Source organism: Desulfosporosinus sp. SYSU MS00001, assembly GCF_049943955.1.
Taxonomy (GTDB): domain Bacteria; phylum Bacillota; class Desulfitobacteriia; order Desulfitobacteriales; family Desulfitobacteriaceae; genus Desulfosporosinus.
The window spans coordinates 1-57,671 of record NZ_JBNFTW010000010.1 but is presented as its reverse complement, the minus strand read 5'-3'; the positions used below and the strand labels follow the sequence as shown (position 1 = coordinate 57,671).

The window sequence follows — 57,671 nt, the reverse complement described above, 5'->3', positions numbered from 1 at the left end:
TTACTCAAAAGGAACAGATAGGCGGACCTCCTAAATATTTTACGTTTGATTGGAAAACTGCTGAAACATCTTTAAAAACGCTTAGAGACCTAAATCCTTCTCTGGCAATTCCCAGTCATGGTCAGCCGATGCATGGAACTGAACTTCGCCACCATTTAGAATTTCTCGCCAACCATTTCAAAGAAATTGCCCTCCCGGAAGATGAATCTTTTGCCAGTCTTCGGTAAACCATAAGGTTTTAGAATAACCATAAAATGTGGCTGTACCAAAACTTGTTGGCACCCTCATTGAGTCCCCAATTTTGCTCGCCTAATCATTAAATAAAGGGCGTTCTCAGCTAGTGAAGCGAGAACGCCTTTGGTTATTTGCAACCACTTTGGAGTTTTAACTAATCAAAGGCTAAGCCCAGATATCCAGAATTCTCCTCAGAACTAGTCCCTTCATCAAATTCTTCAGGTGCTTTAATCATTCCGAAAGGACGCGCAATTCCCTCTAAATATTTGCCAAAGCGGGGATGGGTGCGCAGAACATATTCATCAGCCGGTATCTTCTGAACCAGCTGTTTAATAGCTATGGTCATTAAATCTGCTGGAATTAAGATCTCTTTAATTATTACCTTCACAGGACTCAGTCTTTCAACCGCTAAACATCCCTCAATTTCTCCAATATCTAGGGCATAAATGTCTGCTCCTGACAGTTGAGACAGTTTTTTTTGGTAGACAATGTCCTCATCCCGGTACGAAATATAGAAACTGCCCTGAAGTTGATGGTTCCTGCGGCGATTATAATCCTCAGGGGTGATAGGGTAAATAAGGCACTCGCCCTGTTGATAAACCGGTAAGGTATCTACATTGCTGTAATTCAGTTGAGTCTCCTTAATATAGAATCCATTACGGAATCCCAGCTTACGGTAAAAATCAAAAAGTTTTAGATTCGCCGGAACTAACACAAAAACCTCAGTTCGACAAGGTTTAAGATATTGGCAGCAATAGTCAATTAACTTCGAAGCCAGACCTTGATTCTGGTATTTCGGAGCTGTCGCGATAGCGTAGAGCATGGCGGTATTGTAGCTATGATGGTCAGAAATCACAGTTTTAACCGGCATCATCGTGAGCATTGCTAATATTTCCCTGTCATCAAGCAAAACAGCTGTTTCATCTGCCTTATACCTATTGTTAAAAAAGAAATTAATATAACGTTCAGGATCTCCAAAACAGAGTTTCCATATTTCTTTTTGTTGTTGTTCCTCACCTATTTCGGCCAACCGCATTTTATGCATCGAACTTTGATCTCCACCTGACTGTCAAATAAATTTTCCCTTACCCTTGAAAATAAGTACCCAGATATTTTTCTTCCATTTTGTCTGGATGATAGGACAGTTTCGCTTTTCTTAACCCTTCAACACCCATATCTTCTTCACGATTTACATATACCAAATCAGGGTATTTCTCCTTAATAGTCGCTGCAAACTCATGATTGATCATTTGATAAGCCCCAGGAATATAACCAAATGCTTTTTCAACATGAATAACATATGTATCCGAATTAAGTTTTTCCCCCATCGTATAGGCGATTACTTTGCCTTCTAACCGAATCAGTCCACCCTCTAAACCTAGTTCGGTAAAATTATTGAAGCAACGGCGGACTGCGCAGTTTTCCTCAGCAATACTCCCTTCATCGCAAGGATTAATTTTACACCATTCTTTATTCATTTCCCAACAATCAGAAAGGTTATCTAAGGTTATTTTTTCAAATGCCCAGTCCTGATTTTCCTTCTTGAATCTATTTATATAATTTCTTTTTGAGTGAAGAGAATTGCCTGCAAGAGAAACAAGCTTGTCTAGAAAATAAACATAATCGAAACTATCGCGCATCTCACGATATTCAAATTGCTCAGGATACAAGGAATTCAGCTCTTTAACATTCTCAGGGGAAAGCCCGGCTAAAACAAATTCATGCCCGCAGGAAACAGCATCCTGCTTCATTGCCTGCAATACGTTCATAAGGTTTCCTGAACCAGCAGGATAAAAATAATAAGGTAAATCATCCATAACTCCTTTGACCACCAGAAAACCATTTACCTGTGCAACACGATAGTGATAGATTTTTGACCAAGTAAATATATTGGTAAAGTTCTGATGACATCCACTTAAGTCAGCTACAGTAAGAAGTGTTTCTATCCATTTTTTGTCATTTAAATCTACATCTTTAAAGTCAATCATATTTTCTCCGCCAATCTGTCTTAGTTCATCTTAATCGACCAAACTATACTATACCACATCTTACAAAATTCCCTTAGCGCAATTTAAAAAAAGTCACAGTTTCAGTTTAAAGCACCTTAAATATAGTTTTTTGCAAGTTCCACTGGTCTTCAGATAGTATTCCCCATCCCTTAGTTCAAATAGACGCTCCCCAGAATGTAACATTAATATAATGTTTACCATAATAATGTACAATTAAATAATATTTTATAGATATACCATTTTTTTGCATTTAACATTGATTAGGTTTATAATCAATAAAAAAGTGAACTCTAAAGCTAATAAACTTGCGTATTTCATTGTTTATATACCAAATAATTATATTGAACAGAAGGGAGTTAGCTATGAAAATACTATTTGTTTACCCGCAATACCCTGTTACATATTGGGGATTTCAGTATGCCTTGAAATTTGTATCAAAGAAGGCTAGCTTTCCGCCTCTTGGACTGGCTACTATTGCTGCCATGTTTCCGGACGATGATGAAAAGCGCCTGATTGATATGAATGTAACCACACTAAAAGATAAAGATTTATTGTGGGCGGATTATGTAATGCTCAGTGCCATGGCCGTCCAGAGAGAATCAACGAGAGAAGTAATTGATCGCTGTAAAGCTCTCGGTATAAAAACAGTCGCTGGCGGACCTCTATTTACCTCAGAACCTGAAGTCTTTGATGATGTTGATCATCTTTTATTAAATGAGGGTGAGATTACAGTCCCCAAATTTATCCATGACCTCAAAGAGAATAAAGCACAACATATTTATACGTCAGATCAATGGGCAGATCTGCGTGAAACTCCTTCACCTTTATGGAAACTTATCAATCAAAAAAGGTATTCAACGATGAACATTCAATATTCACGCGGTTGTCCTTTTAACTGTGATTTTTGTAATGTAACAACCTTATTTGGGCATGTACCCCGCACAAAGGACGCCCCGCAATTGATTAAAGAGTTAAACGCCCTTTATGAATCCGGTTGGCGTGGCGGAGTCTTTTTTGTCGATGATAATTTTATTGGCAATAAGCGAAAGCTTATGAAAGATATTCTCCCAGCCCTAATAAACTGGATGAGAGAAAAAAACTATCCATTTGCCTTTTTAACTGAAACCTCAATCAACCTTGCTGATGATGACACCTTAATGGAGATGATGGTTAAAGCCGGTTTTAATACCGTATTTATTGGCATCGAATCTCCCAATGAAAGCAGTTTAGCCGAGTGTAACAAAGTCCAGAACAAAAACAGAGATTTAATATTAAGTGTGAAAAAAATCCAACACTCTGGTCTACAAGTCCATGGCGGCTTCATTGTTGGTTTCGACAATGACAATAGTACGATCTTCGATAGCCTTATTGATTTTATCCAACAAAGTGGGATCGCTGCTGCTATGGTGGGGTTGTTAAACGCGCCTAAGGGAACTAATTTATATCAGCGTTTAGCAGGTGAAGGCAGATTATTAAAAGGTTTTACTGGAGATAATACAGATTTTAGTATGAATTTTATTCCCAAGATGGATCGGGAAACTCTGGTCAAAGGATATCATAGAATTGTAAACACGATCTATTCTCCGAGTCGTTACTATGAAAGAATCCTTGTATTTTTGCAAGAGTACAAACCTATCGCCTCCACGACTGGCCCTTTAAGTTTCAATCATATTTTAGCTTTTTTAAAATCGATCATTCGCTTAGGGATTATTGAGAAAGAGAGGCGATATTATTGGCGCCTTATTTTCTGGTCACTAATTAAACGCCCTCAAGTCTTCCCTTTGGCGATCACTCTATCTATTTACGGTTATCATTTCCGCAAAGTGTTTGAAAATGCGGCTTTAGAGAGCTAATAATAAAGCTTAATGTTCATAAACTCAAAATAGCCCAAGAGGCGCTTTGAACGCCTTTGGGGCTATTTTCTTATGAGAACATCTCCCGGTCTCCTTCTTCACAGAATTGAGACAGAAGAAACCTGAAATTATTTTCAGGTTCGTTATAATCAAAAAGATAGATGTCTTCACGAATTTTTACTAAATCATTGGCTAATATTTTGCCTATAATTAGAATCCAGGTCAGTCCATCCCGCAAAAGTATATATCTAATTTTTTCGTTTCTTGGGTCCTGAAAAACTAAGTGATTAGTTCGAATATCCTTAGATGAATAAATTAGATTCATCAAAATTTCCCTGATATTGTTATCGAATTCTAAAGATTTAAGGCTATCTTCCCTCAGTTCTTCCAACATTATTTGTTTTTAGCCTCCCTTATGGTTAAGTCACATTCAGTATTACCCGATCTCTCAATATATTACTATTATTTTCTGTTCTAATGAAAAATACAAAAATATTATAGGATTTTTAACAAGAACCTCATAAGAAGAGCATGAAAAAAAGCCCGACAATATACCGGACTTTTGATTACAATGAATTTCGCCGTTTTACTCCACCAATTATTATGACGCGGAGGTTAATTTTTCCCCTAACATTTTAAGACTATCTAACTTCTGGGACAAATCTTGAGTGGCCGTTGCTTGCTCTTTAGTTATCACATTACTCTGCTCGACATTTTTTTGGACACGAATGACCGACTCACGAAATCTTTGAAGCATCTCATCAATATCTTTAGCTGACTTATTGCTCTCCACTGCCAGTTTGCGTACTTCCTCAGCCACCACCGAGAAACCCCGTCCGTGTTCCCCTACACGAGCAGCCTCAATAGCAGCGTTAAGTCCCAATAAGTTCGTTTGCTGGGCCACGCGTCGAATAACTTCTAATATCTCAGAAATACCATTAACCTCCTGAGTGGCGATTTGGGCGATGTTAAAGGCTTCTTCGCTGGAAGCAGCCAGTTCCTCCGAAGAAGCCGCTAATTCCTCAACAAAAGCAGCCGATTGCTCCAGTTCTGAATAAAGTTCAGTTAACACCTGCTCGTATCGTAGTGTTTTCTCACGCTCTCGTTCCGAAACTTGAGCTATTTTTAAGGCCTCGGTTATAGCACGCTTTACTGCCAATTGACCCGATTCAAGAAGGTCCAACATGTATCCGCCCTGTTCCTTGGCTGCCGTATATCCGCCTTTGTCACCAGTAATAGCGTTAACACCAATTCTGCTTAGCTGTTCTAGTATTTTGGGGATTTCCTTAAGGGTAGTCCATGGCCTGACATATATTGTCGTTTCACCGACAACGAAATCTGAATCATCCATATCATCTAAAAATCCTTTATGAGCCACCACTCCCACTTTTGCAGCTCCACCAGCAATCAAACGCTGAACTGCCTCCAGCATCTCACCAATAGTCATAGTCAGCCCAACAACAGGCTTATGGGTATGTTTTTTTAACAGGTCAACCATAAGGCCTCTGCTGATCATAACATCCGTTTGAGGGTTGTCTCTAACTACCTCTGGGCCTCGATCAAAGCTTACAACTTCGATAGGAAACGATAAATTGAGCTCATGCATCACCTGTTCCGCTACTTGAGCCATATCTGGCGTCAAAGCTACAAAAAAAATAGATTTCATTATTTTGTTTTTCCCCTCCTTAGTACTTGCATTTTCCTCTTTTTAAGGATTTTTTGGGCGAACATTTATAAATTAAACCGGAGCAATAATAATAACGACCGGAGCATTTCTTAATCCAATTCTTATATCCCTATAATTCTTCTGGTTAATTCTACTTCTATCAACAAATATCCTGCATTCGTTACAAAATCTGCAAAATGTTTAAATGCTCGAGCCAGCCATTCATTAGACTTTAATCTTCACAATAATAGCCCCGGCAAACTGCCAGGGCTATTATTGACTGCACCAAGTGACCTCTATGATTTACTGTATAATAATTCATCGATGTTCTTAGTTTGGCGGGGGACCGCCGTCACCAGGACCTCCGCCCCCGAAAAGGAGATCTGAACCAGAGCTGGATTTCGTTGTCGTTGAAGCAGAATTGGTTCCTGTAACAACTTCTTGCCCTTCTTTTAAGCCGCTCTTGATTTCCGCATTCGTTCCATCATCCAGACCGATAACAACTGGAATAAAACGGCTATTCCCTAATGAAGTTCCACCCTTGCCGTTACTTGTGCCGGAACCACTTTGCCCGGAGTCAACATTTAAACCTCCAGGAACCATGACGCCTGTCTGATTTCCTTGGGTTTTAAGAGCCTGACTGGGAACAGTTAAAACATTCGTAGCTTGAGCTGCTATGATATCTACATTGGTATTCATTCCTGCTCTCAGCAGATCACTGTTGTTATCAACTGCTGCTTTGAGCTCATAGGTTGTAACGTTCTGAGTAGTTGAGCCTTCTAAAGCAACTGAATTCACAGTTCCGCTGATATGCTGATTTGGATAAGAATCCAGGGTAATATCTGCTTGATCTATCGAAGCATCGACCTCTAGTTTCTCCCCCGTAGGTGTAAGGGTGATTATGGAATTCGAATCCGAATCTTGACCCAGCTGAAGAGGACAGCTAATAACCACAGCATCCACCGGTGCAACAATGGAGGCATTCTCTAAATCAGCCTGAGCGCTGGCTAATTGCGCCTGGGCGATCTGAATATCTGCTTGTGCCGATCTGATATCTGCTTCGTTAGGTCCTTTGGTTTGTTGGTCTAAAGGCATTCAAATATGTCCTTTCAGGGAAAATTCGTCTATTTAATTCTCTAAATCAAGGTTTCAAGACAACTTTGATACAGTTGTCAAGCTTTTGATCAAATAATTCGTAAGCCTTTTCGCCTTCAGTTAGTGACATTCGATGAGTTATTATATCCGTTGCATCAAACTCATTCTTGACAATCATATCTAAAATACGATCTATATACGAATGTGCAGGACATTGGCCCATTTTTAAGGTAACATTTCTGGAAAAGAAATCTCCAAAGGGGAAATTATTATATCTCGCTCCATAGACACCAACCACAGATATTGTTCCCCCCTTACGGACTGCCTGGGAGGCAATTTCAAGGGCAGATTTTGAGCCTCCTTGAATCTTTAATAGTGTTTCCAACTTTTCAACTGAAGACATTTCCCCGTCCATCCCAACACAATCAATAACTACGTCCGCTCCGCCATGAGTTATTTCTTTAATATATTCTCCGGTATTATCATAGTTATCAAAATTTACCACTTCAACTTTGTTAAACTTTTGGGCATGTTCCAACCTGTAGTTCAGATTATCTACGGCTATAATTCTATCTGCCCCCATCAAGGCAGCCCATTTTTGGGTAAGCAAGCCAACCGGTCCGCAGCCTAAAACTACTACAGTGTCCCCCCTTTTCACACCGCCATTTTCTACCCCCCAGTACGAAGTCGGCAATATATCTGTTAGAAAAAGCACTTGTTCATCAGTAAGATTTTCCGGAACTATTCTTGGACCAACGTTGGCATAGGGTACTCTCAGGTATTCTGCCTGACCGCCGTCATAGCCGCCCATTAGCTCGCTATAGCCCAAAATGCCGCCTATTTCACCATGATCATTTGAATTATCACATTGGCTCCACAGCCCATGCATACAGTACCAACAGTACCCGCAAGCCACTGGAAAAGGCACTATTACTCGATCACCCTTTCTAACTTTTTTGACGTCGCTTCCTACTTCTTCCACAACGCCCATAGCTTCATGACCAATAATAAATCCTTTGGGCATTTTGGGGATACGTCCGCGTAATAGATGTAAATCCGAACCACAAATGGTCGTAGAAGTAACCTTAATTATTATGTCATCGTCCTTCATAATTGTAGAATCTTCAACATTTTTAACCTCGACGTGATTGACCCCTTGATATGTAATTGCTTTCATTTCCTTAGTTCCTTTCCGGTATTTTTATTATCTTCTCATATTCGCAATAATTCATACCTTCTTTTCGCCCCATCTTCTACTTCTTTAGATGGTCAATGTACAATTTCAGGAACCTTGTTCACTCAAATCCATAAATTAAAGTAAGGGGTTGATAAGAATGACGGAAGAAATTCGATGTGTCCATTGCGATAAAAAAAGCAATCAGGATCAATGGTTTATTACGACTGCTTATGCTTTAACCATGAGCATTGAAGAGGTTGCCAATCGAGATAAGCCAATCTTAGTATATTTTTGTCCCAATTGTGGTTTGCCCAATACACGACTGAAAGAGGACCAGAAAGTAATGCCAGCGGAGGAAGGCATCGAAGCAATCAAGGACGAAGCGTTTGAAGAAGACGGAAATTCCCTCCCCAAAGAATTAAGTAATAACACGTCAGATTTTGAGAGTGAGGGAACTAAAGATTAATTCTGTCAAGCAAAAAGACGCTGAAAGCGTCTTTTATGTTTTCAATCTTTGTATCCTTATAATCTCATAATCTCATAATCTCCTAATTATTAAGACAAACTAAACCTACGAGAGGAGGTATGGTTATTTGGACTCACTGCTTCTTAAAAATTGTCTAATTTTAGAACAGCATGGGAAAACCGTACATAAGGACATTTTAATCGAGATGGGTAAGATATCAGCTCTGGAAGAGGGTCTATCCTCTGCCGGCTGTTCTTCAATAATTGATGTTCAAGAGCAATATGTTTTGCCTGGATTTATTGACTGCCATACCCATTTAGGAATTATTGAAGAATGTACCGGAAAAATTGGAGTTGACAATAACGAAACCTCCAATGCGGTTACCCCCCATCTTCGAGGTATCGATGCAGTCAACCCTCTGGATGTGTCTTTTAAAGACGCTGTTAAATCTGGGGTTACAACAGTTATGGTGGGACCAGGGAGTAATAATGTTGTAGGTGGCCTCTCTTTAGCGATTAAAACATCAGGACGGATCATTGATCAAATGGTCATAAAAAGCCCAGTTGGCTTAAAAATTGCCTTGGGCGAAAATCCAATCAGTACTTATGGCATTGAAAGTAAATGCCCAGTTACGAGAATGGGAACGGCTGCTTTAATCAGGGAACTATTTATGCGAACAGAAGATTATCGAGAGTTAAAGCAACAAGGCAAAATTAACTATCGAGATCCCCGTCTTGAGGCGGTTATTCCTGTCCTTCAAGGTGAAATTTCTTTACGAGCCCATGCTCATAGAGCTGACGATATTGTCACCGCTATACGTATTGCTGAAGAATTCAAAATTCACAAACTGGTTATTGAACATGGAACCGAAGCTGATTTAGTCGAAGACTGTCTTAAAGAACGCAAAATACCAGTAGCTTTTGGCCCTATGTTAACACCGCGAATTAAAATGGAATTAAAAAGCCGAAATTACAAGACTGCCATTAATCTGGTTAATGCCGGCATAAAAGTTGCTCTAATTACGGATCATCCCTATAATTCCATAGACCAATTGCGCACTATTGCTTCTTTGAGTATCGCTGAAGGCTTGAATCCTTCCGAAGCACTGCGTGCTCTTACTTCGAACCCCGCAGAAATTTTAGAATGCGGTCAGCAAATCGGGGCTGTTAAAATAGGCTATGATGCTGATTTGGTCGTCTTTGACGGAGATCCATTTAATCTCAACTCCAAAGTCATCTATACATTTGTTAATGGCCAACTGGCATATTCAAAAAACGGGAAACCATCTTTCAAGGTTTAGCTTTTAAGGAGTTTTCAATATGGTATTACGATGTCCAAAATGCAACAGTAAAACGTATTATTATACCTACATTAACCAGCGAGAAATTGTACTTTGTAGATGCTGCGGGTATTGGGAATCATTGTCTTTAGATGACTGGGAGAAATTAAGTGATTCTTAATTTTCTTTACTTATAACCCAAGTACCACTGCTTTTCCGATACTCATATAAAGTTTCCCGCGTTTCTAAGGGATAGCAGGTTACTCCTCCGGGATAATTTTAGATCTGTCAAAAGCTAAACGTTTCTTTATATCCATGATCTCTTCCGAAATCATTGCCAAGCTATTAGTGCAAATTTCATTGTGGGCTTGCATCTTTTTTAAGGAAGAAGATTTTGAATCCTGTCGCTTTTGAACCTTCTTTCTGTCAAAGTGATACATCGTTTCCCGCTGCCCTTTACGAGAATCGTCAAGCCCGATCTTTCGAGCTGGGCGAATGCTGCTTATAGGTTCTATTTTCTCTACATGGTCGTCCAAGTGATATCACTTCCTTTTCTTATAGTTCCAAAAAGGGTGTATTTAGGGGCACCCTTTTTACCTGTATCCAATATACTAGATTATAACCAGCTGCGACTTGGGTCTTGTTGCTTAAATTAACTAATTAAAAAAGTAACAATTTATTGAATCAATTAGGTGAACGAGGAGGCTGACATGGATAAGTTAGAACGTATTTCAAAAATATTTCAAACAGCAGAAGAAATCCCTTTTGACAACTCCTCAAAAATCATCCTAATGAGTGACATCCACCGAGGAGACGGAAGTTGGGCTGATGATTTTTCCAAGAACCAAAATGTATATTACGCTGCCTTAAACCATTACTACCATGAAAACTATACCTACATCGAAGTTGGTGATGGTGATGAACTCTGGAAAAATACTAAACTAACCGACATCATTAATGTACATAATGATACTTTTCTGCTCCTCTCTAAATTTTACAATGAGGGCCGTCTTTATATGATTTGGGGAAATCACGATATCGTTAAACAATCCGAGAATTATGTATTCAATAACTTATATCAATACTTCGATGAACAAGAAAAAAAGTCTATCTCCTTATTTCAGGATCTAAAACTACATGAGGGGTTAATTTTAAGACATCAAGAAACAAATCAGAAGATCCTCTTAATTCATGGTCACCAGGTAAATATTATGGATTATGAGCTCTGGAGATTATCCCGATTTCTCGTAAGATATTTATGGAAACACCTCGAGTTATTCGGTATGAATGACCCCACAAGTACTGCAAAAAATTATGAGAAAAAGGAAGATGTAGATAAAGCACTGATAGAATGGGTAACTTTAAATAAACACCCGCTTATTGCCGGGCATACTCATAGACCAATGTTCCCGGAGGTAGACGGCCCTCCCTATTTTAATGACGGAAGCTGTGTCCATCCGCGAAGTATCACGGGTATCGAAATCACTGATGGATCAATAGCGCTTATCAAATGGAGTGTCAAAACTAAGGACGACGGAACATTATTTATCGCTAAAGAGTTTCTGGAAGGACCAAGAAAGTTATCCGACTTTCAATATTCCAAGGACAATTAATCGCAAATTCCCATTATGCAATAATTCACTTCTGATTACATTGGTTTATAACAGTGTAGGATGTTATAAGGCCAGTTATCTCTTCATATCCTTGACATCCATACTTACAACATAGGCAGTGGGATCAAACTCTTGAATAAGCCTTGTTAATTCTCTAAACTGTTTTTTCTTCACGATAAGTATCAGTTGAGACTTTTCTGAACCATTCATTCCATACCCTTTAGCCGTTGTTACAGCGAATCCCTGTTCTCTCAGGGTATCTGCCAAACTCCACTCATCGTGATTTGCAACAACTAAGACATAAATACTATCCCGCGATAATTTATCGTCTATTATCATGCCAATATAGTTGCCTGCTGCATATCCGCAGGCATAAAAAATCAGCACTGTCGGATGCATAACGTATTTAAACGCCTGAGATGCACCCAAGGTATAAACAATAATTTCCACAAAGGCAATGAGTGAAACAATATATTTTTTGCCTCTAATCATTGACTTCAGACGAAGTGTATCTAAGGAAACGTCTATAATTCGGGCAAAAAATATCAGAACTCCTAAAATTACCAACAATATCACCGCTAACCATCTTTTTTATCTTAATACTATTTAACCAGTTGCCACTACTAATTCTATGACCTAGACTAATTCAATCATACATACTCTTTTCAAAATAAATATTGATTAAATAATATCCTATTACAAAAATTCAAAAGCCACAACCTTTTTAGGTGTGGCTTATCCTCAGGCTGTAGTGCGTATCGCTCTTTTCTTTTCAAAATCCGCCCATCGTTCTTCCATTGACATTGCTCGAGTCTTCTTTCCTTTAGGACCATTATTATCAGTTTCTTGTTTACTGGAATCAAGTTCTGCCTCAGAGTTCTCCGCTAGGCACGTTTCTTCTTTAGACCGCCCTGTAATTTCTTCTTTGGATTCTTCTATTTCTGCCACCACCCGTGCAATTCTGGCGCTTGTTTCTCTTATCCGCTCATCAATCATACTTTCCTTTCTCACATAACTAAGAATTTTTCTCTGTAGTAAAACAAGCACTGCTATTAGTACTAAAATGGACAGGCCTTCAAGTAATTCAAATAAATTAACCTGAAAACTGATCCTGCGACAAGATTCAAGTATTTGATTAACCATATGCTTTTGTGTCCACCTCAATCCTAATGTAAGTGTTGATATAATAGATACCAGAAGGAATATTTTAAATCTTATTTTCTATAAACAACCAAAAATTACCTTCCAATATATTGTAATATATTGTAAAATCGGTTCTTATTTTAGGTATGAGGGATCAAGGTGCGCTTTACTCCTTACCATCTTTTGAATTCTATATCTGAATAATTCAACTATTATGTCTAAATTCCTTTAAGAACTTTTGCCCGGCGGGAAGAATATCCCTTTGTTATGACAAAAACCCCTATATTGGATGATTCCAACATAGGGGTTTGTCCTCTTATGGACATTATCGGCGTTTAAGAGTATAGTTTATGCCCTTTCCTCGAAGTCTGTTTCCGGAACTTCGTTCTTCCTTATTAATTAATATATCATCAATTCCGATTTCGGCATAATCACCTTCAAGAGTATCTATACACTGACAACAATTATCACATAATTTACTTGGGTCTAGATCGCAGCGATCACACTCACCACAATCTGTACAAAGCCGTTCTTCCAAAACACATTGTTTACTAATTGTTTTCAAGTTTATCAATCCCTCAGATTTTAGTTGTTTTTAATGATTTCTATGAGCCATCGGCACGTTGATTTATGTTACTATCTATCATAACATAAAATACCGATTCCAGACAAAACTAATAAATTCCGGGGCTTGAAAATATACCTCTTTGATCCTTGGAAAGATTATGAATCGCTGCATTGATTCGTTGGTCAGCCCACCCTTCATCCAGTAATTTTATGCTATCACTGTAGCGCTGCATACTGCCTAACAAGACGAGCAAAAGCTCCCCATCCGTGCTAGAGACATAGGATATGAGACATTGTCCCGCTTCAGTTGTTGTACCGGTCTTAAGGCCATGATCCCCCGGATAAACCCCCAGAAGGCTGTTGGTATTTTTAAGTACTATAGAATGGTCTCGGCCTCTTGAATCCACCCAATGTACGGCTGCAGTCTTTTCATTAACAAATTTCATTAAATCTGGATTGTTGATAAAGGCTTTGGCGATTTTGCTTAGATCGCTAGCCGTTGAATAGTGATTAGGAGCGGGAAGTCCATGAGGATTTACAAAATTGCTTTTGGAACATCCCAAGGATGAGGCGTACTTATTCATTTCTCCTGCAAAGGCTGGTAATGTACCACTTACTTTCACTGCTAGAGCGGCAGCAGCATCATTAGCACTGTGCACAAAGAGAGCTATCAAAAGATCGCGGACTGAAATCTCATCTCCAGGCAAGAGACCCAGCCGCGAGCCTTCCACTTCCACCTCTTTGCCCACTCGAACCCTATCCGTTTCTTTAAGACTCTGTACTGCAAGCAAACCGGTGAGAAGTTTTGTTGTACTCGCGGGAGCACGTTGAATGTCGCCATTTCTTACCTTTAATAAGCGGTTAGTTTTTAGGTTGATCAGAATATAACTTAGATCTTGAGTCGATAGTTCCTGAGCATCATAACTATGCGAGACTAAAGGTTTTGCTGAAATTTGAGACGTTAAAACTGAGTTGTTATTTCCCTTAACAGAGTTCTCGGCATCCCAATATTGCCAGACAACGAGAAAGGGATAAGGATTTATCCACTGACCATTTGGGAGCTCAATACCTAAATGAAGATGATCCGGTGTCGTTAAAGCATCTCCAGTATGACCCATAGTTCCAATGATTTCGCCCGCTTCAATTCGTTTTCCTTTAACTAATTTGGACGATATCGTTTCCAAATGAGCGTAATAATAATAATTCCCATCGTCACCGCGTACTCCAACCCGTTCTCCACCCAAGCGATTCCATCCCAGCTGTTCTATTCTTCCTCCACAAATATTGATTATGGGAGTACCTTCCGGAGCAAAGAGGTCTGTCCCCTCATGAGTACGTTTGCCTCCTTCACGATCTGCACCGTAACTATCTTCAAACCATGTTTTTCCAACTACCGGGAATCTGTACCTTCCTGGTGTGAGATATTGAAATTGAACTAAAATTTCCCGATGTCTTGTTACTAGTTTCTTTGTGTGCAGAGGAATATTCCCCCAGGATAAGTTATTGAAAGAAATCCTATTTTTGAGCTGTTCGGTTAATAATTGGGCCTCTTTTGGGGAAAGTGTTGAGCGGACCGCCAACAGATCCTCCCAGGAAACTGTTTTACCGGCCCTATACTCTTGGGAACATTCCTTAACAACGTCGGGAGAAATTGAGAGCAAGTAGGGATAAACATCCTTATCCAGGCTGGGATAACGATGGATTAAATTCCAAAAAGCCAAGGCAACAGCCATCAGACAAAGGATTTGAGTCAGCGCTATAAGAAAATTCCACTGAATCTTAGTTCGCAAATCGTCATCTCCTCTTCTCTGTCTTTGTTATATAGTTATCATTCTTCGAACATTTGTTTGCAATACGTTTCAAGGAATGGTAAAATATACATGATTATTAATAGGGAGTGAAAGTATGTACCCAGATTTATCGGAACGACAAACTAGAATTTTGGATTTTATTAAACAGGAAATCCACAAAAAAGGATATCCCCCCTCCGTTAGAGAAATCGGCGAAGCAGTTGGATTATTGTCTAGTTCTACAGTTCATGGGCATCTTCAAACTCTTGAGGATAAAGGATATATTCGAAGAGATCCCACGAAACCGAGGGCCATCGAGATTTTAGACGGTACCAGTGACGCTCTCGACTCAAGGAAAGTTGTTCATATTCCAATCATCGGCCGTGTAACAGCAGGGCAGCCCATTTTGGCTGTAGAAAATATGGAAGGAACGTTTCCATTGCCTGCTGACCTGGTCCATCAGGAAAATGTTTTTATGCTCCGAGTTCAGGGAGAGAGCATGATTGAGGCCGGAATCCTGGATGGAGACTTAATTATCGTTCACCAGCAAAATGAAGCACGCAATGGAGAAATTGTCGTTGCCTTAATTGGAGACGAAGCAACAGTAAAGCGATTTTTTAAGGAAAGAACACTCATTCGTCTTCAGCCTGAAAACTCGGCAATGGAACCCATCTACTCTCAAGATGTTTCAATTTTGGGCAAGGTCATCGGTGTTTTTCGCACCCTGCATTAAATCCAAACTCCCTAATTAAGATATGCATCTTCCCTCTTACTTAGGTTAACTACTCACGAACTTAACTCAAAAGCGTAAATAATCTTGACTGACACCCAAGGGTACAGTCTTCGCACTTGTAAGCCTCTGTGAAGAAGCGGAGCCAATGGTTCCACAGCGACAGAGCACACTGAATAGTAACGTTAAAAATAATGGGCTGGAACAAACGTCTTTCTCGTTTGCTCCAGCCCATTGAGTTTAAGTGAGAGTGGCTTCCCTACCATGCTTCGGCGGGGATAGAATCCATCCTTCAGCGCGATACCATTTGTTAAGGGATTGGTTCGATGTTCATCTTTAGCTGAACAAGTTTACTAATCTTTTAATATTTTACTCTTCTGTTTTTCCTCAAACCGTTCAAATCCCAATGTGATTAAATGATCAATCAGTTTCGCATAGGGAATGCCTGTTGCTTCCCAAAGTTTCGGGTACATTGAAATCTCCGTAAATCCCGGCAAGGTATTAATCTCATTGAGTACAATTTCATTCTTATCTGTCAGGAAAAAATCCACACGGCTAAGGCCGCTTGCATCAACCGCACGATACGCTTCAATGGCCATACTCTGTAATTGTTCAATGATGAATTGAGGAAGAGGCGCCGGTATTTTCAAACTGGAGCCGATATCCGAATATTTCGCTTCATAGGAATAAAACTCTTCCGCCGGCAAAATTTCGCCGGGCAATGAGGCTTTTGGGTCATCATTACCTAAGACTGCAACTTCAATTTCTCTGCCCACGATATTCTCTTCGACGACAACTTTACGATCATAAGTCGTAGCCAGCTTTAAAGCTTGAATCAGTTCTGAATTGTTATGGGCCTTGGAAATTCCTACGCTGGAGCCTAAATTGGCCGGTTTCACAAAACAAGGATATCCTATTTTAGCTTCAATAGCCGCCGCCCAATCCTCCGGCTGCTTAAAGTAATCGGAACGCAAGATTGTGAGGTAATTGGCTAAAGGAAGCTTTTTATCCTGGAATACCACTTTCATGCGGTCTTTGTCCATTCCGAGAGAAGACCCAAGGACACCTGAACCGGCATAGGGAACATTGGCCATTTCTAAAAGTCCTTGCAACGTTCCATCTTCCCCATATGGTCCATGGAGGACTGGAAAAACAACGTCAAATTTCCCCTCATTAGGCAGCGTTCGGCCATCTAAGGCAATAAAGCGTGGATTGGAAGGATCAACGACAAGGGTTACTTGAGAAGCCTGATTGCTCTCGGGAAATCCTGCCTTAATTACATCTTGAGGGACTATACCCCAAAACCATTGACCTTGCTTATTGATTCCGATAGTTTCAACATCATAGCGATTGCGATCAATCGCTTTATAAATCGACTGAGCCGAGTTAAGAGAAACTTCATGTTCCCCTGAACGTCCGCCAAAGATTAGAATCACACAGATTTTGTGATTTTCCACAATTATCCACCCTCTCATAAGTATTTGTTATGAATAAAACTCCCTGATTGATTATGTTAGAACGTAACACTAGTTATGATGATTAGCTTCATCTTTTAGTATATGCGCGAATTTAAAAAAGCTCCCACCTTAGCGGGCGAGAGCTCCAAAATGATCAAGCGGCCAATAGCGGAACAACGTACGGCCCGTAATATTCTTTATCGGCAAAGTACCCCAAACTCTTGAATCATCGCTGTTATTTCTGTTATCACCCATCACAAATACGGAATCCTGGGGAACAACAATGGGACCGTAATCATTTTTGGATTTTTCCAAGATATAGGGTTCATAGAGAGGTTTATCATTGACATATGTCGTGTGATTACGAATCTCTATCTTATCTCCGGGCAAACCAATAATTCGTTTAATAAAATCTTCCGTTGCATGGGCACTCGCAGGAGGTTTGAAAACCACAATATCTCCCCGGGTTAAGTGACCAATCTCCTTAAAGAAGAATTTATCGACAATGACCCGGTCTTGAAGCTGAATTGTCGGAAGCATTGAACCGGTAGGTATCTTACGTGCTTCAACAACATAAGTCCTCAACACCCAGGAAAGGGCGAAGGCAATCAGGACTATTTCAAGTAATTCTACCAAAAAGCGGGTCGTGCTTTTCTTGGATTCTAACTCTTCCATGATCCACCTCTTTTCTGTGTTTAATAGTATCACAGGATGGTCAAAGTTCCAAATATCATGACCAATACTTAATCTAAAAGTCCTTGCTGCCATAAATTCAGGGCGGCTAAAATATTTCCCATTTGAATATACCTTTGAGAAATCCCCCCCTGTTGGTAAGCAATATAAGGTTCTCTCAGAGGGCCATCCGCTGAAAATTCGCTCGTCGAACCCTGTATAAACGTCCCTCCTGCCATAATAATTTCGTCTTCGTACCCAGGCATGTCGGAAGGGACCGGTTTAATGTGAGAATCAAGGGGAGAACCTTTCTGAAGTCCTTGACAAAATGCGATCATTTTTTCTCTCGACCCTAGTTTTACAGCCTGAATAAGATCCGCTCTGAGCGATTCGGGTTCCGGATTTACTTCAAAACCTAAAGCTCGCCAGAAAGCTGCAGAAAAAACCGCTCCTTTAAGAGCTTCAGACACAGTTAAAGGACTAAAGAACAGTCCTTGATAAAATAAGCGCTCCCATTCCAGGGTTGCACCCATATGACCGCCGACTCCAGGTGCCGTTAAACGCTGTGCGGCCAAACTGACTAAGTCAGACCGTCCTGCAACATATCCCCCGGTGGGAGCGATACTCCCGCCTAAATTTTTGATGAGCGATCCGGCCATTAAATCTGCTCCAATGTCACCTGGTTCCAAAGGTTCTACCAATTCACCGTAACAATTGTCCACAAATATAACAACTTTAGGGCAATGGCTTTTTACAAAATCAACAAGTTCCTTGAGTTGAGCAATCGTCAGGGAATTTCTCCAAGCATAGCCTCGCGAACGCTGGACGATCACCATTTTTGTATTAGTCGTAAGAGCCTCTTTCAACAACCTAAACTGCATATGTCCTTGGCTGTCTAAAGGGATCTCCTGATAGCTTACCCCAAAATCCTGCAAACTTCCTTGTCCTTCTCCCCGAAGTCCAATAACTTCCTCCAAAGTATCATAGGGCGTACCACTCACAGAAATCATTTGATCACCGGGCCGAAGGACGCCAAACAACGCAGCCGCAATGGCATGAGTACCCGAAACAAATTGCCCTCGTACAAGAGCCGCTTCTGTCCCCAGGATACGAGCTACCACTCGGTCAAGGACGTCCCGTCCGCTGTCTCCAAGACCGTAGCCCGTTGTTCCCTGAAGATGATAGGCAGAAACACGTTCTTCTTGAAAAGCTCTTAGTACTTTTTCATGATTTAATGCCGAAACTTCTTGCAGATAGGGCAGTTGTTGGCGGAGAACTTCTTCTGCCTCTGCAACTGCTTTATGGATAAGCTCCGGCCAATTAGGATTCGAAAACACGATGGTCCTCCTTATAGTTTAGTAACTTTACTCTAACATAGTTTCCAGGACAGTCCAGACAGGGTTCAAAGAATCCCCACGTTTAAGCGATAAAGGAATAGGATAAGGCAAAAGTTGGGCCAGCTTTGAGATTTTCTCATCATCCTGAACTTTGTCAACTTTGTTGAGCAGAGTGATGATCGGCTTTTCTTGACACTCCAATTGTCCTAAAACGTCGTGGACAGTCTCAGCCTGTTGAATTGCCTGCGGATGACTTACATCTAAGACATGAATAAGAACGTCAGCCTGCTGAACTTCTTCGAGAGTTGCCAAAAATGCTCCGAGCAGCTTAGTAGGCAGTTTGCGGATAAAACCGACTGTGTCACTCAGCAGAATTTCAAGCGCAGGTTTAATTTGAACTCTGCGGACAATAGGATCTAAGGTCGCAAATAATTTATTTTCTCCGCTAGGAATATCAGAACGAAAGCCGGCTTGCTCCATAGCATTCTTCATAAACGTCGTTTTTCCGGCATTTGTATAGCCAACCAAGGCTACTACAGTTAAACCGCTTTTAGCCCGTTGACGTCTTTGAATCTCCCGATGCTGCAGGACAGCTCTCAGCTCTTTTTCCAGAAGATTGATTCGTTCGCGCATTCTCCGACGATCAAGCTCCAATTTGCTTTCTCCAGGGCCCCGGGATCCAATTCCGCCGCCTAGCCTGGATAAAGCTTGTCCTTGTCCTGTTAAATAGGGCAGCAAATGTTTTAACTGTGCCAGTTCCACCTGAAGTTTACCTTCACGAGAACGGGCACGCTGGGCAAAAATATCTAAGATTAGCCCCGTGCGGTCCAAAACTTTCAAACCCGTTTCCATTTCCAGGGTCCGCAGCTGTGCCGGGGACAATTCATCATCACTTATTAGCACCTCAGCCCTTGTTTCCTGAAGCCGATGAACTAATTCTTCCAGCTTTCCGCTGCCTATATAGCTTCGTGACTGGCCATTACGACGCAGTTGGACAAGCTGCCCAACGACCTCGACTCCTGCAGTAAGTGCTAACTCGGCCAGCTCTTCCAGATCCTCATTAAACTCTTGATCTGCCTCTTGCAAGGCCAGGAGAAATGCACGCTCTTTTTCAGGTTTCGTCTCTGTCTTTTTCCGTCCATTGTGACTGTGATAAAGATCAGGTATGGATTCGTAATAATCAAACTCTTGCCAGTTATTCGGGCTAAGATCAACTACTAAAGGATTACCATCACCTGTATGGTAAGCAAGTTGAAAACCTGTCAGCTCACCTTGGCGTACTCCAATAGCTGTCATACTTTCCAGACTTAAGGATGTCAAGGCACTATAATCAAGGGAACTAAGCGTTGGAACTCCATTGGGATGGGTATGCAGGCAGCGTAAATGTTTGCTTTGGGATCTTCCCTTAAGGGGCGGAAGAGTAACCGCCGCATGTTTGCCCACAGCTGCCGCAATCAGTACTCCCCCGCGGGAAAGGTAAATACAAATCTCTCGGTTCCAAAGCTGCGTCAAACGGACTAGGCTACAGAGAATTTGGGGATGAATCAATTGCTGCCGCTCTGTATGATAATCGGACAGCATTTTAAGCTCCAGTATTTGACTCGCCTTGATACCAGACAAATCGCCCGAGACTTCCATAGTTTACAACCTCGACTTTAACCTTATTAAAAACAAACACCGTGTTCACGTTAAATCGTTTCCATATTAATATCTTCCGGTAAAATTTGAATAAGTTCTTCCCTACTGGACGTCGATTTCTGAAACAAGCGAACAGCCTGCTTACGAACTGTTTTCTCCACAAGGTTGCGCACTAAGCGAGCATTCCCGGCATAGGGGTGGGAATGGAGCAGGGAGTGCAGGTAGCTGCGAAGCGCCTCATTCGCTTCTTTCGTTAACTCGTATTGCCGAGTTTTGAACATCAGATTGCCAATAGCTAACAACTCGTCCAATGTATAATCCGGAAAATCAATATGAATCGGAAAACGCGAGCGCAGTCCTGGGTTGGTCTGAAGAAACCAATCCATTTCCTGACGATAACCCGCTAAAATCAGGACAAGATTATCCTTATTATCCTCCATCGCTTTGACCAAAGCATCAATTGCTTCTTTGCCAAAGTCTTTCTCACCGCCGCGAGCTAAAGAATAAGCTTCATCGATAAAAAGAACTCCGCCCAGAGCCTTCTTGATTTGTTCCCTTGTTTTCTGAGCCGTATGTCCGATATATTCTCCGACAAGATCTGCCCGCTCACATTCAATAACATGCCCTTTTTGCAGAACTCCCATTTCTTTATACAGGCGACCGACTAAACGGGCTACCGTTGTTTTTCCCGTCCCCGGGTTTCCCCGGAAAATCATATGCAAAACCAAAGGCTCTGATACAAGCTTTTCCTGAGCTCTCCGCTTTTGAATTTCCACAAAGGCTTGTAAGTCAAGAATAAACCGTTTCACCGTTTCAAGCCCAATATAGGATTGTAATTCAGCAAGAATTTCCGCGATTTTATCTTTATCTTTCTCCGTTGAGGAAAAATTATTTTTACGAATGCGTATCCCTATCCCCTCCGTGGAATGAGCTGACACGTCAGGTTTGGGGGGTATGGGTGTTTGAATTACCGGAGACTGCTGATTTTCCGGCCGAAACGTTACTCGAATTGTCATATGTACAGGCACACCTCCCATCCTTACTACTATACGCAGGAAAGAATAAAAGGTGTCCTGATTTTTGGATGGTATTATTTCCCTGTTAAGCTCTTGGCATATTTTACACGTGAGGCATGGTCAAGGAATTTCTTCCTCAGGCGTACACTTTTGGGGGTAATTTCGACAAACTCGTCATCATTGATAAATTCCAAGGATTGTTCTAAGGACATTTCTTTGGGTCTTTCAAGACGTAAAGCTTCGTCGGCAGCGCTTGTCCGCATGTTGGTGAGGTGCTTTTTCTTACAAACATTTACTTCAATATCCTGTTCGCGGTTATTTTCCCCCACAATCATGCCTGCATAAACATGAAGCCCGGGATCAACAAACAAATTTCCTCGTTCCTGGGCTGCGTATAAACCATAGGTTGTGGTCTCACCCTCTTCAAAAGCAATCAAAGCCCCTCGAGTTCTTCCGGGAATTTCTCCTTTAAAAGGTTCATACCCAAGGAAGACGTGGCTCATCATACCTTCACCCCGTGTTTCAGAGAGAAACTCACCTCTAAAACCGATAAGACCACGGGCAGGAATTTTAAACTCAACCCGCAGCTGTGTCTCGGACAGACTGGTCATATTCGCCATTTCCGCTTTTCGTTTCCCTAAAAGTTCCATGACTGCTCCTAAGGATTTCTCATTAACGTCACAAATGAGAAATTCCATTGGCTCAGATTTTACCCCATCAATCATCTTAAAGATGACTTCAGGCTTGGAAACTTGCAGTTCATAACCTTCACGGCGCATGTTTTCGATGAGTATGGAAAGATGTAATTCTCCCCTGCCGGAAACTTTAAAACAATCTGCCGAATCCGTTTCTTCGACTCTTAAACTGACATTTGTCTCAATTTCCTTCCAAAGCCGTTCACGCAGCTTCCGGGAGGTCACGAAATGTCCCTCACGTCCCGCAAAAGGACTTGTATTAACCATGAAATTCATGGATAAGGTTGGTTCGTCAACCTCAATAACTGGCAAAGCTTCGGGATTTAGAGCACAAGCTACAGTTTCCCCGATATTGGCACTGGTTAATCCCGTTAGAGCAACAATTTCTCCAGCCGAGGCTTCAGCAACATCCTGACGTTTCAAGCCCTCAAAAACCATGACCTTGCCAACCTTGGCCCGTTCAAAACTCTCATCTCGTTTAATAAGAGTAATGGTTTCGTTTTGATGAACTGTTCCTCTTACGATTCTTCCGACGACAATTTTCCCCACGTAATCATCGTAATCTAGAGTTGTGACCAGCATTTGAAAAGGAGCTTCCAGATCCACAACCGGCGCAGGGATGTGGTCAAGAATAACAGAAAATAAAGGCTCTAATGTATCTTCAAGAGCATCAGAGGAAAGCCCTGCGATCCCGGCTCGCGCTGAAGCATAGACGACAGGAAAATCCAATTGATTATCCTCTGCTCCCAGTTCTATAAAGAGATCTAACACCTCATCGACGACTTCGGTAGGACGAGCATCGGGACGATCAATCTTATTAATAACAACGATAGGAATCAATTTTAATTCTAATGCTTTACGCAAAACAAAGCGAGTTTGAGGCATCGGCCCTTCAAAGGAATCGACGATGAGAAGAACGCCGTTAACCATTTGTAAAACTCGCTCAACCTCTCCTCCGAAATCAGCATGACCTGGTGTATCAATAATGTTAATTTTTGTTCCTTGCCAATGAACGGAAGTATTTTTAGATAAAATAGTAATACCACGCTCCCGTTCTAAATCATTGGAATCCATGACACGTTCCACAACCTGTTGATTTGAACGAAACGTGCCGCTTTGTTTTAACATCGCATCGACAAGTGTTGTTTTCCCATGATCCACGTGAGCAATAATTGCAATATTTCTTAAATTTCGAGTTTCCATAGTTGGATTGAATTCCTTTCTTTTACCTTAATAAATGCATACAAAGCTAAGATATCATAGTTAGGTATTGAATTCAAGTAAAAAGAACTAAGCCCGGCATTTCCGAACCTAGTTCTTTCGTCCAAAATTAAAAATCCTTAAGATCTTTATGTTTGGGAATAAATTTCAGCGAATTATGCTTAGCGTTTTATTCTACAGCAGCTGCAGTTGCTAAATTAATCGGACGTATCGGCATAACCGTAGAGATAGCATGCTTATAAACCATTTGTTGCCGACCTTCAAATTCAATCACAACCGTAAAATTGTCAAACCCTTTGATAAGTCCTTTAAGCTGAAATCCGTTAACCAAGTAAATGGTCACGGGTAGGTTCTCCTTGCGTACTTGATTTAAAAAGGTGTCTTGTAAATTGATGGGCGATTTATTCATATATTTCCCTCCATCACCTTATATTTCTACGCCATCTATTCTACACGAGTTTGCTGGGCTCTGCAAGTCAAGATTAGTTCTTCAAGGATTTGATCAATTCCCTCTTCGGTATCATACCAATGAATTCTGGGATCACGGCGAAACCAGGTTAATTGACGCTTGGCAAAATGACGGGTATCTCTTTGTAAAATTCTAAGCATTTCATTCTTTGTCACAAGGCCTTGCAAACACCAGACAGCATGCCTGTAGCCAATACTTTGGAGCGGTTTCAACGTTGAAGAATATCCCGTCTTAAGCAGGTTAAGAGTTTCTGCGAGTAGACCTTCGGCGAGCATTATTTCGCACCGTCGATTTATCCGCTCATAAATGATTTCACGGGGAGCAGTTAGCCCAACATAGAGCATCTGAGGATCTAGAGGCCGGTATTCATCATCCTTAAACTGACGTTGACTGGACAATGGTTTTCCGGTCAATTCTTGAACTTCTAAAGCCCGAATCACACGCAGAACATTATTAGGATGCAATTGCCGGGCGGTTTCCGGGTCTCGCTGCTCCAACACCTGATGTAAGGCTTGATTGCCATGATTATTAACAAATTCCTGCCATTTAAGACGTATTTTTTCTGAACCGCGCTCCCAGAAATCATAAGGATCCAGCAAGGAACGAATGTACAAACCTGTTCCTCCAACCACAATGGGAACATGATCCCGATCACGTATTTCCTCTATCAGAGAACTTGCCGATGTTTTAAACTGAGCAGCCGTAAAAGGTTCCGTAGGATCTAAACAATCGATAAGATGATGAGGAACGAGTTGCAGTTCTTCCTGGGAAGGTTTGGCTGACCCTATATCGAGTTTTTGATAAACTTGGACAGAATCTCCGGAGATAATTTCTCCCCCGACGTTCTGGGCGAGAGCTAACCCCAATGAAGACTTGCCAATGCCGGTTGGGCCTATAATAATAACCAGTGGTAACAAGACAACTCCTCCATTAAATTAAAATGAGACCATAATCAACGGAACTGTAGCGACCGCCAGACATTAGTTTAAAACCAAGGCGAGCAAACTCCCCGCTGTCCTTCCGCTCCTTAAGCACAACTCTTTTTCGAGCAGCTCGGCAGGCATCCTTCACAGTCTGCTGATCAAGAGGACTGTGCTCAGACCATTGGTGCAAGGGCTGGATACCATCGGATTCACGAAACGTTCTGCGAAACATAGGATCAAAGTATATCACATCAATAGACTTCGAGGGACAACGGCTTAGGAATTCCTTGTGGTCTGTCCAGCGAACGTCAATCCTTGAGGCGGCATGCACTAAGGATGTCCAAGCTTTTTTCTTATGTTCAGTTCTGGCTTGAAAACTAGTTTCGGTGAGATGCTTTAGACCGTCTTGAATAACTGCGGCCAAAATTGGGGATTTTTCCAGTCCCAAAACATGACCGGACTCTCCTACAACAAGTGCTCCGATAAGAGCGTCAGAAGCCAGTCCCAAGGTTGCATCAAGAAAGGAATCACCAGCCTTTAATTGAGTCGCATCAAGAAAACGGTCTGAACCGCCCCGTAAAATGTTAATAGCCCGAATCAAAGCCATATTAGGATGAAACGTTAAACGGTTTTTCCCCAGGATTAGTTCTGCACCGCGCCTTGAAATTTTTAGTTCAGGAAGAGATCCTAAATTGTTTTGTTGATCAACCCAAGAACATCCCGGTTGTTGTCGAAACCACTGAAGCCGTTCCCAGAGTTCGATGTCGGGCTGAGTAACTCTTAAGTAAATTGGAATAGGCTGATCCATGAATCTCCTCCCTTTAAAGCCTCCATTATAACAGTCTCTGCAGAAATATTCCACTTTTATATAACACTAGTAGTATGTCCCTGTCAATTCAGACTCACCCTTCTAAAGAACTCGGTAAAAACGCTTTTCTAACTCTCCTCGCGTGATCTTGATTGTTGTAGGGCGGCCATGCGGACAAGTATAGGGGTTCTCTGTCTGACTCAAGCGGGATATTAATTGTTCCATTTCTAATAGCGAGAGGCAATCCTTAGCCCTGATGGATTCCTTACAGGCTAAAAGATAGATCCACTCTTTTAAAAGCTGATCGAAACTTGGAGAGGTGTTTTTTTGCAAAACCTCTTCCAAGAATTGCCGTAGCAGTTCATCCGCTGGAACACTCCCCGTTTGGACAGGAACGCCCCGCAATAAATAGGTTTGATTTCCAAATTGTTCAAGAACAAAGCCCATTTCCCTGAGGATCCACATGTGCTCGATTAACATTTGTTCTTCCTGAAGCGTGAGCTCCAACGGAATTGGTATTAAAAGCATTTGGCTTTCTTGCTTTCTCGCTTTAAATTCAGCAAGAATACGTTCATAATTTATCCGTTCATGGGCTGCATGTTGATCAATCAGCAAAAGAACTTCACTATCCGTTGCTAAAATATAGGTATTAAACAGCTGCCCAATTGGCCAGAAACGGCTGAGGCTATGACTGTCATTATCCGCTTTGTCCATTGTCGCTGAATCATTCGTTCCTTCTTCCCTGTTCTTTGGAAATTCTTGATCTTCCGAAAAAACCGGAGGAATTAGAGTGACATTGTCATCAGAGAATAGATTACGTTGCAGGGGGGACGTCTTTTTGACTTCAGCCGTTGATTCACCATTCACAGGTGAACGTGAAGATCCTTGATCTTCAGAGACAATGGGCTCAGCTTCTCTTTCTGGAAATAAGGCTTGGGGTATCGATGGATCTCTCCTCACCTGATTTTCGCGAATTTCTTCCCCGGCTTGATGCGCAGAATTTTGCGGACTGTTATGAGGCGCAGTCACGATCCAAATAGGTTTTCCCTGAACAACTGTATTTGCCTGAGTTCTAAGCACCGATTCCAGAGGCCTGCCAAAGGATGGCAGGGGTTGACTCTTTAACAGGGTTTGGTAGATCGTCTTGGTTATAAATGACGCAAGCTCCTGTTCGTTTTTGAATTTCACATCCATCTTAGTAGGGTGGACATTGACATCATAATCTGAGGGAGAACCGTGCAGGTGAAGGGCGACTAGAGGATGAAGTTTGACGGGAATCAGCGTACGGTATCCTTCTTCTAAAGCATTGCTTAAAAAGGAGGAACGCACAACCCGCCCATTAATCATAAAGGTCTGAGCTTGTTTGGTTTTTCGAACCAGATCCGGAGGACTGATTAAGCCTTCCAACCTCCAATCCTGGCTTTGAGCATCCACGGTTATCAGCTGACGGGCTATTGATTGACCGAAAATAGCTCCCATCGTTTCCTTTAAATCTCCTCGCCCTGAGGTTTGCAATACCCTTTGAGTGGGATGGGCTAAAGAAAAGGCGATCGTCGGATGGGCAAGGGCAATCCGACCCACTGTATCGCTGATGAGACCAAATTCAGTGGCTTTGGACTTCAGGAATTTCAAGCGAGCCGGTGTATTAAAAAAGAGATTGCGCACGGTCACGGATGTTCCGGCAGGACAGCCCACTTCTTGGAGAATCCCCTCTCCTCCTCCGGTCAGAGTGTAGGATATACCTGAGATCTCTGTCTCTGGGCGAGAAACAATTTCCAGAGTGGACACTGAAGCGATGCTTGCTAAAGCTTCTCCTCGGAAGCCAAGGGTTTGCAAATAATCCAAATCTTGAATTCCGGTAATTTTACTGGTAGCATGACGAAGCACCGCTAAGGGTAAATCCTCCTCGCTCATTCCCTTGCCATCATCCCTTACTCTAATCAGAGGAACGCCATTTTCTTCAATAGAGATATCGATATGTTTTGCTCCGGCATCTAAAGCGTTCTCCACAAGTTCCTTAACCACAGAAACCGGACGTTCTACCACTTCCCCTGCTGCGATTTGATTCGCCGAATGGGAATCAAGGATATGAATTGCCGATGTCAACCTCAATCCTTCTTTCTCTGCCATACCTGATGTTGATTATGGAGCTGATTTTGCAGCAGGCCGCTGTGAATCTCTTGATGATGATGCTGCACATATTCCCAGAGATCATAGCCTGCCTGTTCACATTGGGGACAAGCCTCAAAAGGAATACGCACCAAAACAGACTTCGTCTTCGCATGAGTTCGCTGACTTTCAATATATACCGTACCTGCACAATGATTACACTTACGCACAAAATCCTGTCGTGTTTCTTGAAACCCTTCCGTATCATAATAGACGGAATGAGGAATGTAAACCCATTCTCCTGCCGGGAAGAATTTTACATTGTGAGTTGTAAAGTCAGGTTTAACTATTTGAGTTTGCTTTTTAAGGGTCTCTACGTAAGGCTTAAGGGTTGCTAAGGGTAAACTCGAACGCCCAATTTTTTGAGGTTCGCGAACATGATGATAGTCTTCACCCGCCAAAGCCAATAAAATTGCCAGATTAACAAAAGGAAGCGCTCCTTCAATGGAATAGCCGCCTTCGAGAACAGCCAGGTCGGGCTGAAGGAGTTCAGTTATCTTTCCATACCCTGAAGCCGTAAGATTCATGGAAGCTAAAGGGTCTGTAAAATGATTATCCTGGCCCGCAGAATTAATGATCAATTCCGGTTTAAAGGCTTGAAGACGGGGCAAAACCCAGGTTTCTAAAACATAGTGATACCCTTCATCCCCCGTTCCCGGAGGGAGCGGAATATTTAGAGTCTGACCCCATGCATTGGGGCCTCCTTGTTCATCAATAAAACCACTGCCCGGATAAAGCGTTCGTCCATCTTGATGCAGAGATATAAAAAGAATATTGGGATCATGATAAAAGATATCTTGAGACCCATCTCCATGGTGAACATCGGTATCGACGATGGCAATTTTCTTGATGCCATAACGTGCTCTCAACTGATTGATAAGAATTGCTTCATTATTTATTGTGCAAAATCCGCGGTTCCCCCAAACCGTTGCTCCTGAATGATGTCCGGGGGGACGAACAAGAACAAAACCATTGGAGATCTCTCCCCGAATCCGTGCCTCCCCAAGTAAGATAGCACTTCCTGCGGCGATAAGATGAGGATCTAAGGTTTCCGGATACAATGATGGCGTAGGAAATAAGGCTTGAGCTTGAGCTACGTCTGCTAAGGAGGCAACTCGAGGAGTAAATTGCTTCATTTGCGGCAAATCAAGAATTCCTTCTTCAAAGAGTTGTTCCTGAGTATACAAAAGACGTTCCTCTCGTTCGGGATGAGAGTTGCCTAGAGACCAATCAAAAGCAGGGAAAAATAATATTCCTGTACGCTTCATTTTACAACCCTCCCTATCACTCCAGGTCGTAGATGGGCAGCTCCACGAATGATTTGGCCTACCGTTTGATAGTTTTGAACGATAGGGAAGAAATCAAAAGGTTCTTTTTCGATATCATGAATTTGAATTCCATACTGTTCTGCTTGTTTTTGGACAAGTTGATCTAAAAAGTCTTCAACTTCACGGTAAGGACGCTGAGATCCCGTCCATTTTCCTTGCTCACCTGTTTCCTGCACATGATAACGTTTCATGTAAGTATCCAGATGAAGGGTACAATCAAAGGTCGGCCGGGCCATGGCTGCCCCCAGAGCATTGGAGACTTCGGGATAAACTCCCAGCAGAACCGGAGTTCCCAGGCGTTTTTGCAAAGCCTTCGTCAGCCCTTGGGCTCCGCCTCCACTTACAAGCGTATTAAAGGTCTGAGCCTCATGGGGATGAAGAACTTCCCATACTTTGTAGGCAGGCTCATCCTGCCATTCACGTTTTAAGGAATCAACAGCCTCTGCAATCCGGTTCACGACGGCCTCAATAATGTCGCCGGCAAGCTGCTGATAATACTGAGGAGCCCTGCGATCAGGCGGACAAAGAGACGCCAAAGCTTCTTCTGCCAATTGGCGGTTGCCATAATCGATCAGCCCAAGATAACGCATAGCATCTGTTGGGGTCAATGCTTTCCCGCCAAGGCAATAGGCCGGACCAAGACGATAATTTTTTAACTCAAATCCCTGTCCACAGGCCTCTATAACTGAATCTCCACCAACCGGAATTGAGCGAACAGCCAGGGAATGAACGAGAGTCGAATAAGGACCGATTTCAGCCCCCCGCGAGCTGAGCAAAGGTGTTCCGGAAAGAATCAAACCCAGATCGGTGGTTGTCCCACCGATATCGACAACGATTGTAGAGGCAGAGGTTTCATTCTGAGCCAGAGCTGCCAGAACGCTCGCTGCCGGTCCGGAATAGATCGACTCAATGGGCCTGAGTTTCCCGATTGGCAGGATACCCCCATCTGCTTTTAAAATTGCAATGGGAGCCTGAATCTTGAGACCGGAAAGAGCCGTTTGTAATTGCTGAGCGAATTGCTGATAGCGTCCCGTGACCCCCAAATTCAAATAGGTTGTAAGGCTGCGACGATAAAAATTTGCTTGGCCCCATTCATGTCCCAGGGCTAGTTGACATTTGGGGTAAGACTTCCTTAAATAATCCGCCAGCTGGGTCTCATGGAGATTGTTCCTATGAGAAAATTTGCCTACAACTGCCACTAGTTCAGGGCTCTCTGAGCATTCCTTCCAAGTCAGACGCTGCCATTCACTCGGATCAGAGGGTCTGACTTCCCGTCCCCGAAAGTCCATCTCCCCGCTGAGCACATGATAGTCAACAGGCCAAGGGAGAGCACTCAGGCTCATACCATTTCCGGGAAACAAAAATAGGTTAACAGGCGGCAGACGTTTTTGCAGGATGGCATTGGTGACAAGTGTCGTACTTACTGTAATCTGATTTACTTGCCTGACGTCAGGCAAGTTTAACGTTTCGAGGGCATTTATGATAGTTTCGACTAAATTCTCTTCCTGAGTAGGAACTTTAGCTGTCCGTTGAATTTGGCCCTGTTCAAGATATACCGCGTCGGTATAAGTACCTCCAACATCAATACCCACATGACAGGACAATATAATCCCCCCCAAATCCATATTCAATAGTTTAGCCATTAAATAAAATTTGTTATGATATTCTAAGCATATATGATTCTGCTCCTGCCAAACCCTTGTTTTTCTATCATAGGCCATTTTCTTGAAATAAAGCGCTCTATCGAAATTGGTGATTTCTGCAACAAAATCATTTATCCTCCAGCACGATAGCATTTGTTATTGGCTAGGATGCACAACTTTAGCTGAACGAGTTCACTAAGTTGATTGGATTCGTTCCCTTAGATCAAAGAGATATTGTAAGGCTTGGCGTGAAGTCATATCTTCTAATGGCAGTTGAGCCAATTCCTCTAAAATAGGATGGGTCTGAGCAATATCAAAAAGTGAGAACTGGGTTACAGCTTGGGAAGAATCGATTGGACCAGGGACAGATTTAGACGCCTCTAGTTCCAAAAGTAAGGTTTTAGCTCTCTGAAGGAGCTCATGGGGAAGACCGGCTAAACGGGCTACTTGAATACCATAGCTTCGGTCGGCGCGGCCCGGCAATATCTTATGTAAAAAGACAATGTCGTCTCCGCGTTCTTTAACGCCGACATGAAGATTGAAAAGACCAGAAAAATTATCTTCAAGTTGGGTCAGTTCATGATAATGTGTCGCGAAAAGGGTTTTGGGGTTAAAATCAGGATGTTGCACTAAGTATTCTGCGACAGCCCAAGCAATGCTTAGTCCATCAAAGGTAGCCGTTCCTCGCCCAATTTCGTCTAAAATGATTAAGCTCTTCCTGGTCGCATATTTCAAAATATGTGCTACCTCATGCATTTCGACCATAAAGGTGCTTTGTCCTGCCGCTAAATCATCTGACGCCCCTACCCGGGTAAAGATTCGGTCAACTAAACTAATTATCGCTTGTTTGGCGGGCACAAAGGACCCAATGTGTGCCATCAAGACAATAAGAGCTACTTGCCGCATATAAGTAGACTTTCCCGCCATATTGGGCCCGGTAATGATGGCTAAATGACGCTCCCCGGACAACTGCGCATCGTTTGGTACAAAGACACCCGCCTCTAACATATCCTCGACGACTGGGTGCCGCCCCTCTAAAATTGAAATTTGACCATCTATTGTTATTTTAGGGCGAATGTAGCGTTTACGCACTGCAACTTCAGCCAAGCTTACGAAGACATCGATTTCTGCTAAACTATCGGCCGCCTTGAGGATAGCCTGAGTATAGGAACGAACAGCTTCTCTAAGCTCCAGGAAAAGTTCAAACTCTAATTCCTTTAATCGTTCTTCGGCACCTAATATTTTTTCTTCATACTCTTTTAGTTCCGGAGTTATGAATCGTTCCGCATTTGAAAGAGTCTGCTTCCTGATATAAGCCTCAGGTACAAGATGAGCATTGGAATGTGTGATTTCTATATAATAGCCAAAAACTTTGGTATAGCCAATTTTTAAGGAACGTATCCCAGTCCTTTCACGTTCAGCGTTCTCAAGCCTAGCGACCCACTCTTTTCCACCCGTTGCAATAGAACGCAATTCATCCACCTCTTGGGAATATCCTGTACTAATGATATTTCCATCCCGCAGAGATATAGGCGGAGAAGGATTGAGAGCGTTAAGAAGCGTATTGACTAAAGGATCAAGTCCCTCCAATACAGGAATTTTCCTTTTTAAGATAGTTGCAGTGTTTGAGTTAAGAATCTCACGAATTGCTGGAAGAAGGGCTAAGGTTTGAGCCAAGGATAATAAGTCCTTTGCATTGGCTGTTCCATAAGATACTTTTCCCATTAGTCGTTCCAAATCATAGACTTTAGCCAGGATTTTCATTAAATCTTGACGTAAAAAGGAATCTAGTGTTAACTCTTCAACAGTATTTAAGCGTTGTTCAATATCAGCTTGCACGAGCAAGGGTTTATCGATCCAATGTCTCAGTAATCTTCCGCCTAAGGCTGTTTGAGTCAGATCAAGGACAGATAAGAGTGTCCCTTTTTTACCCTGATTTCTTAAGGATTCAGTAAGTTCAAGGTTTCGTCGAGTCCACTGATCGAGAAACATCCATTGCTCTGAGCGATACGTTTTGATCTCGACAATATGCGAGGGATCAACACCCGGCATCGTTTCCAGCAAATAATCCCAGAGAGCGGATGCTGCTGAAGCCGCCACAGGGAATTCTTGAAGCAAAGAAGCCTGAGCGGAGAATCGCTGTTTAAATACCGTACTCTCATAAGCCTTAAGATTCCGAACACTGCAGTAGTATCCGGCCCATAGTTTTGCTTTCTTTACAAGTTCAGACGGCAGCAAAATTTCAGCAGGATTAATGCGGGAAAGCTCAGCGAGTAAGGACTCGGCTTCCGAGGTCTGGAAAATGGCAAATTCTCCAGTTGATAAATCCAAAAAGGACATGCCCCACTGAGTATTAAAAAAAACACTCGCTAAATAACGATTGCTGCGTTCAGAAATTGGCTCAGTTAAAGTACCCGGAGAGACAATACGAATGATTTCTCGTTTAACAATACCCTTCGTGGCTTTCGGGTCTTCAACTTGCTCGCAAATGGCAACTTTATGCCCCGTGCTTACGAGTTTTACTAAATATGTCTCAACTGCATGATAAGGAACACCGCACATAGGTATCCGTTTGCCTTCCCCCGCATCTCGACTCGTTAGGGCAATTTGCAGGATCGGTGCTGCTAATTCAGCATCTTCACCAAACATTTCATAAAAATCACCGAGCCGATAAAAGAGTATCGCGTCAGGAACCGTTGCCTTTATTCCTTGATATTGTTTCATCATCGGGGTGGTCATCCCTTATACTCTCCTCTTGAGTTCATTTTACGCCAGCAGCTAAATCTTAAAAGGGAAGAGCTATAGATTAGCTCTTCCCTTAGTTAATTTCAGTCTTCCTCTTGAGGATTAGCCGCAACTGCAGCCTCCGCATCCAGAACTGGAACAGCTGCTGTCTCCACAGGAACAACTATCCGAAGAGTTAGCAATAGCGCCTGCCAAGATGGCATTTACACTGTCCAACATTTGCGTAAACTCATCCTGTGCCTTCATATATTCGGAAATAGCAGGATTAGCCTCTACCCGAGATTCAATTTCATCAACCGCTTTTTTATCCTCTTCAGAAAGCTCTTGATTGTTTTGCTGCATCTCCATAAAACGTTCCTGAGCTTTCTGTAACTCAGCAATCAGTTTTTGGGCGGACTCATCAGCAGTCATAGCATCTTCTTTGCTATGCAATTCAGCAAGCTCCGGACTTCGAGCAATTGCATCTGCTAGAATCTGAGCCTTCTCAATTATTTCATTCGTCACTTATACACACCTCCATTATCGTTACATTCTACATCAAACAACTTAATTCCTGCTTAACTCAATCTAGGCAGCTAAAAAGTGTTTAACATCACTTTGATTCCACGAGTTCGCCTACGAGGGTCCATGACCCAGCCTCCAGAATTCGTAGAGATACTAAGGAACCGATAATTTCCTGGGGGCCATCAAAAACAACGAGAATATTTCCACGCGTCCGGCCAGTCAGGCGATTAGGATTGTTCTTACTTGGTCCTTCAACCAAAACCTCATAACATTTCCCAATCATTCTTTGTCTTAGTTGATAACTTTCTTCGTTTTGCAAGCTCATCAATTTTTGCAGACGCTGCTTTTTGACCTGCAAAGGGATCTGATCTTCCATGCTCGCCGCCGGTGTGCCTGACCGTTTGGAATACATAAAGGTAAAAGCCTGACTGTAATGTACTGAATTAATCATTGCAAGGGTTTGTTCGAAGTCTTCCTCAGTTTCGCCAGGAAAGCCAACAATGATATCAGTTGTCAATGTCGCCTGAGGAAGAAGCTCGCGAATTTTTTCGACGATACTCATATAGTATTCCCGAGTATATTGCCGATTCATACAAGCTAGAATAGAATTACTGCCCGATTGAAGCGGCAGATGAACATGTTCGCATAATTTATTTCCCTTAGCGATTGCCTGAATTAATTTATCCGACAAGTCTTTGGGGTGAGATGTAATAAAACGAATACGCAAAAGCTCAGGTATTTGATCCACTTCCTGCAGCAAATCTGCGAAATCATAGGGAGGCACGAAATCTTTTCCATAGGAATTTACGTTTTGCCCTAGTAAAGTAACTTCTTTACAGCCATTAGCCACCAGATTCTTAATTTCTTGAACAATATCCTCTGGCTTGCGGCTCCTCTCTCTCCCCCGAACATGGGGAACAATACAATACGAACAAAAATTATCACAACCGTACATGATATTCACATTGGCTTGAAGCTTTCCTTTTTCTGCCAGAGGTGTTGATTCTTTCGTTTCATGAGGCTCCTGCCAAATTTCAGCGACTTTTGCTCCGGTGTCAGAACGGTGCAGCAGCTGGGAAAATTCATGCAAGTTGTGAGTACCCATCCAGATATCTACGTGTGGAGCACGTTTTTGCAGGCGTTCTAAGGCACCTGGTTGTTGAACCATGCAACCGCTGATCGCAATTTTTAAGTTTGGATTATTTTCTTTCAGTTTTTTGAGATCACCGATTTTGCCTAAAATTTTATTTTCAGCGCTTTCTCTGACACAGCAAGTATTGACGATAATTAAGTCAGCATTTTCAAGGTCATTCGTTCTACTATATCCTTCTTGTCGTGTAATTTCTGTCAGAGTCTCAGCATCCCTTTCTGACATTTGACAGCCATATGTTAAAGTGACTACATTCTTTTCCTTACTCAAGTGATTCAACTCCTAAATGGCTAATTACTGTACCTCATTATTCTAAATCGATTCAGCGAAATTAAAGATTGCGAAAAACGCCCGCCTTACTTAGTGCATGATAGGCAATAAGAATAAACGGTCCTAAAATCAAGCCGACAAGTCCCGTTGAAGCTAAACCGATATACATGCTAATAAGAACAAAAAGGGGATCGAGTCCCACATTATCTCCCAAAATTTTAGGTTCGATAACGTGTCTGACAATAGTAATTATAATCGTGAGAAGAACAAGTTCCAGCGCCAACAAGTTATGCCCGCCGAGGAAAGCAATGAGGGCCCAAGGAGCTAAAATGATTCCAACCCCTAACACAGGAAGTATACCAAAGATCCCTGTAATAGTTCCTAAAACGATGGCAAATTTAGTATGAATAATCAACAAGCCAACAATGGATAAAAAGAGAGTAACCAAAAAAACAATAAATTCTGCCCGTACAAATCCCGCAAAAGCACGCGAAAAGTCATAGCCTAATTCTCGTAGTTCTTCACGCCATTCTAGAGGAAATATATTCACGAAGTCACTTAGATAGCGTTTGCTCCCCTTGGACATAAAAAATGTCGCCACCAAAGCAATGACTATGATAATGATAAATTCGGGAATCTTGGCAGCAAATGTCAAAACATTTGATAGAACGTTAGGCACTCTGCTTACAAATTCTTTAACAGTATTATTTATACTATCCTCAGAACCCGGAATATTTAGATAATACACTTCAAATTTCGTAAGCCAATGCGTTATAAAGTGTTGTAATAACCGATTATAGAATGGCCAATGAATATAAATTTCTTGAATTTCTCGAATCAGCCGGAGAACCAAAAGGGTAATTAAGACGCCTACTCCCCCAATTTCAACGATCATAGCTGTCAGTACCGCTGGAACTTGGGGAAGACGGACTTTTCTAATAAGAAAATTCTTAAGCGGGCTTATGGCTGCAGTCATGATAAATGCCAAAATAAAAGGCAAAAATAGATAACTAAAGCGCCCTACTAAGTAAATCAAAATACCAATGACTAACCAAAAAGCAATAAACTTCAAACTTCGAATTAAAAATGACTTGGTTACACGGTTCACTAACTAGACTCCCTTCTTCTAGCAAGCAAAATTCGTTTGCGCTCCTGGCGTTTCGCCAGGAGTTTATAGCGATAGAGAAACAGCAAAAATACTCCTAGGCCCATAATACCTAAAGGCCAAGGCAGGCCATTAGGTTTTGGATCCTCTTGAGCTTTTGGAGGCAGAACAGTCTTCGAAGCATTAAGAGGAAGCGTGTCTAAGAGGGTGTCACCATCATAAACCTGTACTTGAGTAACCTCCTGACCTTCCTCAACTGAGTTTAGGACCTTCGTAGGAGACAATATTTTCAAACTTAACACTGGAGAGGCTTGACCATTGACCCCTTGTGTTAAATAAATTGGCCGTTCCAGCTTTAAATCAACCTTTTCATTGTTAACCGTTACTGAGCCCAGCACCGAGCCCACAGGTTTATAAACCTGATCAGAATATTGACTAAAACCATAATCGAGCATTGCCTGCATATCTGTATAAATTTCACGGCCAGGTGATTTAAGAATCACGCCAATTAATTGACGGCCATTTCTTGTCATCGAGGCTACAAGACAGTTTTCCGCTGCCGCCGTATAACCTGTTTTTATTCCATCGACATCGGAATCTCGCCATAACAATTTGTTTTCATTCATCATTTGGGTTGGAACATCCGGTTTTGCTCTGGAAATAACATGAGATTTGGTACGCACATATTGAGCAAATACTGGGTTTTGATAAGCAACCCGAGCAATTAAAGCCAAATCGTGAGCTGTAGTGACATGCCCATCTGCAGTTAACCCGCTGGGATTGACAAAATGCGTCCGAGTAGCCCCGATCTCAAGAGCTCTTTGGTTCATAAGATCGACAAAATCACTGACGTTTCCGCCTATATATTCAGCTACGGTTACTGCTGCATCATTCGCAGAGTTTAAGAACATCGCGTAAAGCAAGTCCTGAAGTGACATTTTTTCGCCAGGCTGTAAGTAAATCTGGGTTCCATAAACAAGTTTACTATTGAGTAACGTTGAGGAGGCTGTCACAATATCATTTAAATTTCCCCGTTCGATTGCTAATAGTCCGGTCATGATTTTTGTAGTACTGGCAGGGGCCAGCTGCTCGTCAGGATTTTTAGAAAACAGTGTCTGCCCAGATTGAACATCGATCAAATAAGCACCCTCGCCTTGTACCTGGGGTAACGATTGATTGTTCGAAGGCTTGTCCGAAGCATAAGTAACCGGTATATTGCTTATCATCATCGATACCGCCAGTATTATAACCATTATAAATTTCAAGGAAGAGAAGCCTCCTATTCTTGCTATACTTTACGCTGATAAAAAAGTGCGAGAGTGCCCGGCCCTGTATGACTGCCGACAACACAGCCAATATCACTGATCCAAATATCTTTTACTGCGACGCGCTCCCGGATTTCTCGTGCAAGAATCAATGCTTCTTCATAACATGCAGAGTGAGAAATACCGATGATTTGTTCTTCCGGATGATCAATTTCCTCTTCTAGCACCTCAGCCAACTTACGGATTGCTGCTCGCCTGGAACGAACTTTTGCAAAGGGCTCAATTTTCCCTTCCGAGGTCATGTGTAAAACTGGTTTGACATCGAGTAAGCTACCCAGGAATCCAGCAGTCTTACTCACTCTACCCCCTTTAACCAAATACTCCAGGGTATCTAATGTAAAAATATATCGCATCTTAGCTCGAATATCAAGGATCTCCGCCTCCGCATCCTTCCAGCTTGTTGCTGAGGCCAAAACTTGTTGAGCAGAAATGGCCAATAAACCATAGCCAAAGGAAGCTCCCAGGCTATCTATTATATGAACTCGCTCAGGAGCCGATGTTGTTTCGGCAATGATTTGAGCGGTAGCAAAGGTAGAACTGAGGCCTGATGAAAGATGAATCGCCACCACATCGCAGCCCTCAGATAACCATCGTTCATAATGCTCCAAGAGAGTATTGGGATTAGGCTGAGAAGTTTTCGGCAATTCTTTGTAGCGGTGATATTCAGAATAAAAATCCTGAGTGTTAAGATTAACTCCTTCAAGATAAGTATTGCCATCTATAGTAACCGGCATGGGAACCGTCTCGATACCGGCTGCAATTGCGCGGTCTAAAGGGATATCCGAGGCACTATCGACAAGAATTTTGAAGGGCATAATATTACCTCCCTAACGAAGACGATACCATTATTATAATTCGATGTGGGACAATATTATCCCTGCACGCTTAAAAAAATAAATGTCCATGCTTATAAGCAATGGACACTTAAGTCTATAATAATATATCAGTGGGTTATATCTGATCCGCGGACTTACATACTACGATGCCAAATTTTGAATAATTGCGTGTTGCCCAATAATGGCCATCAATTGTGGAAGATCCTGCTTCTTAACCAACCGATAGTTTACTTCTTCGCCTTCAATCCATGTTACAAGAAACATAGAATCCCCTTCTCTCAATTGTATTATGGATTATGTATACATAATACCATAATACAAAACAGAAAACAAGGTTCGCCTGTGATCTGAAATGTCATAATGTCACGTCAGTTTTTCTTAACAAGCAATTGAATCTGAGTCCATAATTCGGTATTTCGAATATCCGTATGCCGGCCCTCTTTATTAATAAAAAGATGGGCTGTTTTTCCTTGGGCTAGAAGCGTATTATCCCGATATATCTCATATAAAAACGTTACAGAACGCGATGTGATTTTCTCAATGGTCGTAATTATTTCCAGTTCATCATCATAATGAGCAGGTTTTCGGTATCGACAATTGGCCTCTATTACTGCTAACGAAAATCCTTGCTCCTCAAACTTTGTATAAGGGAGGTTTAAATCCCGAAAAAATTCGGAACGACCAACCTCAAACCATATAAGATAGTTTGCATGATAGACAATTCCCATTTGGTCCGTTTCAGCGTAACGAACTCGCAGTCGACTTTTGCCTGATAATCCCATTTCTACACCTCCTTAAACATGTTCAAGCAATTTAATTTCTTCTACATTTTTCACCTTCCTAGTTATTAGGTAAACATAGTTTGGTGAACAACTGAATTGTTAACTCAGTTATGAATCTGTCATTATTGTATTCAACATGTTATAATAAACTATTATGATGTCAGTATTCCGAATGGAAGGGGAACTTTTTTTGAGCACACCAATTAACATCTTGATTCAACGAATTAATGAACTCTCCAAAAAGCAAAGGTCCGAAGGCCTGGAAGATTGGGAAAAGGCGGAACAAGAAGTCCTTCGGCAAGAATATTTGTCGTTTATCCGGGGCCAAGTTAAAGAGACTTTAAGCAAAGTCAAGTTTGTTGATAATGAAACCCTCCAATAATAATAACCGAATAACAAATTCGGTTGATTATTTTAATGCTCTTCTGAAGGCTAGTCAACGTGCTGTTTGTTCATTATAGGAACGCAGCATGTTTTTTAATTTCTCCAAATTAGTTTGTTTGATTAGTTTGTTCGACAAAAAACTAAAAATACCTTTTCAGCGTATTTTTTAAATCGTTTGGCAAATACTAATTGTGTTCAAACGTTTTAAAAAGGAGGAGGATCCTTTTGCCGGAGCGAATTCTGAAATTTGGGGGCGTTAAAATCCGCAATCTCGTCCCCCCTGTAAAAATAAATCGTTTTGTCAATCAATTACCCTTAGACAAACGAGATTCTCTCTTCGAAATTGCAACTGAATTACAAAACGCAGGAATGATTGATGTCTTAAATTCCCGTTCACAAAGTACGATGGATAAAGATACTATTGATGACCAAATGACCAATACCGGTAATTTTGCTCACGACCTATCTAGTTTTAAGCGACATATTAATGAAAAAGACTCTTTGAATCTTCCGAAGTGAACTCGTTCAGCTAAGCTGACCAACCACTCCTACTTGTAGAAAATCACTAGCTTTGAAAATTCCGCACCAACTTAATGTTAGTGCGGAATTTTTTGTGTTCACTAAAGGATTAAGCCACTGACTATAATTAAAAAACTGCAACTATGATGAGGTGAGTTAGGCAAGAAGGACCTTAACTCCCATAGAAATTAATTTATCCCTAGTAGCTTCCTCTAGACCGGAATCAGTTACTAACGTCTGAATACTGTCCCAGCGCGCAAACGTATGAAAATAGATCTGGCCAATCTTTGCACTGTGCGCGACAAGAATGACCTCTTTCGCCACTTTAAGCATTTCTTGTTTAACTTCTGATTCAAGCATATTAGCAGTTGATAAACCACGTTCAATGGCAACACCCGTTGCTCCCAAAAATAATTTATCGGCATTAAAGCCTTTCAGGACAGATCGTGTCATTGGTCCAACAAGAGCAAAGTTTTTACCCTGAACTTCCCCTCCAGTTAGTAAAACGGTAATCTCATTTCGGTTTCCTAAAACACCTGCAATGGGTATTGAATTAGTTATCACAGTGCATTTAGTCGTTAAAGCTTGAGCTACACCCAGCGTTGTAGTTCCTGCATCCAATATCACCGAATCCCCTTCGGCAATTAGAGTTGCGGCTAAATGTCCGATCCTAGCCTTCTCACGCTCCGCTTCTCCCATACTCATCATCAAAATTTCCGTTGGTAGAACTGGAGGATAGATCGCTCGTCCATGTTCGCGCTGAATCAGACCCAGAGCGGCCAGGTTTTTAAGGTCTCGCCGAATTGTCATTTCCGAAACATTAAACCGCTTCGCCAATTCGGTGACAGTTAAATTGCCATGCTCTTGGAGTAACCACTGAATTTCATCCTGCCTTTCAGAACTCACGATCTCCCTCCTCTCTGTTTGTAAAGTTGTTTAAAGAATGCTCATTGAACCTTCGTATAAGATACCTGTAAGTGCATCAACGGTCACCAACTGCCCATTCGTTACTTTTGAAAAGGCCTCTCCTGCGCCAACAATTGCAGGTATCCCATACTGCAACGCTGCAATGGCCGCATGGGAAGTTAATCCACCTTCTCTAACTACAAGTGCGCCTGCACGAGCAATCAGTGGAACGAAGCTGGCATCAGTACTTTCGGCAATCAAAATGTCTCCTTGATTGAAGTTATCCTGAGTAGGATTGTTAATCTTTTGCGCCAAACCAGTATATGATTTTCGCCCGATACCGGTCCCTTTAGAAAGAATGTTCCCAATAATCTGGACCTTAATCATATTGGTAGAACCAACTTTACCGATTGGTACACCCGCAGTAATGACCACAACGTCCCCCGAGGAAATATAATTCATGGCTAGGGCACTATTCACGGCTACAGACAGCATTTGGTCTGTTCCCGAACTTTCAGGGACTACAAGAGGTTGAACCCCCCATTGGAGTGACAGCTTTCTTGCGGTAGCAGAAAATGGTGCAGCCGCAACGATCAAAGCTTTAGGACGATATTTTGAAATCATTTTCGCCGTCAAGCCTGAATGGGTTGGCGTCAGAATAGCTGCGGCATCAAGATCCTTGGCAATATTATACGTTGCATAACTTATTGCTTCAGCAACATTTAACTGTGGATGGCGCTTAGCTTGACTTTCCAAAAATGTCTTTTCTGTGCGGCGCGCAATCTTATCCATCATCTGCACAGCCTGGATCGGAAATTGCCCTGCGGCTGTTTCACCCGATAACATAATGGCATCAGTTCCGTCCCAAATAGCATTAGCAACATCACTGGCCTCTGCACGCGTTGGCCGAGGCTGCCGAATCATTGAGTCCAGCATTTGGGTAGCTACGATTACCGGTTTCCCCATGAGGTTACATTTAGAGATCATTTCTTTTTGACAAATAGGAACTTCCTCGACGGGGATTTCAACCCCTAAGTCTCCACGGGCAACCATTAATCCATCTGCAACTTCTAAGATTGAATCTAAATTCGTGATGCCCTCTTGGCTTTCTATTTTAGCAATAATATGAACTTCCGCACCCATTTCTTCGACAATTCTGCGCACATCCAAAATATCCACAGCCTTTTGGGTGAAGGATGCCGCAATGAAATCAATTCCTTGCGAAACGCCAAAGCGGATGTCATCAATATCTTTTTCGGTTACTGCCGGTAAATCGACATGGATACCGGGAACATTAACACCTTTTTGAGATTTTAGAATCCCACCGTTACGGACGATGGTCCGGATTTTTTCTTGTTCAACCGAACTCACCTCGAGATCAAGTTGACCATCATCTATTAAAACATGGGTCCCAGAATTAACACTTTGCCACAAAGTTTTATGAGTAATACCTACCCGTTCTTGATTCCCCAAGCTGAGATCCGTATCAAGTGTAAAACTCATGCCATTTTCTAGTCTAATTCCCTCACTCGGAACCATTCCCGTACGAATTTCCGGACCTTTTGTATCGAGAAGAATTCCTAAATGCTTGCCGATTTTAGCTGCTTCTTCTTTTAAAACCGCAATTCGTCGTCCATGTTCCTCATGGGTTCCATGGGAAAAATTCAATCGCGCTACATCCATCCCCGCAGCTAAAAGGGCTTGAACATTTTCTCTGGATTCACTTGCCGGGCCTATCGTGCAGACAATTTTAGTCCTTCGCATTATTTAATTCCTCCTGATTACAGACCTTTCGCAACAATCAGTTTAACCAAATCGACAACACGGTTGGAATAGCCCCATTCATTGTCATACCAAGATAACACTTTGACCATTCGATCCCCCATCATCATGGTTGATAAGCCATCGACAATCGAGCTTGCCGGGTTTCCATTGAAATCACGCGAGACGAGGGGGAGGTCTGTGTAATCAAGAATACCCTTTAACTCATTATTTGCGGCTTGACGCAAAGCTGCATTAACGTCTTCTTTCGTTGTTGGCTTGCTTAAATTAGCGACAAAATCTACTAAAGAAACATTAGGGGTTGGTACACGAACAGCAAGCCCATTCATTTTACCTTCCAATTCAGGAAGAACAAGAGTTACTGCTTTTGCTGCTCCCGTTGTTGTTGGAATCATGGATTGATAGGCTGCTCTCGATCTGCGCCAATCGGAATGTTCTAAATCTAAAATCCTCTGATCATTGGTTACTGAGTGAGTGGTTGTCATCATTCCTTGCTCGATTCCAAAAGCATTGTATAACACTTTAGCTACCGGGGCAAGACAGTTAGTGGTGCATGATGCATTAGAGATAATATGATGATTTTGAGGATCGTATTTTTCCTCATTAACACCTAAAACGATTGTTATGTCTTCATTTTTTGCTGGCGCGGAGATAACTACTTTTTTAGCCCCTGCAGTAAGATGTTGAGCCGCAGCATCTCGTTTTGTAAAACGTCCTGTTGATTCAATGACAATATCAACACCGAGCTTTGCCCATGGCAAATCTAAAGGATTTCTTTCAGCTAAAATTTCAATGCGTTTTCCATCAATAATCATAGTATTTCCATCAAGGTCCACTGAATTAGGAATAATCCCATGATTAGAGTCATACTTAAATAAATGGGCTAATAAAGCCGGACTTCCCAGGTCATTGATAGCGACTACCTCAAAAGGCAGTGATTGTTGTTTGAGGGCAGCACGAAGTGTTAATCTGCCGATCCGACCGAACCCATTAATAGCCACTCGTAAACTCATTTGTTTTTACCTCCTCTTAATGCTCCAACGTTCATTGTTAGATATACCACATTAACATATTAACAATAATTCTGTGCAAATGAACAAAATCCTGCTAGATAAAATGTTTGTTTACACATTTTTTTGTTTGTATGATTAGGGTTCCCTAAACACAATAAAAACTTGCAAACTATTGTTTGCAAGTTTTTATTTACAAGTTTCCAATCAAATAAGGAAGTGAACTCGTTCAGCTAAAGCAGAACATCGGGGCTTCAGATGGGGACTCTAACCCATCTGAAGTTAACGAAGGACCCACCCACACTTACAAGAAGCGGGGATCTTAAAAACTGGATAAAACGGCTTGTAACATTGGTAAGTTGTTAACAAGCCGTTTTATATAATTTGATTAGTTGTGGTAACCTCTGGCGTTAAAATTTCCTAACGTAATTGTGCCTAACGTTCTACAATTAAAGCAATCCCTTGACCGCCGCCGATACAAAGGGTCGCCAGACCGCGTTTTGAATTTCTGCGTTTCATTTCATGAAGTAAAGTCACTAAAATTCTTGTCCCCGAAGCTCCCACAGGATGCCCCAAGGCTATAGCTCCACCATTGACATTGGTGTTATCCATATTGAGGTTTAATTCTTTTGCTACCTCTAAAGTTTGAGATGCAAAAGCCTCGTTGGCCTCAACGAGGTCAATATCCTCTATCTTCAAGCCGCACTTTTCTAGGGCTTTCCGAGTCGCAGGAATCGGACCTGTGCCCATTATGCGCGGGTCTACCCCAGCCGAACCCCAAGATTTAATGGTTGCTATGGGTGTTAGTCCCAGTTCTAAGGCCTTCTCCTTGGACATAACAACAACTGCTGCTGCACCATCATTGATGCCTGATGCGTTTCCAGCGGTTACAGTCCCTTCCTTTTTAAAGGCGCCGCGTAATTTAGCTACAGACTCATAAGTTGCTCCGAAGCGAGGAAATTCATCCTGGGAAAATACAACCGGGTCTCCCTTACGCTGAGGAATACTTACGGGTACAATCTCTTCATTAAACTTCCCAGCTTTGATTGCCTCTTCCGCTCGGTTTTGACTCGATACAGAATAACGATCCTGTTCTTCGCGTGAAATATCAAATTGCTCAGCTATATTTTCGGCCGTAATTCCCATATGAATATTATGAAATGCATCTGTTAAACCATCATTAATCATAAGATCTACGACATTTGCATTTCCCATTCGATAACCTGTTCGTGCTTTTGGAAGAACATAAGGGGCCAGTGACATGCTCTCCATTCCGCCAGCAATAACTGTATCTGCGTCTCCGGCAATAATTGCTTGAGCTGCACAAACGACTGATTTTATACCCGAACCACAAACTTTATTAAGAGTCCATGAAGGAACTTCCTGGGGAATTCCGGCTTTCATTGCGGCTTGGCGAGCAGGATTTTGTCCTAATCCGCCTTGCAGAACGTTGCCTAAAATGACTTCGTCAACTTGATCAGGGGTGATTCCAGCCCTCTTGATGGCCTCTTTAATAACGATCGCCCCAAGTTCAGCGGCAGGAATTTGTCCTAAAGCGCCGCCAAAAGAACCCACTGGTGTTCGAACTGCGCTAACGATAACAACGTCTTTCATTTAGTCATCTCCTACAACAATATTCGAATATTGAAGGACTAGTATATTATCCTTTAAGGATATGGCTGCTAATAACTACACGTTGAATCTCATTGGTTCCTTCATAAATTTCCGTAATTTTGGCATCGCGCATCATACGCTCAGCGGGATACTCGCGTGTATAACCATATCCACCGTGGAGTTGAACTCCCATGGTGGTCACAGCCATTGCAGTTTCGGAAGCAAACATTTTAGCCATTGCTGATAGCTTGGAAACCGAAACATGGGCATCCGCCATTTTGCAGGCTTTATAAACGAGCAAGCGAGCAGCTTCAATTTGTGTTGCCATATCAGCAAGTTTAAATTGGGTGTTTTGGAATTCTGAAATGGGTTTGCCGAATTGTACACGTTCTTTAACATACTTCATGCATTGTTCATAAGCTCCTTGAGCAATTCCTAAAGCTTGGGAAGCAATTCCGATTCGACCGAAATCAAGGGTCTGCATCGCAATTTTAAATCCTTGGCCTTCTTCACCCAGGAGATTTTCAGCAGGTACATGAACATCTTCAAACACTAGCTCATAGGTTGCTGAAGAACGGATTCCCATCTTCTTCTCTTTTTTACCAAAAGAGAAACCCGGCATTCCCTTTTCAAGAATAAAAGCAGCAATTCCGCGATTTCCTTTGCTCTTATCCATTTGAGCAGTGACAACATAAGTATCGGCATAATAGCCATTAGTAATAAAGATTTTGCTACCATTTATGATATATTCGTCACCTTGACGTACTGCTGTCGTTCTTGTTCCCGAAGCATCGGAACCGGCCATGGGTTCAGTTAAACCAAAGGCACCAAGTTTTTCGCCTGTAGCCAATGGTACAAGATATTTTTTCTTTTGGGCTTCTGTACCAAATTTATAAATGGGGTTGGCACAAAGACTGGAGTGGGCAGAAATCGTAACACCTACTGAGGCATCAACCCGGGAAAGCTCCTCAACAGCGATGGCATAGGAAATATAGTCGGCACCAACACCGCCGTACTCTTCAGGGAAAGTGATACCGGCAAGGCCGAGTTCCCCTGCTTTTTTCCAAATTTCAACGGAGAATTCTTCAGTTTCATCACGATGTTCAGCCCCCGGTGCGCATTCCTTTTCCGCAAAATCACGTACCATTTTCCGCATCATAACGTGGTCTTCAGTTAAATCGAAATTCATAATCTTCAACCTCCAAATTTTTTAATGATTAACGTCCTTCAAAGTTTGGTTTTCGTTTTTCCACAAATGCTGTACAACCCTCTGTTTGGTCCGAAGTACTCATGGTTAAACCGAAAACTTCTGCTTCATAAGCTTGGGCACTGTCTAAATCTAAATTAATTCCTCTTTGAATGGCGCTCTTTGTTAACTGAACGGCCACAGGGGCCCGTCCGGCAATCCGTTGGGCAAGTTTCTGCGCTTCTTCCCTAAGAGACTCTAAAGGATAAACTTTATTGACAAGTCCTATACGGTAAGCTTCCTGAGCATCAATAATATCGCCCGTAAACAATAATTCACTAGCAAGTCCTGTACCCACCAGACGCGGCAATCGTTGAGTACCTCCGAATCCGGCAGTAAGTCCTAAAGTTACTTCCGGTTGCCCAAATTTAGCATTTTCACTGGCGATACGGATGTCGCAGGCCATCGCTAATTCACATCCTCCACCCAAGGCAAAACCATTAACAGCGGCAATTACCGGTTGAGGCAAAAGTTCAAGTTTGCGAAACGTTGCATGACCCAACTGAGCAAAACGACGGCCTTCTAAAGGAGAAAAGTCTTTCATTTGCGAAATATCCGCTCCGGCGATAAATGCCTTTTCACCGCTGCCTGTGACAATAACTACCTTGACGCTGGAATCTCTCCCCAGTTCGTCAAGTGCGGCGGACAGTTCCGACAAGGTGTCGCTGTTTAAGGCATTTAAAGCTTTTGGTCGATTGATCGTTAGAACGGCAATATTACCTTGATGTTGAAGTAAAAGATTTGTGTACTCCACGCTTTGACCTCCTCGTTGTTACAAATCGAAAAATATTCCTACTCATAAAGAGCAGATATCCCTCAAGACTTGTATTAGCCCGTTAGACGGCCTTATGATTACGACTCATATTGGTAGAAGCCCCGGCCAGTCTTCCGTCCCAGCCAACCTGCTTTGACATATTTGCGGAGTAATGGGCATGGACGGTATTTATCTCCAAGTCCTTCATGAAGAACTTCCATGATTGACAAGACAGTATCCAAACCAATCAAATCAGCTAATGCCAAAGGACCCATAGGGTGGTTCATTCCCAGCTTCATAACGTTATCAATGGCTTCAACCGTTGCAATCCCTTCATTAAGTGTAAAAATAGCTTCATTGAGCATGGGAATCAAAATACGGTTAGCAACAAATCCAGGAGCATCATTGACCTCTACCGGCGTTTTACCCATTTTTATACTAAGGTCTTCGATAGTGCTATAAACCTCATTACTAGTTGCTAAACCACGAATAACCTCGACAAGTTTCATTACCGGAACAGGATTCATGAAGTGCATCCCTATCACTTTCTCTGGACGCTTGGTGCAGGCGGCGACTTCAGTGATGGGGAGAGATGAAGTATTTGTCGCAAGAATCGTATGTTCAGGGCAAATAACATCAAGCTGAGAAAATATTTGTACCTTAATAGCCATATTTTCTACTGCAGCTTCAATAACCAAATCTGCTGAAGCTGCGTCTTGTAAAGACGTCGATTTTGTGATTCGGCTCAAAATCCCATCTTTTTCTTCCGCCATTAGCTTACCTTTTTCAACAGATCGATTTAAGTTTTTCTCAATGATTCCAAGACCGCGACTTACAAATTCTTCCTTAATGTCATTTAGAATAACTGAATAACCTGCTTGAGCTGCAACTTGGGCGATCCCGCCACCCATTTGTCCTGCCCCAATAACCATGATAGTTTTCACACATGCTCCTCCTTTTTTCTATTAAAATTTTTACGATCCCGCAGAAATGGGTGATTCCGAATCGCATGAATCTTATTGCAATTTCTGTGCCATTTTACTATTCAATAGATTCAGAATCTTGAACCTCAATGCTGACAAGCCTTCCAATTGTTAGCAATAAAATAATAATCCTTAGCTGCAATTTTAACTGTAAACTTTTGTTGACACATTCTCAAAACCTAGCGACCCTTTTATGATTTATTACGAAATAATCAATGATGTTTACGATGATAGACATGTCTACGTTTGTTTACACATTTGTTTTAAATATTCAGATCATTAAGTCTAAAATGCGACATTAATAGGGAAAATATTTTGTCGATTCAAATTATTTATGAAGATCATGTTTAATTAATTTTTTGTACAATCCTGCTCGCGATAGTCCTAGACTTTTAGCGGCTTGTACTTTATTCCCGTTTGCAGCATCTAAAGCATAAATTAAGGCTTCTTTTTCAACGGCATCTAAGATGCTCTCCAGTGATCCACCCGAAAAATGGCGAGTTTCATTGCCCGCCAAGATCTGCAGATAATTTGGCAAATGTTTTAATTGAACCTCCGAGCCATCAAGCATATTAAAGGCCCTCTCAATAATGTTCTCAAGTTCTCGGACATTCCCAGGCCAGCGATAATTTAAGAAGACATTTCTTGTTTCTTCAGAAATACTTGTAACGGATTGAGCAAACTGCAAATTAAACTTCTTTATAAACGTATCAATCAGAGCATCTAAATCTTCGATCCTGTCTCTAAGGGGAGGAATCGTTAACGTTACCACATTTAAGCGATAATATAAGTCTTCACGAAATTGTTTTTCTCTGATCATTGTTTCCAGATCGCGATTCGTTGCTGCTATGAGTCGAACATGTATTTTTCGAGGCTTATTGCTGCCCAGACGTTCAATTTCACGTTCTTGAAGAACACGCAGCAATTTTACCTGCATAGCCATTTCCATATCTCCGATCTCATCCAAGAACAGGGTACCGCCATCAGCCAGTTCAAATTTTCCGATTTTGCCTCCTTTGCGGGCACCCGTAAAAGCCCCTTCCTCATACCCAAACAATTCCGATTCAAGAAGATTCCCTGGCACAGCCGCACAATTAACTTTTATAAAAGGGCCATCTTTGTTTAGACTTTCCATATGAAGCAATTGGGCAAACAATTCTTTTCCAGTACCGCTTTCGCCTCTTAAAAGTACGGTCGACTCGGATTTAGCAACTCTAAGTGCTATTTGAACTAAGGAAACCATGCGGGGGTTTTTCCCCTTTAGAAGCTCCAAGGCAGAGAAATTCTTTTCTAAAATAGTTTTCTTATAGTAATCAAGTTCCGAGCGTAAAGAATTCACCTTTTTGGTTAAAGCATAAAGTTCGTTCACATCTTTAAATACAACTTTTCCCAAAGCGCCGACTATTTTACCCTCTTGCGTAATAGGAATCCTGCTGGCTATAATTTCATGGCCATTTAAATCATGAATATATCCATGAACAGGTTGCCCTGTTACCAATACGTCTGTGAATTTTGGATTTTCATAAATATCTTGAATATGCTTTCCAATCATTTCCTCAGGAGATTTATTAAAGAAATTGGCGAAAGCTTGATTTGTCATTGTTACAGTTCCCTTTTCATTCACAACAATTAAGCCATCGTAAGCAGTATTTAGAACGACCTCAAGAGTCCGCTGAAGTTGTTTCGTTTTTTCATGTTCAATTACCATGTTGTCAATTAGATTTTGGAGGACTGTAATATCTTGAAAAACTGCAACAGCGCCTACCAATTCACCATGGATGTAAATAGGAGTGCGATTACTTAATAAAACCTTATTATTCATGGTCAGCTGCTGACCCAACTCAGCGATTCCCTTTTCAAATACTCTCAACAACCCTGTTCCAGGGAAATATGTTGTAATCGATTGCCCAACAAGGTCTCGATCCGGAGTTTGTAAAATATTATAGACAGCCCTATTGGCATATATTATTTGCCCTCCTAAATTAATGGCAATTATAGCATTGCTTGTATTATCGAGTATTTTTTCTATTGGAATTGTGCCAGGCTGTTCCTCCAGCATAGTTGAGAACCCCCCTGAAATTTCTGTATAATCAATCTTATTCGACAAAGATCAAGGGAAATCCTTCTGCCATGGTATGAAGCCTATCTCAGAAAGAGGCTGATTTTCAAATGTTTAATGATCAAATTAGTCCCCTAAAACAAGATTGAGGAGTGCATCTACACACTCCTCAATCTTGTTAACTGTTATTGGGTATTGATCTTTGAATATTTCGTTCTTTTTGAGTATCATATTCGGTATAGTGGGGATCAGATTTGGTAACAGGAGATTTGGGACGTGAGACTTTTTTGTGCGTACCCATATTCATCCTCCCTTTTAGCAAAAATTATGACCCTATATAGTTTTTCCTAGAAACTGAAACTTATCCGAACATCAAAATTATCATCTATGTGCTTAAATAATTGATTATTATATGAAATTCTATTCTATATTATGATTCTCTTAAGGCTATAACTTATGATCCTTTTTAGGCTATAATGAAACTATAAATAGCGAAACTATTATTTTAGATTAATTCCTAAGAGGAGGTATGACGTGTTAAACGAAACGCAAATAAAAGAACTATTAACAGATACACCCTTTGCTGCCATGCCTGATGACATCATCGATTTTTGCCTAACCCATGGACGTACGCGGCTTTATGGCCCAAAACAATATCTTTATTTTCCCGGTGATGAAGGAAACACCCTATATTTTCTTTTATCCGGAAGAATCAGGTTATATTTAATGGGAGAATTCAATGAAAAAATCATTCGCGTTTTGAGCCCCCCGGTTTTCTTTCCCGAAATCGTTTTAGACGGAAGGCCATATCCTCATGCCGCACTTTCGATGGAAGAAACTGAAGTTTTAGCTTTAAATCGTGATACTCTAATACACTTCATTGAAAGGAACCCTTCTTCTCTTTGGGGGTTTTATAAAATGTTAGCATTGGATTTGCGTCGTTCCTACAGACAAATCAGAAATTTATCCATCGGTGATGCTCGCTTACGTTTAGGTGCCAAACTCTATGCCCTGGCCCATGTTCATGGCCAGCAGACCCCCAAAGGAGTATTGATTACGATCCCTTTATCAGCCACGGAACTTGCCGGAATGTGCAGTTTGGCCAGAGAATCCGTCAGTCGTATTTTGAGTGAATTAAAGGATTCGAATTTAATAGAAATTGAGAAAAAAAACGTCACAGTTTCTGATCCTCAGAAATTAAGCCAGTGGATACATGACCGCTCTGCGCGTTCTCATTCTTCTTCAGAGTAAGATCAATAGATTCCAAAAAATGGGTTAGGCGCTCTTGCTGATGTCCCTGAGCGATGTATTGCTGCAATGCTTCGGAAATCCAAGACACTACCTCTTCATCGTTTTTGACCTGACCGGCCAACTTAGCAAATTGTGGGTGACGTCCAACCCGCCCGCCATAACGTATGGTCCATCCCTGTTGACCGACGGACAGAGTACCCGTCGGACAAATTCTTAGGCAATCTCCGCACGAAATACAGCTTGACCAATTAATAATAATTTCCCGGTTAATCCTTTGTATTGCCTTCTCTAAGCATGCACTGACACAAGCATTACACTCTGCACACTGTTTTTGCGTAATTTGGGGAACAACATACCCGGATATGCCAAAATCCTTTATATCTGGTTGTGAGCACCCATTGGGGCATCCAGCTATACTAATTTTCGGCATATGATGATAGTGAATAGGATTTATTTTTTGAGAAAGTTCTTGGAGAAGATTTATGCCATTTAGTTTGTTAACCATTGTTTCATAAAGATTTTGCCAATTACAAGCAGATTTTGGGCAATTCGGACGGCAATGTTCCAGCTGAAACCCATTCTGCTGCACATTTTGCTGCATGAAGTTTTCCTCCAGAGAAAAGTAAGTGTTCAAGTTTATCTTTACCCGATCTGCTGATAGTTTAACAGATTAATGTGTTTGTTGATGTGGTTTTAATCACAATCTCCCATTAATATTTCAATAATTTATCTTAGAATCTCAGAACTTCCTCAAGAATTATGAATTCCTAGGGGCCGTAGCATAATGAATATCTATCCGTCTTTTCTTTATAAGTAAACTCGTTCAGCTAAAGCTGAACATCGGGTCTTCAGATACAATAATGTCCAGTGGCCATTATGGCCGAGCCGCCTTTCCCAATAAGAATACTTAGCTGCGAAGGAGGACTCTACCCCACCTGAAGTTAACGAAAGACCCACCCCCACTTATAGATGTGGGGGTCTTAAAAACTGGATAAAACCCTGCATATAAGTGGATTTGAACCACTATTTATGCAGGGTTTTGTATAATGAGGGGCGTTTATGCATTTTGCAACAACCCCTAAAATTTTCTTCGATTTGTTATTATTTGTTCTCCCTTGTTCTACTCTTGGATGTTAATCATTCAAATTAACTCGTTTTCCGGAACAGAGATAGATAATTTCCTCTGAGACATTAGTACAATAATCCCCCAGTCGTTCTAAAAACCTGCAGGCAAAAAGCAGGTAATTAGCTTGCTGAACCTGATGAGGTTTTGTCATCATAATAACTTTTAACTCATCAAAAACTCGAGAATATATTTTATCCACATCATCATCCATTATAGCCATAGAAGCTGCAGCGTCGCAGTCTTCTTGGACATAGGCTTTAAGGCCAAGTTCAAGCATTTCTTTTACCGTATCGCTCATTCGAGGAATATCTATTAACGGCTTGATCAATGATTCTTGACCTATTCTGTGGGTTAACTTTGCCAGATCAACAGACAAATCGCCCATTCTTTCCAGATATATAGAAATTTTTAAACCTGCTACAACTTTACGCAAATCACGGGCAAACGGTTGTTGGGTCGCAATCAAACGAATACAGTTTTCTTCAATAATTGCTTGCAGATCATTAACTACGGAATCGCCGGTTATTATAGTATTGGCTAAATCTAAGTCTTGATCAATTAAAGACTTTACCGCTAAGCCAATTCGTTCATCCACCATTTTCCCTAGATCAAGGATGTTTAGGCGCAAATCTTCCAGATCTTGATCGAATTTTTGACGCGTTGGCATTTTCCAGCCCCCTCTCCCTCTAAAATTGCCTTATTATTATATGTCTAACATTCAGATTTTAAGTATTTTAAAGTTATTTCTTTGTGTTATTTCCGTTAATATCAATTCCGTAACTCTGGTTTGCCAAAACCTCCTTATATTTATATGTTATTTGAATACCTAAACTCAGTTGCAAAGTTAGTTTATATACTAAGTTTAGCATCTCAATTTGTGATTGAAAAATCTGTCTTTCAGATTGCAAACACTTTTCTCTACCGTACTCATCCTATAAAAATTTGCATTTTTCATCGAAGTTCAATGCCTAAAGAGACAATGTCATGGGAATAATTTGAAACAAAAAGCCACGATAACCGTGGCCTTGCTCAGATATGCCGTATGAATACGTATTAAATACTATTTGCTAACCGGTTACTCCACCTTTCGTTGGAGCAATAACTGAGAGCAATATTCGATCATCTCGCGTCGCCTCACAATTCCAATGAACGTTTGTTGGTCATCAACAACAGGAACAAAATTTTGTACGACTGCCCGAGAAATCAAATCCTCTATTTGGGCATCAATAGTTACAGGCAAATTTTGCACATGTTGTTCCACGTCACTTAAATAAATGTCTTCCGTATTATGAAAGGTTAAACCAGGAGTGTTTTTTAGCTTCCAAAGCAAATCTCCTTCGGTGATGGTTCCGATATATTTTCCATCATTATTGATAAGAGGGACCGCCGAATAACTATGATACTCCATCCTTTCCAAAGCTTGGCGCATTGTCGCATTTTCTTTTAAATAGACTATATCCTTCTTAGGTATAAGAAAAAAAGCTACATTCATATATAATCTACGCTCCGTTAATAAAATCGTGGAAGGTTTACTATATTCAATAAGGAATAATCAATCCGTTTAAAATCCTAAACGTTTATGAATCTATTTATTATTATAGATAAACCCTTTCCAAAAGAAAAGATAAATCCAGCAACTAATACATTATACTTTAAATGGTTATAAATACAAAACTAAAAATGTTTACTAAAACGGTTTAATAAGTTTACTAAACTCTCCGGAGTAAATTGCAAAAGAGTTGGCTTAGTGGAAGAGGATTCTGGCAAAGGCTTGGCTCCCGTAGTTTGGGGAGGTACCACAGCCCTGACAAAAATTGTTGCTAGTAATTCTAAAATAAGCATCGGTAACGCTCCGCGTAATCCTGGAAAGGTTACAATCGGCAATATCAGAAAAACAGTAGGGCCATAAGGGTTGGTTACAAAATCCCCCCAAACTGTCAAAGCGAAAACAACTGGGGCTTCAGGCGTTTCTAAAGTCCCGGAAGTTACATCCCCTTGTAAGTTCATTGGTTGACTATTTAAAGGCTGAGCCACTGAAGACTGAATAGAGTTGCTGGACACAGATGCCAGGAAATCTTGCAAATCGCCGGTTGACATTCGAACAGTTTGCTCTGGAGAGATAACAGTACCAGGTTTAATTGTGCTTAATTCTAGTCCGAACAAACGATTAGCTAAAAATAGAAAGAGCTGAGCAGCAATTAGAATACCAAGTGATGCAAATACTTTTCCAGTTAATAATGGTTGAAGGAAAAAGAGAGAAGGACTTCCCGGCAAGGAACTAACTGGAGAAAAAATAGAGATTCCAAAATTCAAGGGTTCTTTTGAAGAATTAACAACACTTGCCAATGGTTCAAAAGCATTCGACATTGCCAAAGGTTTATCAAATGAGGGCGCAAATGTTTTTTGAATAATTTGGTCTGGAGGAAACGTCGAATAATTGTCGCTCATAATCTTACTCCTCTCCTAACATAAATTATGAACGATCTATAAAAAAGGTAACTTTATTGATTGGGAACTTTTTTGTTCACCCATTGCGATGTCTCCTTGTAAATCATTAAATTATTGCAATTGAATAAAACTGCCAATACAACTTAATTATGATGCAAGTCCAATCTTAATGGTGATATAGGTATTTATTATGGATTAAGAAAATTTTATTTATTGAATTTAAGCATAAATTGCCTCCAAACTCTTCAACTCCATTCTTACAAGAAAAATATTTGCTTAAAGTACTCTAAAACGTTTATTCAATGGCATATAGTAGTATAATTCGACATTTAGCATCCATATATTAAATTAATATTGAGCATGTTGACATAATACGACCTCAATGATAGTCTTTGACTATAAAGAAAACGCAGGTGTATTATTAGTAATTTCTTAAATGAAATTACTGAATAATTGCTAAACGTTTCGAGGTTATTTTTTATGCTTTAAGTGTAAAGATTCACAATAAAAGTGAATTATTTCACTTGTTGGACTTTTCTAAATATTATTATTTAAAGGAGTGGATAGGACAGGAGCATAGTGGAAGTTTGACACCAGATCCTAGTCATAGGGCTGCACAAGTTTTTAAGTGTTGTAGTTTCCTAATCCTCGGCAATGCTGAGAGTTTATTTAAATTGGAGGGAGTTAAATGCGTTTAAGTTGGCTAATAGTTTTCTTAATCATGGCTGCCGTTGCAGTCGCAGCTTTTAGTACTGCCCTAAAGAAAAAGATAAGTATTTTGTCTTTAGGGGCTAAAGTAAAGGAAGAAAGATTCGAAAACCCTCAAAAACGTTTTATGAATTTTGTATCCTTAGTCTTAGGTCAAAGTAAAATTATCAGTGAACCTTATGGATTTATTCATTTTTTCATTTTCTGGGGATTTATTTTTATTTGTTTAGGCGAATTACCATTAATATTTGAAGGGATTTTCCCTGCCTATTCTTTTCCCCTTCTAGGTACAAACCCGTATTTTTATATGCTTAAAGATATCTTAACGTTGTTAGTGACCATCGGCTTAATCATTAGTTCTATTAGACGATGGATCTTTAAGCCAGCTCAACTCTATCGTTCTAAAGAAGCAGCAATTATTGTTTTACTAGTTATCGGAGTCATAGTGACTGAATGGATTTCCAGCGGCGCTAAAGTTGCTCTCGAGCCAAAAAGCGCTTACGCTCTTGCAATTATGTATCATACCTTCGCCTCCCTCTTTAAAGGACTCAGTCCTGATACATTGGTCGGTATTCAAACATCATTTTGGTGGATTCATATGGTTGTCGTCTTTAGTTTTCTGGTTTATATTCCGAATTCCAAACACATGCACCTATTAGCTGTTCATCCTAATGTTTATTTATCATCCTTAAAGCCCCTTGGTGCTCAAATTGAGAAGATTGATCTTGAAGATGAAGAACTGACAGAGTTGGGCGTTGCCAGAATAGAAAGCTTTACTTGGAAACAACTGTTAGATTGTTTTGCCTGCGGCGAATGCGGTCGCTGTATGGCCAACTGCCCTGCCAATATTTCCGGTAAACCTCTCAATCCTAAACATTTGTTAAGTCACCAATTAAAAGAACATCTTATGGAAAAAGGAGCAATTCTGAGGGCTAACGGATTAACCTCCACCGGCGACGAAAATGCCGAAGCTTTAGCTGAGATCGCCGAAAAGGACCCGCAAGCTGCTGAGATTCTACAAAAGTCACTGATCGGTGATATTGTTACCGAAGAGGAGATCTGGGCTTGTACTACTTGCATGTCCTGCCAAGTCCAATGTCCTGTTGCCAATGAACATGTTAATAAGATCATTAATTTGCGTCAATCCTTAGTTATGATGGACAGTA

54 protein-coding genes (1 of these 54 running past the window's edge) are annotated in these 57,671 nt (G+C 41.3%); 10 read left to right on the top strand and 44 right to left on the bottom strand.

Going from position 1 to position 57,671, the window contains the following annotated elements; translation table 11 throughout:
• Nucleotides 1-227, top strand: the final stretch of a protein-coding gene (locus tag ACPUYX_RS16550; RefSeq protein WP_426380739.1) for an MBL fold metallo-hydrolase. 607 nt of this gene lie to the left of the window's left edge; 227 of the gene's 834 nt are visible here — the last part of the coding sequence; the start codon falls outside the window, past its left edge; the stop codon is at nucleotides 225-227.
• 161 nt (nucleotides 228-388) lie between these two features.
• Here ACPUYX_RS16550 and ACPUYX_RS16545 read toward each other — a convergent pair whose 3' ends face one another.
• Together ACPUYX_RS16545 and ACPUYX_RS16540 are read right to left on the bottom strand one after the other, a co-directional pair.
• Entirely contained in the window at nucleotides 389-1,279 is an 891-nt protein-coding gene (locus ACPUYX_RS16545; protein ID WP_426380738.1) for a GNAT family N-acetyltransferase, read from the bottom strand.
• A 40-nt stretch (nucleotides 1,280-1,319) separates the two neighbouring features.
• A complete protein-coding gene (locus ACPUYX_RS16540) occupies nucleotides 1,320-2,222 on the bottom strand; it encodes a DUF2156 domain-containing protein (RefSeq protein WP_426380737.1) in 903 nt (300 codons plus the stop codon).
• A gap of 383 nt (nucleotides 2,223-2,605) precedes the next feature.
• Between ACPUYX_RS16540 and ACPUYX_RS16535 the strand changes: the two genes are divergently transcribed.
• On the top strand, nucleotides 2,606-4,096 hold the full coding sequence (locus ACPUYX_RS16535) for a B12-binding domain-containing radical SAM protein (protein ID WP_426380736.1): 1,491 nt from the start codon (nucleotides 2,606-2,608) through the stop codon (nucleotides 4,094-4,096).
• A 70-nt stretch (nucleotides 4,097-4,166) separates the two neighbouring features.
• On the opposite strand, the gene ACPUYX_RS16530 is transcribed toward ACPUYX_RS16535, so the two are convergent.
• From ACPUYX_RS16530 to ACPUYX_RS16515, 4 genes are all read right to left on the bottom strand, one after another.
• Entirely contained in the window at nucleotides 4,167-4,490 is a 324-nt protein-coding gene (locus tag ACPUYX_RS16530; protein ID WP_426380735.1) for a hypothetical protein, read from the bottom strand.
• Nucleotides 4,491-4,697: 207 nt separating this feature from the next.
• Nucleotides 4,698-5,762 (bottom strand): PrpR N-terminal domain-containing protein, encoded by a 1,065-nt coding sequence (locus ACPUYX_RS16525; protein WP_426380734.1) that lies wholly within the window; start codon nucleotides 5,760-5,762, stop codon nucleotides 4,698-4,700.
• Between the two features lie 330 nt (nucleotides 5,763-6,092).
• Nucleotides 6,093-6,857, bottom strand: coding sequence for an efflux RND transporter periplasmic adaptor subunit (locus ACPUYX_RS16520; protein WP_426380733.1), 765 nt, complete (start codon nucleotides 6,855-6,857; stop codon nucleotides 6,093-6,095).
• A gap of 46 nt (nucleotides 6,858-6,903) precedes the next feature.
• Nucleotides 6,904-8,034: a zinc-dependent alcohol dehydrogenase gene (locus ACPUYX_RS16515; protein ID WP_426380732.1), complete on the bottom strand. Its 1,131-nt coding sequence runs from the start codon at nucleotides 8,032-8,034 to the stop codon at nucleotides 6,904-6,906.
• A gap of 157 nt (nucleotides 8,035-8,191) precedes the next feature.
• On the opposite strand from ACPUYX_RS16515, the gene ACPUYX_RS16510 reads away from it, so the two are divergent.
• Nucleotides 8,192-8,500 carry a hypothetical protein gene (locus tag ACPUYX_RS16510; RefSeq protein WP_426380731.1) on the top strand — a complete coding sequence of 103 codons (309 nt, stop codon included), beginning with the start codon at nucleotides 8,192-8,194 and terminating at the stop codon, nucleotides 8,498-8,500.
• Between the two features lie 127 nt (nucleotides 8,501-8,627).
• Nucleotides 8,628-9,800, top strand: a complete 1,173-nt coding sequence (locus ACPUYX_RS16505; protein WP_426380730.1) for an amidohydrolase — start codon at nucleotides 8,628-8,630, stop codon at nucleotides 9,798-9,800.
• A 239-nt stretch (nucleotides 9,801-10,039) separates the two neighbouring features.
• Here the strand turns inward: ACPUYX_RS16505 and ACPUYX_RS16500 are convergent, their stop codons facing one another.
• Entirely contained in the window at nucleotides 10,040-10,315 is a 276-nt protein-coding gene (locus ACPUYX_RS16500) for a hypothetical protein (protein WP_426380729.1), read from the bottom strand.
• Between the two features lie 174 nt (nucleotides 10,316-10,489).
• On the opposite strand from ACPUYX_RS16500, the gene ACPUYX_RS16495 reads away from it, so the two are divergent.
• Complete coding sequence (locus ACPUYX_RS16495) at nucleotides 10,490-11,392, top strand: metallophosphoesterase (protein ID WP_426380728.1); 903 nt, start codon at nucleotides 10,490-10,492, stop codon at nucleotides 11,390-11,392.
• Between the two features lie 75 nt (nucleotides 11,393-11,467).
• Here the strand turns inward: ACPUYX_RS16495 and ACPUYX_RS16490 are convergent, their stop codons facing one another.
• The 4 genes from ACPUYX_RS16490 to ACPUYX_RS16475 form a co-directional block, all read right to left on the bottom strand.
• Nucleotides 11,468-11,968: a DUF2179 domain-containing protein gene (locus tag ACPUYX_RS16490; RefSeq protein ID WP_426380727.1), complete on the bottom strand. Its 501-nt coding sequence runs from the start codon at nucleotides 11,966-11,968 to the stop codon at nucleotides 11,468-11,470.
• A 165-nt stretch (nucleotides 11,969-12,133) separates the two neighbouring features.
• Complete coding sequence (locus ACPUYX_RS16485) at nucleotides 12,134-12,535, bottom strand: hypothetical protein (protein WP_426380726.1); 402 nt, start codon at nucleotides 12,533-12,535, stop codon at nucleotides 12,134-12,136.
• Between the two features lie 325 nt (nucleotides 12,536-12,860).
• On the bottom strand, nucleotides 12,861-13,100 hold the full coding sequence (locus tag ACPUYX_RS16480; protein WP_426380725.1) for a hypothetical protein: 240 nt from the start codon (nucleotides 13,098-13,100) through the stop codon (nucleotides 12,861-12,863).
• Nucleotides 13,101-13,209: 109 nt separating this feature from the next.
• Nucleotides 13,210-14,892 (bottom strand): peptidoglycan DD-metalloendopeptidase family protein, encoded by a 1,683-nt coding sequence (locus ACPUYX_RS16475; RefSeq protein WP_426380724.1) that lies wholly within the window; start codon nucleotides 14,890-14,892, stop codon nucleotides 13,210-13,212.
• Between the two features lie 115 nt (nucleotides 14,893-15,007).
• On the opposite strand from ACPUYX_RS16475, the gene lexA reads away from it, so the two are divergent.
• Nucleotides 15,008-15,625, top strand: a complete 618-nt coding sequence (gene lexA, locus ACPUYX_RS16470; RefSeq protein ID WP_426380723.1) for a transcriptional repressor LexA — start codon at nucleotides 15,008-15,010, stop codon at nucleotides 15,623-15,625.
• A gap of 350 nt (nucleotides 15,626-15,975) precedes the next feature.
• Here the strand turns inward: lexA and ACPUYX_RS16465 are convergent, their stop codons facing one another.
• The 20 genes from ACPUYX_RS16465 to ACPUYX_RS16370 all read right to left on the bottom strand — a co-directional run bounded on the left by ACPUYX_RS16465 (nucleotide 15,976) and on the right by ACPUYX_RS16370 (nucleotide 39,715).
• Complete coding sequence (locus ACPUYX_RS16465; RefSeq protein WP_426380722.1) at nucleotides 15,976-17,097, bottom strand: D-alanine--D-alanine ligase family protein; 1,122 nt, start codon at nucleotides 17,095-17,097, stop codon at nucleotides 15,976-15,978.
• A gap of 111 nt (nucleotides 17,098-17,208) precedes the next feature.
• Nucleotides 17,209-17,754: a signal peptidase I gene (lepB, locus tag ACPUYX_RS16460; protein WP_426380721.1), complete on the bottom strand. Its 546-nt coding sequence runs from the start codon at nucleotides 17,752-17,754 to the stop codon at nucleotides 17,209-17,211.
• Between the two features lie 68 nt (nucleotides 17,755-17,822).
• Nucleotides 17,823-19,088: an aminotransferase class I/II-fold pyridoxal phosphate-dependent enzyme gene (locus tag ACPUYX_RS16455; RefSeq protein ID WP_426380720.1), complete on the bottom strand. Its 1,266-nt coding sequence runs from the start codon at nucleotides 19,086-19,088 to the stop codon at nucleotides 17,823-17,825.
• Nucleotides 19,089-19,115: 27 nt separating this feature from the next.
• On the bottom strand, nucleotides 19,116-20,726 hold the full coding sequence (gene hflX / locus ACPUYX_RS16450; protein ID WP_426380719.1) for a GTPase HflX: 1,611 nt from the start codon (nucleotides 20,724-20,726) through the stop codon (nucleotides 19,116-19,118).
• A gap of 50 nt (nucleotides 20,727-20,776) precedes the next feature.
• Nucleotides 20,777-21,742, bottom strand: a complete 966-nt coding sequence (locus tag ACPUYX_RS16445) for an AAA family ATPase (RefSeq protein WP_426380718.1) — start codon at nucleotides 21,740-21,742, stop codon at nucleotides 20,777-20,779.
• A gap of 74 nt (nucleotides 21,743-21,816) precedes the next feature.
• Complete coding sequence (typA, locus tag ACPUYX_RS16440) at nucleotides 21,817-23,640, bottom strand: translational GTPase TypA (protein ID WP_426380717.1); 1,824 nt, start codon at nucleotides 23,638-23,640, stop codon at nucleotides 21,817-21,819.
• Between the two features lie 187 nt (nucleotides 23,641-23,827).
• On the bottom strand, nucleotides 23,828-24,067 hold the full coding sequence (hfq, locus tag ACPUYX_RS16435; RefSeq protein ID WP_047808087.1) for an RNA chaperone Hfq: 240 nt from the start codon (nucleotides 24,065-24,067) through the stop codon (nucleotides 23,828-23,830).
• Nucleotides 24,068-24,102: 35 nt separating this feature from the next.
• Nucleotides 24,103-25,044: a tRNA (adenosine(37)-N6)-dimethylallyltransferase MiaA gene (miaA, locus tag ACPUYX_RS16430; RefSeq protein WP_426380716.1), complete on the bottom strand. Its 942-nt coding sequence runs from the start codon at nucleotides 25,042-25,044 to the stop codon at nucleotides 24,103-24,105.
• 13 nt (nucleotides 25,045-25,057) lie between these two features.
• On the bottom strand, nucleotides 25,058-25,858 hold the full coding sequence (locus ACPUYX_RS16425) for a class I SAM-dependent methyltransferase (protein WP_426380715.1): 801 nt from the start codon (nucleotides 25,856-25,858) through the stop codon (nucleotides 25,058-25,060).
• 102 nt (nucleotides 25,859-25,960) lie between these two features.
• Complete coding sequence (gene mutL / locus ACPUYX_RS16420; RefSeq protein ID WP_426380714.1) at nucleotides 25,961-27,964, bottom strand: DNA mismatch repair endonuclease MutL; 2,004 nt, start codon at nucleotides 27,962-27,964, stop codon at nucleotides 25,961-25,963.
• A gap of 2 nt (nucleotides 27,965-27,966) precedes the next feature.
• Nucleotides 27,967-29,295 (bottom strand): histone deacetylase family protein, encoded by a 1,329-nt coding sequence (locus ACPUYX_RS16415; RefSeq protein WP_426380713.1) that lies wholly within the window; start codon nucleotides 29,293-29,295, stop codon nucleotides 27,967-27,969.
• Nucleotides 29,292-30,980, bottom strand: a complete 1,689-nt coding sequence (locus ACPUYX_RS16410; RefSeq protein ID WP_426380829.1) for a hydantoinase/oxoprolinase family protein — start codon at nucleotides 30,978-30,980, stop codon at nucleotides 29,292-29,294. Before ACPUYX_RS16410 ends, ACPUYX_RS16415 begins: the two co-directional genes overlap by 4 nt.
• A gap of 213 nt (nucleotides 30,981-31,193) precedes the next feature.
• Entirely contained in the window at nucleotides 31,194-33,737 is a 2,544-nt protein-coding gene (gene mutS / locus ACPUYX_RS16405) for a DNA mismatch repair protein MutS (RefSeq protein WP_426380712.1), read from the bottom strand.
• Between the two features lie 108 nt (nucleotides 33,738-33,845).
• Nucleotides 33,846-34,247, bottom strand: coding sequence for a YlbF family regulator (locus ACPUYX_RS16400; protein WP_426380711.1), 402 nt, complete (start codon nucleotides 34,245-34,247; stop codon nucleotides 33,846-33,848).
• A gap of 88 nt (nucleotides 34,248-34,335) precedes the next feature.
• Entirely contained in the window at nucleotides 34,336-35,667 is a 1,332-nt protein-coding gene (gene miaB / locus ACPUYX_RS16395) for a tRNA (N6-isopentenyl adenosine(37)-C2)-methylthiotransferase MiaB (RefSeq protein WP_426380710.1), read from the bottom strand.
• Nucleotides 35,668-35,728: 61 nt separating this feature from the next.
• On the bottom strand, nucleotides 35,729-36,775 hold the full coding sequence (ytvI, locus tag ACPUYX_RS16390; protein WP_426380709.1) for a sporulation integral membrane protein YtvI: 1,047 nt from the start codon (nucleotides 36,773-36,775) through the stop codon (nucleotides 35,729-35,731).
• Entirely contained in the window at nucleotides 36,775-38,037 is a 1,263-nt protein-coding gene (locus ACPUYX_RS16385; protein WP_426380708.1) for a serine hydrolase, read from the bottom strand. Before ACPUYX_RS16385 ends, ytvI begins: the two co-directional genes overlap by 1 nt.
• A 23-nt stretch (nucleotides 38,038-38,060) precedes the next feature.
• Complete coding sequence (locus tag ACPUYX_RS16380; protein WP_426380707.1) at nucleotides 38,061-38,912, bottom strand: DegV family protein; 852 nt, start codon at nucleotides 38,910-38,912, stop codon at nucleotides 38,061-38,063.
• A 162-nt stretch (nucleotides 38,913-39,074) separates the two neighbouring features.
• A complete protein-coding gene (locus ACPUYX_RS16375; protein ID WP_282432790.1) occupies nucleotides 39,075-39,197 on the bottom strand; it encodes a hypothetical protein in 123 nt (40 codons plus the stop codon).
• Between the two features lie 104 nt (nucleotides 39,198-39,301).
• On the bottom strand, nucleotides 39,302-39,715 hold the full coding sequence (locus ACPUYX_RS16370; RefSeq protein ID WP_426380706.1) for an acyl-CoA thioesterase: 414 nt from the start codon (nucleotides 39,713-39,715) through the stop codon (nucleotides 39,302-39,304).
• 190 nt (nucleotides 39,716-39,905) lie between these two features.
• On the opposite strand from ACPUYX_RS16370, the gene ACPUYX_RS16365 reads away from it, so the two are divergent.
• Both ACPUYX_RS16365 and ACPUYX_RS16360 read left to right on the top strand, forming a co-directional pair.
• Nucleotides 39,906-40,097: a DUF896 domain-containing protein gene (locus ACPUYX_RS16365; protein WP_242976024.1), complete on the top strand. Its 192-nt coding sequence runs from the start codon at nucleotides 39,906-39,908 to the stop codon at nucleotides 40,095-40,097.
• A 227-nt stretch (nucleotides 40,098-40,324) separates the two neighbouring features.
• The gene (locus ACPUYX_RS16360; protein WP_088227680.1) at nucleotides 40,325-40,618 is read left to right on the top strand and encodes a hypothetical protein; all 294 of its coding nucleotides are present in this window, start codon (nucleotides 40,325-40,327) and stop codon (nucleotides 40,616-40,618) included.
• Nucleotides 40,619-40,774: 156 nt separating this feature from the next.
• Here the strand turns inward: ACPUYX_RS16360 and ACPUYX_RS16355 are convergent, their stop codons facing one another.
• From ACPUYX_RS16355 to ACPUYX_RS16315, 9 genes are all read right to left on the bottom strand, one after another.
• Entirely contained in the window at nucleotides 40,775-41,524 is a 750-nt protein-coding gene (locus ACPUYX_RS16355) for a DeoR/GlpR family DNA-binding transcription regulator (RefSeq protein WP_426380705.1), read from the bottom strand.
• Nucleotides 41,525-41,554: 30 nt separating this feature from the next.
• The gene (gene pyk, locus ACPUYX_RS16350; RefSeq protein ID WP_426380704.1) at nucleotides 41,555-43,288 is read right to left on the bottom strand and encodes a pyruvate kinase; all 1,734 of its coding nucleotides are present in this window, start codon (nucleotides 43,286-43,288) and stop codon (nucleotides 41,555-41,557) included.
• Nucleotides 43,289-43,305: 17 nt separating this feature from the next.
• The gene (gene gap, locus ACPUYX_RS16345; protein ID WP_426380703.1) at nucleotides 43,306-44,319 is read right to left on the bottom strand and encodes a type I glyceraldehyde-3-phosphate dehydrogenase; all 1,014 of its coding nucleotides are present in this window, start codon (nucleotides 44,317-44,319) and stop codon (nucleotides 43,306-43,308) included.
• A gap of 432 nt (nucleotides 44,320-44,751) precedes the next feature.
• Nucleotides 44,752-45,930: an acetyl-CoA C-acetyltransferase gene (locus ACPUYX_RS16340; RefSeq protein WP_426380702.1), complete on the bottom strand. Its 1,179-nt coding sequence runs from the start codon at nucleotides 45,928-45,930 to the stop codon at nucleotides 44,752-44,754.
• 46 nt (nucleotides 45,931-45,976) lie between these two features.
• Nucleotides 45,977-47,119: an acyl-CoA dehydrogenase gene (locus ACPUYX_RS16335; RefSeq protein ID WP_047808106.1), complete on the bottom strand. Its 1,143-nt coding sequence runs from the start codon at nucleotides 47,117-47,119 to the stop codon at nucleotides 45,977-45,979.
• Between the two features lie 28 nt (nucleotides 47,120-47,147).
• A complete protein-coding gene (locus ACPUYX_RS16330) occupies nucleotides 47,148-47,930 on the bottom strand; it encodes a short-chain-enoyl-CoA hydratase (protein ID WP_426380701.1) in 783 nt (260 codons plus the stop codon).
• A gap of 98 nt (nucleotides 47,931-48,028) precedes the next feature.
• On the bottom strand, nucleotides 48,029-48,874 hold the full coding sequence (locus ACPUYX_RS16325; RefSeq protein ID WP_426380700.1) for a 3-hydroxybutyryl-CoA dehydrogenase: 846 nt from the start codon (nucleotides 48,872-48,874) through the stop codon (nucleotides 48,029-48,031).
• A gap of 367 nt (nucleotides 48,875-49,241) precedes the next feature.
• On the bottom strand, nucleotides 49,242-50,972 hold the full coding sequence (locus tag ACPUYX_RS16320) for a sigma 54-interacting transcriptional regulator (protein WP_426380699.1): 1,731 nt from the start codon (nucleotides 50,970-50,972) through the stop codon (nucleotides 49,242-49,244).
• Nucleotides 50,973-51,150: 178 nt separating this feature from the next.
• Entirely contained in the window at nucleotides 51,151-51,273 is a 123-nt protein-coding gene (locus tag ACPUYX_RS16315) for a hypothetical protein (protein WP_426380698.1), read from the bottom strand.
• 233 nt (nucleotides 51,274-51,506) lie between these two features.
• Between ACPUYX_RS16315 and ACPUYX_RS16310 the strand changes: the two genes are divergently transcribed.
• Nucleotides 51,507-52,223, top strand: a complete 717-nt coding sequence (locus ACPUYX_RS16310; protein ID WP_426380697.1) for a Crp/Fnr family transcriptional regulator — start codon at nucleotides 51,507-51,509, stop codon at nucleotides 52,221-52,223.
• On the opposite strand, the gene ACPUYX_RS16305 is transcribed toward ACPUYX_RS16310, so the two are convergent.
• From ACPUYX_RS16305 to ACPUYX_RS16290, 4 genes are all read right to left on the bottom strand, one after another.
• Nucleotides 52,147-52,824 (bottom strand): 4Fe-4S dicluster domain-containing protein, encoded by a 678-nt coding sequence (locus ACPUYX_RS16305; protein WP_426380696.1) that lies wholly within the window; start codon nucleotides 52,822-52,824, stop codon nucleotides 52,147-52,149. The genes ACPUYX_RS16310 and ACPUYX_RS16305 overlap by 77 nt on opposite strands.
• Before the next feature lie 532 nt (nucleotides 52,825-53,356).
• Nucleotides 53,357-54,016: a phosphate signaling complex protein PhoU gene (gene phoU / locus ACPUYX_RS16300; protein WP_426380695.1), complete on the bottom strand. Its 660-nt coding sequence runs from the start codon at nucleotides 54,014-54,016 to the stop codon at nucleotides 53,357-53,359.
• 408 nt (nucleotides 54,017-54,424) lie between these two features.
• Nucleotides 54,425-54,841 carry a CBS domain-containing protein gene (locus tag ACPUYX_RS16295; RefSeq protein WP_426380694.1) on the bottom strand — a complete coding sequence of 139 codons (417 nt, stop codon included), beginning with the start codon at nucleotides 54,839-54,841 and terminating at the stop codon, nucleotides 54,425-54,427.
• Nucleotides 54,842-55,023: 182 nt separating this feature from the next.
• Entirely contained in the window at nucleotides 55,024-55,797 is a 774-nt protein-coding gene (locus ACPUYX_RS16290; RefSeq protein WP_426380693.1) for a hypothetical protein, read from the bottom strand.
• A 688-nt stretch (nucleotides 55,798-56,485) separates the two neighbouring features.
• Here ACPUYX_RS16290 and ACPUYX_RS16285 point away from each other — a divergent pair.
• Nucleotides 56,486-57,671: 4Fe-4S dicluster domain-containing protein (locus tag ACPUYX_RS16285; protein ID WP_426380692.1), on the top strand; the 1,186-nt coding region annotated here is incomplete at its 3' end.

Bases quoted from the DNA above. Each gene is read 5' to 3' on its own strand.
- ACPUYX_RS16545 (WP_426380738.1), bottom strand. From the start codon at position 1,279: ATGCATAAAATGCGGTTGGCCGAAATAGGTGAGGAACAACAACAAAAA.
- ACPUYX_RS16540 (WP_426380737.1), bottom strand. From the start codon at position 2,222: ATGATTGACTTTAAAGATGTAGATTTAAATGACAAAAAATGGATAGAA.
- ACPUYX_RS16535 (WP_426380736.1), top strand. From the start codon at position 2,606: ATGAAAATACTATTTGTTTACCCGCAATACCCTGTTACATATTGGGGA.
- ACPUYX_RS16530 (WP_426380735.1), bottom strand. From the start codon at position 4,490: ATGTTGGAAGAACTGAGGGAAGATAGCCTTAAATCTTTAGAATTCGAT.
- ACPUYX_RS16525 (WP_426380734.1), bottom strand. From the start codon at position 5,762: ATGAAATCTATTTTTTTTGTAGCTTTGACGCCAGATATGGCTCAAGTA.
- ACPUYX_RS16520 (WP_426380733.1), bottom strand. From the start codon at position 6,857: ATGCCTTTAGACCAACAAACCAAAGGACCTAACGAAGCAGATATCAGA.
- ACPUYX_RS16515 (WP_426380732.1), bottom strand. From the start codon at position 8,034: ATGAAAGCAATTACATATCAAGGGGTCAATCACGTCGAGGTTAAAAAT.
- ACPUYX_RS16510 (WP_426380731.1), top strand. From the start codon at position 8,192: ATGACGGAAGAAATTCGATGTGTCCATTGCGATAAAAAAAGCAATCAG.
- ACPUYX_RS16495 (WP_426380728.1), top strand. From the start codon at position 10,490: ATGGATAAGTTAGAACGTATTTCAAAAATATTTCAAACAGCAGAAGAA.
- ACPUYX_RS16485 (WP_426380726.1), bottom strand. From the start codon at position 12,535: ATGGTTAATCAAATACTTGAATCTTGTCGCAGGATCAGTTTTCAGGTT.
- lexA (WP_426380723.1), top strand. From the start codon at position 15,008: ATGTACCCAGATTTATCGGAACGACAAACTAGAATTTTGGATTTTATT.
- ACPUYX_RS16465 (WP_426380722.1), bottom strand. From the start codon at position 17,097: ATGAGAGGGTGGATAATTGTGGAAAATCACAAAATCTGTGTGATTCTA.
- lepB (WP_426380721.1), bottom strand. From the start codon at position 17,754: ATGGAAGAGTTAGAATCCAAGAAAAGCACGACCCGCTTTTTGGTAGAA.
- hflX (WP_426380719.1), bottom strand. From the start codon at position 20,726: ATGGAAGTCTCGGGCGATTTGTCTGGTATCAAGGCGAGTCAAATACTG.
- ACPUYX_RS16445 (WP_426380718.1), bottom strand. From the start codon at position 21,742: ATGACAATTCGAGTAACGTTTCGGCCGGAAAATCAGCAGTCTCCGGTA.
- typA (WP_426380717.1), bottom strand. From the start codon at position 23,640: ATGGAAACTCGAAATTTAAGAAATATTGCAATTATTGCTCACGTGGAT.
- hfq (WP_047808087.1), bottom strand. From the start codon at position 24,067: ATGAATAAATCGCCCATCAATTTACAAGACACCTTTTTAAATCAAGTA.
- ACPUYX_RS16425 (WP_426380715.1), bottom strand. From the start codon at position 25,858: ATGGATCAGCCTATTCCAATTTACTTAAGAGTTACTCAGCCCGACATC.
- ACPUYX_RS16415 (WP_426380713.1), bottom strand. From the start codon at position 29,295: ATGAAGCGTACAGGAATATTATTTTTCCCTGCTTTTGATTGGTCTCTA.
- ACPUYX_RS16410 (WP_426380829.1), bottom strand. From the start codon at position 30,980: ATGGATTTGGGGGGGATTATATTGTCCTGTCATGTGGGTATTGATGTT.
- mutS (WP_426380712.1), bottom strand. From the start codon at position 33,737: ATGACCACCCCGATGATGAAACAATATCAAGGAATAAAGGCAACGGTT.
- ACPUYX_RS16380 (WP_426380707.1), bottom strand. From the start codon at position 38,912: ATGCCCTTCAAAATTCTTGTCGATAGTGCCTCGGATATCCCTTTAGAC.
- ACPUYX_RS16375 (WP_282432790.1), bottom strand. From the start codon at position 39,197: ATGTTTCTTGTAACATGGATTGAAGGCGAAGAAGTAAACTATCGGTTG.
- ACPUYX_RS16370 (WP_426380706.1), bottom strand. From the start codon at position 39,715: ATGGGATTATCAGGCAAAAGTCGACTGCGAGTTCGTTACGCTGAAACG.
- pyk (WP_426380704.1), bottom strand. From the start codon at position 43,288: ATGCGAAGGACTAAAATTGTCTGCACGATAGGCCCGGCAAGTGAATCC.
- gap (WP_426380703.1), bottom strand. From the start codon at position 44,319: ATGAGTTTACGAGTGGCTATTAATGGGTTCGGTCGGATCGGCAGATTA.
- ACPUYX_RS16340 (WP_426380702.1), bottom strand. From the start codon at position 45,930: ATGAAAGACGTTGTTATCGTTAGCGCAGTTCGAACACCAGTGGGTTCT.
- ACPUYX_RS16335 (WP_047808106.1), bottom strand. From the start codon at position 47,119: ATGAATTTCGATTTAACTGAAGACCACGTTATGATGCGGAAAATGGTA.
- ACPUYX_RS16320 (WP_426380699.1), bottom strand. From the start codon at position 50,972: ATGCTGGAGGAACAGCCTGGCACAATTCCAATAGAAAAAATACTCGAT.
- ACPUYX_RS16315 (WP_426380698.1), bottom strand. From the start codon at position 51,273: ATGGGTACGCACAAAAAAGTCTCACGTCCCAAATCTCCTGTTACCAAA.
- ACPUYX_RS16305 (WP_426380696.1), bottom strand. From the start codon at position 52,824: ATGCAGCAAAATGTGCAGCAGAATGGGTTTCAGCTGGAACATTGCCGT.
- phoU (WP_426380695.1), bottom strand. From the start codon at position 54,016: ATGCCAACGCGTCAAAAATTCGATCAAGATCTGGAAGATTTGCGCCTA.
- ACPUYX_RS16295 (WP_426380694.1), bottom strand. From the start codon at position 54,841: ATGAATGTAGCTTTTTTTCTTATACCTAAGAAGGATATAGTCTATTTA.
- ACPUYX_RS16290 (WP_426380693.1), bottom strand. From the start codon at position 55,797: ATGAGCGACAATTATTCGACGTTTCCTCCAGACCAAATTATTCAAAAA.